Source organism: Streptomyces sp. NPDC001381 (genome assembly GCF_042895685.1).
Classification (GTDB): Bacteria; Actinomycetota; Actinomycetes; order Streptomycetales; family Streptomycetaceae; genus Streptomyces.
In genome coordinates this window covers 393,640-451,310 of the sequence record NZ_JBIAWO010000005.1, presented here as the reverse complement: position 1 = coordinate 451,310, position 57,671 = coordinate 393,640, and the positions used below count along the sequence as shown (strand labels likewise).

The 57,671-nt window shown below is 73.5% G+C and carries 37 protein-coding genes and 1 pseudogene (2 of these 38 only partly in view); 21 read left to right on the top strand and 17 right to left on the bottom strand.

Annotated elements, in window-relative coordinates; genetic code table 11:
* Nucleotides 1–374 carry the start of a cytochrome bc complex cytochrome b subunit gene (locus ACFY2L_RS24690; protein ID WP_390823399.1) on the bottom strand. It extends 1,108 nt beyond the left edge of the window, so the window shows 374 of its 1,482 coding nt (coding positions 1–374); the start codon lies at nt 372–374; its stop codon lies beyond the left edge, outside the window.
* A gap of 259 nt (nt 375–633) precedes the next feature.
* Between ACFY2L_RS24690 and ACFY2L_RS24685 the strand changes: the two genes are divergently transcribed.
* Entirely contained in the window at nt 634–1,110 is a 477-nt protein-coding gene (locus ACFY2L_RS24685; RefSeq protein ID WP_390657526.1) for an Lrp/AsnC family transcriptional regulator, read from the top strand.
* A 152-nt stretch (nt 1,111–1,262) separates the two neighbouring features.
* The gene (locus ACFY2L_RS24680; protein WP_390823398.1) at nt 1,263–4,049 is read left to right on the top strand and encodes a beta-L-arabinofuranosidase domain-containing protein; all 2,787 of its coding nucleotides are present in this window, start codon (nt 1,263–1,265) and stop codon (nt 4,047–4,049) included.
* Nucleotides 4,050–4,099: 50 nt separating this feature from the next.
* Here ACFY2L_RS24680 and ACFY2L_RS24675 read toward each other — a convergent pair whose 3' ends face one another.
* Nucleotides 4,100–4,873, bottom strand: coding sequence for a LysR family substrate-binding domain-containing protein (locus ACFY2L_RS24675; RefSeq protein WP_390823397.1), 774 nt, complete (start codon nt 4,871–4,873; stop codon nt 4,100–4,102).
* A 58-nt stretch (nt 4,874–4,931) separates the two neighbouring features.
* On the opposite strand from ACFY2L_RS24675, the gene ACFY2L_RS24670 reads away from it, so the two are divergent.
* Nucleotides 4,932–5,324, top strand: coding sequence for a DUF5997 family protein (locus tag ACFY2L_RS24670; protein WP_390657523.1), 393 nt, complete (start codon nt 4,932–4,934; stop codon nt 5,322–5,324).
* Nucleotides 5,325–5,330: 6 nt separating this feature from the next.
* Here the strand turns inward: ACFY2L_RS24670 and ACFY2L_RS24665 are convergent, their stop codons facing one another.
* A complete protein-coding gene (locus tag ACFY2L_RS24665) occupies nt 5,331–6,182 on the bottom strand; it encodes a DMT family transporter (protein WP_390657889.1) in 852 nt (283 codons plus the stop codon).
* A 164-nt stretch (nt 6,183–6,346) separates the two neighbouring features.
* Here ACFY2L_RS24665 and ACFY2L_RS24660 point away from each other — a divergent pair, with 164 nt between their 5' ends.
* The 12 genes from ACFY2L_RS24660 (at nt 6,347) to ACFY2L_RS24605 (ending at nt 25,818) form a co-directional block, all read left to right on the top strand.
* The gene (locus ACFY2L_RS24660) at nt 6,347–7,213 is read left to right on the top strand and encodes a LysR family transcriptional regulator (RefSeq protein ID WP_390823396.1); all 867 of its coding nucleotides are present in this window, start codon (nt 6,347–6,349) and stop codon (nt 7,211–7,213) included.
* 88 nt (nt 7,214–7,301) lie between these two features.
* Nucleotides 7,302–7,691: a cold shock domain-containing protein gene (locus ACFY2L_RS24655; protein ID WP_328483468.1), complete on the top strand. Its 390-nt coding sequence runs from the start codon at nt 7,302–7,304 to the stop codon at nt 7,689–7,691.
* A gap of 249 nt (nt 7,692–7,940) precedes the next feature.
* Nucleotides 7,941–8,795 carry a DUF4132 domain-containing protein gene (locus ACFY2L_RS24650; protein WP_390657521.1) on the top strand — a complete coding sequence of 285 codons (855 nt, stop codon included), beginning with the start codon at nt 7,941–7,943 and terminating at the stop codon, nt 8,793–8,795.
* Nucleotides 8,792–13,810: a hypothetical protein gene (locus ACFY2L_RS24645; protein ID WP_390823395.1), complete on the top strand. Its 5,019-nt coding sequence runs from the start codon at nt 8,792–8,794 to the stop codon at nt 13,808–13,810. The genes ACFY2L_RS24650 and ACFY2L_RS24645 overlap by 4 nt, the downstream gene beginning before the upstream one ends.
* A 35-nt stretch (nt 13,811–13,845) precedes the next feature.
* On the top strand, nt 13,846–15,015 hold the full coding sequence (locus ACFY2L_RS24640) for an AAA family ATPase (RefSeq protein WP_390823503.1): 1,170 nt from the start codon (nt 13,846–13,848) through the stop codon (nt 15,013–15,015).
* Between the two features lie 5 nt (nt 15,016–15,020).
* Complete coding sequence (locus ACFY2L_RS24635) at nt 15,021–18,998, top strand: DUF5682 family protein (protein ID WP_390823394.1); 3,978 nt, start codon at nt 15,021–15,023, stop codon at nt 18,996–18,998.
* A complete protein-coding gene (locus ACFY2L_RS24630; protein WP_390823393.1) occupies nt 18,995–20,764 on the top strand; it encodes a hypothetical protein in 1,770 nt (589 codons plus the stop codon). The genes ACFY2L_RS24635 and ACFY2L_RS24630 overlap by 4 nt, the downstream gene beginning before the upstream one ends.
* A gap of 100 nt (nt 20,765–20,864) precedes the next feature.
* Nucleotides 20,865–21,404, top strand: coding sequence for a DinB family protein (locus ACFY2L_RS24625; RefSeq protein WP_390823392.1), 540 nt, complete (start codon nt 20,865–20,867; stop codon nt 21,402–21,404).
* 130 nt (nt 21,405–21,534) lie between these two features.
* Nucleotides 21,535–22,908 carry a hypothetical protein gene (locus tag ACFY2L_RS24620; RefSeq protein WP_390823391.1) on the top strand — a complete coding sequence of 458 codons (1,374 nt, stop codon included), beginning with the start codon at nt 21,535–21,537 and terminating at the stop codon, nt 22,906–22,908.
* 63 nt (nt 22,909–22,971) lie between these two features.
* Nucleotides 22,972–24,240 (top strand): AAA family ATPase, encoded by a 1,269-nt coding sequence (locus tag ACFY2L_RS24615; protein WP_390823390.1) that lies wholly within the window; start codon nt 22,972–22,974, stop codon nt 24,238–24,240.
* A 14-nt stretch (nt 24,241–24,254) separates the two neighbouring features.
* Nucleotides 24,255–25,538, top strand: a complete 1,284-nt coding sequence (locus ACFY2L_RS24610) for a VWA-like domain-containing protein (protein WP_390823389.1) — start codon at nt 24,255–24,257, stop codon at nt 25,536–25,538.
* A 58-nt stretch (nt 25,539–25,596) separates the two neighbouring features.
* Nucleotides 25,597–25,818, top strand: a complete 222-nt coding sequence (locus ACFY2L_RS24605) for a hypothetical protein (protein WP_390657513.1) — start codon at nt 25,597–25,599, stop codon at nt 25,816–25,818.
* Nucleotides 25,819–26,211: 393 nt separating this feature from the next.
* Here ACFY2L_RS24605 and ACFY2L_RS24600 read toward each other — a convergent pair whose 3' ends face one another.
* Nucleotides 26,212–26,361: a hypothetical protein gene (locus ACFY2L_RS24600; RefSeq protein ID WP_390823388.1), complete on the bottom strand. Its 150-nt coding sequence runs from the start codon at nt 26,359–26,361 to the stop codon at nt 26,212–26,214.
* 441 nt (nt 26,362–26,802) lie between these two features.
* On the opposite strand from ACFY2L_RS24600, the gene ACFY2L_RS24595 reads away from it, so the two are divergent.
* On the top strand, nt 26,803–28,638 hold the full coding sequence (locus ACFY2L_RS24595) for a glycoside hydrolase family 15 protein (protein WP_390657511.1): 1,836 nt from the start codon (nt 26,803–26,805) through the stop codon (nt 28,636–28,638).
* Between the two features lie 24 nt (nt 28,639–28,662).
* Here the strand turns inward: ACFY2L_RS24595 and ACFY2L_RS24590 are convergent, their stop codons facing one another.
* The 5 genes and pseudogenes from ACFY2L_RS24590 to ACFY2L_RS24570 all read right to left on the bottom strand — a co-directional run bounded on the left by ACFY2L_RS24590 (nt 28,663) and on the right by ACFY2L_RS24570 (nt 37,427).
* Nucleotides 28,663–29,826: a substrate-binding domain-containing protein gene (locus ACFY2L_RS24590; RefSeq protein ID WP_390823387.1), complete on the bottom strand. Its 1,164-nt coding sequence runs from the start codon at nt 29,824–29,826 to the stop codon at nt 28,663–28,665.
* Nucleotides 29,827–30,708: 882 nt separating this feature from the next.
* A pseudogene (locus ACFY2L_RS24585) lies at nt 30,709–31,723 on the bottom strand (ABC transporter permease); the annotation flags it as partial.
* Nucleotides 31,720–33,267, bottom strand: a complete 1,548-nt coding sequence (locus ACFY2L_RS24580) for a sugar ABC transporter ATP-binding protein (protein ID WP_390823386.1) — start codon at nt 33,265–33,267, stop codon at nt 31,720–31,722. The pseudogene ACFY2L_RS24585 and the gene ACFY2L_RS24580, both read right to left, overlap by 4 nt.
* A 45-nt stretch (nt 33,268–33,312) precedes the next feature.
* Nucleotides 33,313–36,198 (bottom strand): SpoIIE family protein phosphatase, encoded by a 2,886-nt coding sequence (locus tag ACFY2L_RS24575; protein ID WP_390823502.1) that lies wholly within the window; start codon nt 36,196–36,198, stop codon nt 33,313–33,315.
* A 302-nt stretch (nt 36,199–36,500) separates the two neighbouring features.
* Complete coding sequence (locus ACFY2L_RS24570; RefSeq protein ID WP_390823385.1) at nt 36,501–37,427, bottom strand: cyclase family protein; 927 nt, start codon at nt 37,425–37,427, stop codon at nt 36,501–36,503.
* Between the two features lie 178 nt (nt 37,428–37,605).
* On the opposite strand from ACFY2L_RS24570, the gene ACFY2L_RS24565 reads away from it, so the two are divergent.
* Nucleotides 37,606–38,508 (top strand): amidohydrolase family protein, encoded by a 903-nt coding sequence (locus tag ACFY2L_RS24565; RefSeq protein ID WP_390823384.1) that lies wholly within the window; start codon nt 37,606–37,608, stop codon nt 38,506–38,508.
* A gap of 227 nt (nt 38,509–38,735) precedes the next feature.
* Here the strand turns inward: ACFY2L_RS24565 and ACFY2L_RS24560 are convergent, their stop codons facing one another.
* Nucleotides 38,736–40,091, bottom strand: coding sequence for a helix-turn-helix domain-containing protein (locus ACFY2L_RS24560; protein WP_390823383.1), 1,356 nt, complete (start codon nt 40,089–40,091; stop codon nt 38,736–38,738).
* Nucleotides 40,092–40,400: 309 nt separating this feature from the next.
* Nucleotides 40,401–41,657, bottom strand: coding sequence for a phosphatidylserine/phosphatidylglycerophosphate/cardiolipin synthase family protein (locus tag ACFY2L_RS24555; protein WP_390823382.1), 1,257 nt, complete (start codon nt 41,655–41,657; stop codon nt 40,401–40,403).
* Nucleotides 41,658–42,152: 495 nt separating this feature from the next.
* Here ACFY2L_RS24555 and ACFY2L_RS24550 point away from each other — a divergent pair, with 495 nt between their 5' ends.
* Entirely contained in the window at nt 42,153–48,530 is a 6,378-nt protein-coding gene (locus tag ACFY2L_RS24550; protein WP_390823381.1) for an RHS repeat-associated core domain-containing protein, read from the top strand.
* Nucleotides 48,531–48,666: 136 nt separating this feature from the next.
* Here ACFY2L_RS24550 and ACFY2L_RS24545 read toward each other — a convergent pair whose 3' ends face one another.
* Nucleotides 48,667–49,092, bottom strand: a complete 426-nt coding sequence (locus tag ACFY2L_RS24545; protein ID WP_390657504.1) for a secondary thiamine-phosphate synthase enzyme YjbQ — start codon at nt 49,090–49,092, stop codon at nt 48,667–48,669.
* Between the two features lie 85 nt (nt 49,093–49,177).
* Here ACFY2L_RS24545 and ACFY2L_RS24540 point away from each other — a divergent pair, with 85 nt between their 5' ends.
* Nucleotides 49,178–50,275 (top strand): NAD(P)-binding domain-containing protein, encoded by a 1,098-nt coding sequence (locus tag ACFY2L_RS24540; protein WP_390823380.1) that lies wholly within the window; start codon nt 49,178–49,180, stop codon nt 50,273–50,275.
* A gap of 12 nt (nt 50,276–50,287) precedes the next feature.
* On the opposite strand, the gene mltG is transcribed toward ACFY2L_RS24540, so the two are convergent.
* Nucleotides 50,288–51,142 (bottom strand): endolytic transglycosylase MltG, encoded by an 855-nt coding sequence (gene mltG, locus ACFY2L_RS24535; protein WP_390823379.1) that lies wholly within the window; start codon nt 51,140–51,142, stop codon nt 50,288–50,290.
* Nucleotides 51,143–51,205: 63 nt separating this feature from the next.
* Entirely contained in the window at nt 51,206–53,008 is a 1,803-nt protein-coding gene (locus ACFY2L_RS24530) for an ABC transporter ATP-binding protein (RefSeq protein ID WP_390657501.1), read from the bottom strand.
* Nucleotides 53,009–53,101: 93 nt separating this feature from the next.
* Between ACFY2L_RS24530 and ACFY2L_RS24525 the strand changes: the two genes are divergently transcribed.
* On the top strand, nt 53,102–53,551 hold the full coding sequence (locus ACFY2L_RS24525) for a MarR family winged helix-turn-helix transcriptional regulator (protein ID WP_390657500.1): 450 nt from the start codon (nt 53,102–53,104) through the stop codon (nt 53,549–53,551).
* A gap of 16 nt (nt 53,552–53,567) precedes the next feature.
* Here the strand turns inward: ACFY2L_RS24525 and ACFY2L_RS24520 are convergent, their stop codons facing one another.
* Nucleotides 53,568–54,530 (bottom strand): LysR family transcriptional regulator, encoded by a 963-nt coding sequence (locus ACFY2L_RS24520; RefSeq protein ID WP_390823377.1) that lies wholly within the window; start codon nt 54,528–54,530, stop codon nt 53,568–53,570.
* Between the two features lie 147 nt (nt 54,531–54,677).
* Between ACFY2L_RS24520 and ACFY2L_RS24515 the strand changes: the two genes are divergently transcribed.
* Nucleotides 54,678–55,922, top strand: coding sequence for an MFS transporter (locus tag ACFY2L_RS24515; protein ID WP_390823501.1), 1,245 nt, complete (start codon nt 54,678–54,680; stop codon nt 55,920–55,922).
* 153 nt (nt 55,923–56,075) lie between these two features.
* Here the strand turns inward: ACFY2L_RS24515 and ACFY2L_RS24510 are convergent, their stop codons facing one another.
* Nucleotides 56,076–57,422: a cation:dicarboxylate symporter family transporter gene (locus tag ACFY2L_RS24510; RefSeq protein WP_390657498.1), complete on the bottom strand. Its 1,347-nt coding sequence runs from the start codon at nt 57,420–57,422 to the stop codon at nt 56,076–56,078.
* 181 nt (nt 57,423–57,603) lie between these two features.
* A protein-coding gene (locus tag ACFY2L_RS24505) for a peptide-N4-asparagine amidase (protein WP_390823376.1) crosses the window boundary here: on the bottom strand, nt 57,604–57,671 show its 3' end. Its footprint extends 1,525 nt past the window's final position; 68 of the gene's 1,593 nt are visible here — the last part of the coding sequence; the start codon falls outside the window, past its right edge; it ends in the stop codon at nt 57,604–57,606.

The following is a 57,671-nucleotide window of genomic DNA, read 5'->3' as shown; positions in this document are numbered from 1 at the left end:
CGCGGCCTGCGGAAGGCGCCGGTGAAGAAGATCCGCAGCAGGTGCACCCCGATCGCGGCGACGAAGACGAGGGCCGCCCAGTGGTGCATCTGCCGGATGAGCAGCCCGCCGCGCACGTCGAAGCTGATGTGCAGGGTGGAGTCGAAGGCCGCGGACATGCGCACGCCCTGCAGGGGCACGTACGAGCCGTCGTAGACGACCTCGTACATCTCCGGGTGGAAGAAGAAGGTCAGCCAGACGCCGGTCAGCACCAGGACGATCAGGCTGTAGAGCGCGAGCTCCCCGAGGAAGAAGGACCAGTGGTGGGGGAACGCCTTGCGCAGCAGCCCGCCCGCCCCCTCGTACACCGGCAGCCGCGCATCGGTCGCGTCCACAGCCTTCCGGACCGCGCCAGCGCGCTCACCGTCCACGGACCGCCTCCCTCCTGACCCGTCTCCGGGCCATCCCTAGCCCCCGGCGCGGCGGGCGAGCACCCGGGCCGCGCGAAACACCCGCGCGACCCGCGCACGGCACCCGAACGGCCGAGCCGGGCGGCCGGGCGCGTCCGGGAACGGCCGGTCCACCCGGAATGCGCGCCGCTGGGCCATTGGTACAGTCGGCCACGATCAGCCACGCACGAGGAGGCCGGGCACCATGGCCGTCGACGAGCTCGACACCCGCATCCTGCGGCTGCTGCTCGAACAGCCGCGCACCAGCGTGCGGGAGTACGCCCGGGTCCTCGGTGTGGCGCGCGGCACCCTCCAGGCGCGCCTGGACCGGCTGGAGCGGGACGGTGTGATCACCGGCACCGGCCCGTCCCTCTCCCCCGCCGCCCTCGGCCACCCGGTGCTCGCGTTCGTGCACATCGAGGTCACCCAGGGCCACCTCGACGACGTGGGCGACGCGCTGGCCGCCGTGCCGGAGATCGTCGAGGCCTTCTCGATCACCGGCGGCGGGGATCTGCTCACGCGGGTCGTGGCGCGGGACAACGCCCATCTGGAGGACGTGATCCAGAAGCTGATCAGCCTTCCCGGCGTGGTCCGCACCCGCACCGAGGTCGCCCTGCGCGAGCGGGTGCCGCACCGCCTGCTGCCGCTGGTGGAGTCGATCGGGCGGGCGGCCGCTAAGTAGCGCGCCTCCGCAACTTTCCGTCCCGTCAGGGCCGTTGACGCCCTGCCGTCCCCCCTCTAACGTCTGGTCGGCTCTTCGTACACCGTTCGTAATGCCGAACGAATACGGGGACGCCTCGCCCGCACCCCTTCTGTGGACCGGAGGAGCAGCACATGGCACCGCCCCTCACCCGACGGACCCTTCTCCAGAGCGCGATCCTCGCCGCCGCCGTGCCCGGAGCCGGCGCCGCGGCGGCTCCCGCGGCCTCGGCGGCCACGCTTCCGCCGCCGTCCTCCTGGACGCTCCAGCCCTTCCCGCTGAAGGACGTCTCCCTCGGCCCCGGGATCTTCGCCGCCAAGCGGCGGCTGATGCTCGACCACGCCCGTGGCTACGACGTGAACCGGCTGCTTCAGGTCTTCCGCGCCAACGCCGGCCTCTCCACGCTCGGCGCGGTCGCCCCCGGCGGCTGGGAGGGGCTCGACGGCGAGGCCAACGGCAATCTGCGCGGCCACTACACCGGCCATTTCCTGACGATGCTGTCCCAGGCGTACGCCGGCACCGGCGAACAGGTGTTCGCGGACAGGATCCGCACCATGGTCGGCGCGCTGACCGAGGTGCGCGAGGCGCTGCGGCACGATCCGGCCGTGCTGAGCGTCGCGGGGCGGTCCGGTACGGCCGTGGAGCAGGTCCGTGGCTCCTACCAGTACGTCGACCTGCCCTCAGGGGTCCTCGGCGACGCCGACGCGGTCACCCTGGCCGCCTGGGTGAAGCCCACCCACGACAGCACCTGGGCGCGCGTCTTCGACTTCGGCAACGACACCACCCGCTACCTGTACCTGGCCGCGCGCAACGCCAGCGGGGTGCCCCGGTTCGCCGTCACCACCGGCGGCGCGGGCGGGGAACAGGGGCTCGACGGCACCGCCGCGCTGCCCCTCGACCGGTGGAGTCACCTGGCCGTCACGATCGGGGGCGGCACCGGGACGCTGTACGTGGACGGCACGGCCGTCGCCCGGAACACCGCCATGTCCCTCACTCCCGCCGCGCTCGGCACCCTCACCCACCACTGGCTCGGCCGGTCCCCGTACGCCTCCGATCCCGTCTTCGCCGGCGCCCTGGGCGGGTTCGACGTGTGGTCGCGCGCGCTGAGCGCCGACGAGATAGCCGCCCTGCAGAGCGCGCGGGCCACCGGGGACCTCGTCTCCTACGCCTTCGACGAGACCTCGGGATCCTCCTTCGCGGACGCCTCCGGACGCGGGCTGACCGCCACCCTGCGCCGCACCTGGGGCGGGCCCAGCCACCCCGGTTTCCTCGCGGCCTACCCGGAGACGCAGTTCATCCAGCTGGAGTCGATGACCGGCAGCGACTACACGAAGGTGTGGGCGCCCTACTACACCGCCCACAAGATCCTCCGCGGCCTGCTGGACGCCTACCTCGCCACCGACGACGACCGGGCCCTGGACCTGGCGTCCGGGATGGGCGACTGGATGTACTCCCGGCTGTCGAAACTGCCCGCGGCCACGCTCCAGCGGATGTGGGGGATCTTCTCCAGCGGTGAGTTCGGCGGGATCGTCGAGGCGATCGCCGACCTGCACGCGATCGGCGGCAAGGCCGAACACCTCGCGCTGGCACGGCTGTTCGACCTGGACCGGCTGATCGACGCCTGCGCCGCGGACACCGACGTCCTGGACGGCCTGCACGCCAACCAGCACATCCCGATCTTCACCGGGTACCTGCGGCTGTACGACGCGACGGGCGAGGAGCGCTATCTCACCGCCGCGCGGAACTTCTGGCACATGGTCGTGCCCCACCGCATGTACGGCATCGGCGGCACGAGCACGGGTGAGTTCTGGAAGGCGCGGGACGTCATCGCCGGGACGATCGGTGCGACGACAGCCGAGACGTGCTGCGCGTACAACATGCTGAAGCTGAGCCGCACGCTGTTCTTCCACGAACAGGACCCGGCCTGCATGGACTACTACGAGCGGGCCCTCTACAACCAGGTCCTCGGCTCCAGACAGGACACCGCCGACGCGGAGAAGCCGCTGGTCACCTACTTCATCGGGCTCACCCCCGGCCATGTGCGCGACTACACCCCCAAGCAGGGCACGACCTGCTGCGAGGGCACCGGCATGGAGAGCGCCACCAAGTACCAGGACTCGGTGTACTTCAAGACCGCCGACGGCGGCTCGCTGTACGTCAACCTCTACAGCCCGACCACGCTGACCTGGACCGAGAAGGGCGTCACGGTCACCCAGACCACCGACTTCCCGCGCGAGCAGGGCAGCACGCTCACGGTCCGGGGGCGCACCGCCTCCTTCGCGCTGCGGCTGCGGGTGCCGGCCTGGGCGACCGCGGGCTTCCGGGTGACGGTCAACGGGCGCAAGGCCAAGGGGACGCCGGAGCCGGGGAGTTACTTCACGGTGGAGCGGACCTGGCGGGACGGGGACGTCGTACGGGTGGCGATGCCGTTCCGGCTGCGGGTGGAGAAGGCGCTCGACCAACCGTCCCTGCAGACCTTGTTCTACGGTCCGGTGAACCTCGTCGCACGCGACTCCTCCACGACGTACCTGCAGTTCGGGCTGTACCGCGACGCGGCCCTCTCCGGCGACCTGCTGCCCTCCCTCGCGCCGGTGAGCGGAAGGCCGCTGCACTTCACGCTCGACGGGACCGAGTTCGCGCCGTTCTTCGAGGGGACCGAGGATCCGACGCACGCGTACTGGCGGCGCGTGGAGCCCCGGGTGGTCTTCGGCAACAGTGACGCGGGCGTGGCCAACCCCGCGCGGGCCGACGGGACCACGCTGCTCGACGAGGTGTGGGCCGGGGCGCCGTTCGCGTCCAAGGGGGCGCTGGTCGAACGCGTGGAGACGGTGGTGGAGGCGTGGGTGTCGGCCGGGCTGCTCGCGCGGGCCGACGGGGAGAGAGCGGTGAGCACGGCACGCGGGGCGACGTTCGTGCCGTGACACCAGGGGACGGACCGCCGCGGGCGGCGGCGGGAGCGGCGGCCGGAGCGCTACGACCGGCGGCGGGGCTTGCCGCCGCCGGTGCCGCGGCGGCCGCCGCTCTTCGAGCCACCGGTGCGGCCGCGCGAGCCGGCCGCGCTCGCGGTGCCCCTGCGGGGCGCACCGCCCGGCTTCTCCTTCCGGGGCTCACGCTGCTGCGCCGGGGCCTGCTGGGCGCGGCCCCGGGTGCTGTTGACCGTGCGGCCCCGGACGATGCCGATGAAGTCCTCGACCAGGTCGGTGGTCGCGTCCTCGGGCCAGGACAGGGCGACCGCCGACTGGGGGGCGTCCACGACCGTGCGGTAGGTGAGGTCGCGGCGGTGGTGGAGGCGGGCCAGGGACTGGGGCACGACCAGGACGCCGATGTCCGCCGCGACCAGTTCGATCGCGTCCGCCGTGGTCGCCGGGCGTTCGAAGGCGGGCTCGCCGGGCAGCCGCTCCCAGTCGAGGACGTCGTCGAGCGGGTGGATCACGACCTCGTCGGCGAGGTCGTCCAGGGTGATCTCCTCGGCAGCGGTGATCACATGGTCCTTGGGGACCACGACCACGGTCGTCTCGGTGTAGAGGGGGATCGCGCTGAACACCGTACGGTCCACGGGGAGGCGTACGAGGGCCGCGTCCGCGGCACCGTCGCGCAGGGCGCCGGAGGCCTCGGCCGGGGTCACCTGGAGGAGGGTGAGAGGGGTGTCGGGCAGGCGCTCCTCCCAGATCCGCACCCACTTGGCGGGCGTCACGCCGGGGACGTACGCGAGCCGGAACGAAGGGGATTCCGCCTGGTCGGTCATTCCGCCAGGCTACCGGCTGTGGTCGGAGGGCTCGTCGGCGGCCGATACCCTGGACCGTATGAAGTCGCAGCAGACCACCCAGACGATGAAGCCCGCCACCGCGGCGAAGAAGCTGGGTGTGTACCTCCCCGCCACGCCCGCCGAGTTCCAGGAGGGCGTCGTTTCGCGCGCCGAGCTGAACGAGCTCCAGGCGAACCCGCCCGAGTGGCTGCGGACGCTGCGCGAGACCGGCCCGCACCCCCGTCCGGTGGTCGCGGCGAAGCTGGGCGTGTCCATCGCGGGTCTGGCCCGGGGCGGGGTGACGGAGGCGCTGACCACCGAGCAGATCGAGGCGCTCAAGGCGGCCGCGCCCGAGTGGCTGGAGAAGGAGCGCGCCACACAGGCCGAGGTCCGCAAGGAGACGGCGCGGATCAAGAAGCGCGACGCCGAGCGCGCCGCCTCCCAGGACTGATCCCCCTCACCCGTCCGCTGCTGCGCGCGGAGCCGTTCGGTCGCGCGGAATGGTTCCGCCGCGCGGAGCGAGGATGCTGAGGGCGTTCGCGCACACGACGGCGGCGATCGCCCACTGGTCCACCCAGCCGAGGCTCTGCCCGAGCCCGAGCCGGCCGACCAGGGCCGCGAGCACCGGGTTGACGCTCATGAACAGGCCGAAGGCGGCCGGGGGCACGTGCCGCAGGGTGAACAGGTCGGCGAGGTAGGGCACGGCGGAGGACAGCACCCCGGCGACGACGGCGTACCCGACGGCCTCGGCGGTCGGCGGATGGCGCAGCGCCAGGGCCACGCCGACCGGCAGGAACACCAGCGCGGACACGGTCGCGGCCGCCGCCGAGCCCTGCGCGCCGGGTATGCGCCGGCCCACGGTCCGGTTGAGCAGGATGTACGACGCCCAGCAGGCCGCGGCCAGGAGGCCGAGGCCCATCCCCACGTAGTCGCTCGACGCCCGCGGGCGCATGAGGGTGACGGCGCCCGCCGCGGCGATCACCGCGCAGCAGGCGTCGACCGGGCGGCGCGCGGCGGCCAGGGCGATGGCCAGCGGGCCGAGGAACTCCAGGGTGACCGCGAGACCGAGTCCGATGCGGTCGATCGCGGTGTAGAGGGACAGGTTCATCGTCCCGAACACCAGGGCGAGGAGCAGGACCGGTCCCCACTGGTGCCGGGTGAAGGACCGCAGGCGGGGGCGGCCGACGGCCAGCAGCACGAGCGCGGCGACGTACTGGCGTACCGCGACGACCCCGACCGGGCCGAGCACGGGAAAGGCGAGGGAGCCGATCGCGGCGCCGGTCTGGTTGGACAGGCCGCTGGCGGCCATGGCGGCGAGGCCGGCGGCACGCCGGCGCGGGCCGCGGGTCTCCTGGGCGGGGACCGGCGGGGACAAGGTCGTCGAGGAAGAGGGAGCGGCAGGCACGGTCGGATCGTCCACCCGACCCGGCCTTGCGCAAAATGCATGTGCCGTGCCGTCTATACGCTGGAGTCATGGATATGACCCCGGGTGTGGACCTACGACAGCTACGGTGTCTCGTCGCGATCATCGACGAGGGCGGCTTCACGGACGCGGCCGCCGTGCTCGGAGTCTCCCAGGCGGCCGTCTCCCGCACCCTGGCCTCGCTCGAACAGGGCCTGGGCGTGCGGCTGTTGAGGCGGACCTCACGGATCGTGACGCCCACCGCGACCGGGCTGCGCGTCGCGGCGCACGCCCGGCGGGTGCTCGGTGAGGTGGAGGCGCTGGTGCGGGAGGCCGCCTCGGGACACACCCGGCTGCGGATCGGCTACGCCTGGTCCGCGCTCGGCCGCCACACCCTCGCCTTCCAGCGCCGCTGGGCGGAGCGGAGCCCGGAGACGGAGTTGCAGCTGGTGCGGGTGAATTCCGGCACCGCCGGGCTGGCCGAGGGCGCCTGCGACATGGCGGTGGTGCGCAGGCCCCTGGAGGACCGGCGGTTCGAGTCGGTGATCGTCGGTCTGGAGCGGCGGCTGTGCGCGCTGGCCGCCGACGACCCGCTGGCCCGGCGCCACTCCGTGCGGTTCGCCGACCTCAGCGGGCGCACTCTGCTGATCGACCGCCGCACCGGTACCACCACCCCCGAACTGTGGCCGCCCGACGCTCGGCCCGCCACCGAGGAGACGCATGACGTCGACGACTGGCTGACGGTGATCGCCACCGGCCGCAGCGTCGGCATGACCGCCGAGTCGACCGCCAACCAGTACCCGAGGCCCGGGGTCGCCTACCGTCCGGTGCGCGACGCGGAGCCCGTCGCGGTGCGTCTCGTGTGGTGGCGCGACGACCCGCACCCCGCGACACAGTCCGTGCTGGAGCTGCTCACCGCGCTGTACCGGGAGCGATGAGCCCCGGGGAGTCGCCTGGGGCGGTCGGTTTGACTACGATCTGGGCAGGTTCACCGAAGTGGGTGTTTCGAGGTTGTTGGGGGTTGGGATGGTTGCTGGTCGTGTGGTGCGCTTCGACAGCCAGCGGGGCTACGGGTTCATCGCGCCCGACGACGGCGGGGAGGATGTCTTCCTGCACGTCAACGACATGCTGATGCCCGAGTCGCAGGTGCGGCGCGGCATCGTCGTGGAGTTCGAGATCGAGGACGGCGAGCGCGGCCCCAAGGCGTCCGGGGTCCGCCTCGCGCGGGGCGCGGACGGCAAGCCGCTCGCGGCGGACGACGACGTGCTGTGCGATGTGCTCAGCACCGAGGAGTTCACCCGGGACGTCACCGAGGCGCTGCTGACCGCGGCGCCCTCGCTCACCGGAGAGCAGATCGTCCAGGTGCGAGCCGGGCTCGCGCAGTTCGCGAAGAACCACGGCTGGGTCGAGGGCTGATCCGGACGGCAGCGGCGGTGCGCGGAGGGAACCCGGACGGGACCTCCCTCGGCGCACCGCCGTCGCGCGTCCCGTGACCGGAACCCTCCCCCGAGGCCCGCCTCCGATGCACCCAGCCGGGCCAAGTACACCGCGATGACCTGGGACTTCGTCCCGCCGGCCCCTGGACGGCCTTCCGTCCCGGCCCCGTTGTCAGTGGCCTGTTCTACTGTTCCCCTCACTTGATCCAAGCGGGTGTGGGAGGCACGAATGGGGTGGGTGTCGGCCGGCGACTACGAAGTCGCCCTCGACGACGGCAAGGTGGTGTGCCGCAACGCGGCGGGGCGGCGGTTGAAGTCCGTGCCGCCCAAGATCGCCGACGATCCTGCGGTGGTGGGACTGCGTCAGCTCGTCGAGTGGCTGGAGCGGCACGAACGGCAGTGCCTGGCCGACGTGGAGCGGTGGATGGTGCGCTCGCTGCCGGTGCCGTTCGCGGTCCTCGCCCGGGTGTGGCCCGACCCGGCCTGGCAGGCAGCCCTGCGTGACCTCGTCGTCACCGGGGCCGACGGCGAGGTGGCCGGATTCCTGCGGGACGCCGACCCCGAGCGCGGCCTCGGTCTGGTCGACCTCGACGGCGACACCGTGCGCCTCACCCCCGACCTGGTCCGCCTGCCGCACCCGGTGCTCCTCGACGACCTGGAGGAGCTGCGGGAGTTCGCCGTCGAACTCGGTGTGGAGCAGCGGGCCCAGCAGCTCTTCCGTGAGGTGTGGCACCGACCGGCGACGCTGGACGCCGAGGCCGCCTCGGTCGAGGAGTACGCGGGCGGGGCGTTCAAGGAGCAGCGGTTCCTGCACGGCCGGGTGACCCAGCTCGGCTACCGCGTGCGCGGCGGCAACGCCGTCCACTCCGTCCTGGAGGACGGACGCACCGTCGAGGCGCGCGTCTGGGTGGGCGACTACGAGGGCTACGAGGAGTCCGAGACCGGCCCGCTGGTGTTCACCGATCCCGCCGGCCGGGTGCTGAAGCTGCGTGAGGTGGGGCCGGTGGCCTGGTCGGAGGGCATGCGGATGGCGGCCGCGCTGTACGCCGGACGCGACATCGAGGACGAGGAGCGGGCGGCATGACGACCTACGACGAGACCACCGCGGGCGCGCTGCTCGACGCGGGGGCGGTCCTGCCGCCGGGCAGCACCGGCCGCGAGGACGCCGACACGCTCACCGTCCGCACGTACACCCATCCGGTGCTGGACGAGCGGCCGATCGTGCGGCTGGTGCCGGGGACCCTCGGCGAGGCCGAGGACCTCGCCCTGGACTTCCTCGGCCTGGTGCGGGACGCGGACGTCCCCGAGGTGGGGCAGGTGCGCCGGGAGACCCTCGGCTTCCCGGCCTGGGCGCTGGTCAACGACCCGGCGAACGGCCATCACGCGCTGGCCCTGGTCAGGGACGTGGAGCGGCTCGCGCGGCAGGCCAAGTCCCGCCCCGGCAACGCCAAGGACGGCTTCGAGGAGCTCGGCACCCGGCTCGGCCGGGCCGTGCCGCACTTCCTTCCCACGTTCTACGAACAGGCCGCGCGCGTCTTCCTTCAGCACGAGAACACGACGTACGCCGCCGCCTTCTTCGGCAAGGCCCGCGAGGCCGAGCGGGTGCACGCGCTGACGGTGGACGAGGACCGGCAGCGTGCGGTGTTCCTGGAGTTCGCCTTCGCGGGGGCGCTGACGGTCAAGGCGCTCAAGGAGCACGTCAAGGCGCTCGCCGCGCGGCTCAGCCCGGCCGAGGCGTGGGCGCAGTTCCGGCAGCTGACGGTGGAGCGTTGCGCGGCCGGCATGCCGCCGTACGCCTCGCTGCCGCAGGACGCGCGCGGGCTGATCAGGGCGGCCGGGCTCGACCGGGTCACCGAGGAGTGCGGGCTGGTCGCCGATCTGCTCGCCTCGCCCGCGGCGGTGCGGGCCCCCGCGTCCTTCTGGAACTTCTACCGGGCGACGCTGGTCGTGCTGGCCGAGCGGCAGCCGGAGGTGCGCCGCCGGCTGCTGGAGATCATGCCGGCCGGTCTCGGCCGTTCGGTCGAGGACGACGAGTTCTGGCTGGCGCTGCTCGCGGAGTGCCGGGCGGACCTGCTGCTCACCGGCGAGGCCGGTGCGGCGGCGGACGAGGTCGACGCGGCGGACTGGCTCACCCGCTGGGCTCTGCACCGCAAGCACGGCGGCACCTTCTGCGGCCGTTCCCCGGCCACTCTCGCCCTCGTCGAGCGGATGGCGCCCCGGCTGCGCGAGCGGGGCCGTCCCGTCGACCTGGTCACCGGCCGCTGGCACGCCGGCGCCGACCTCGACCTGCTGGACCTGTGCGTGGCGCGGGACGTGCCGCTGGCGCCGCCCAGCGAGGGCGAGGTCGTCCACCTCGGCCTGGACCGCTGGCTGCGCGAGACCCGCCCCGGCCGGCGCGACCTGACGGCGACGGCGGCGGACGGGCGCTCCCGGCGTCTGCTGTACCGCGAGATCAGCACGGTGGGCGGCAGCCGCCCCGCTCCCGAGGTGCTGGAGGCCCTGGCCGCCCACCCCGTGCTCGGTGACGTACTGCGCGAGTGGCTGGAGGACGCGGCCGGGGAGCTGACCGCCGCCGTCGGCCTGCCCGCCGCCCGCACGGCCCTGGAGCGGCTGCGGCCCTTCCGTGCCGTGGCCGCGCGGGTGGCCCCGGCCGCCGTGGCCCAGGTCGCCGCGCACGAGGCCGCGCCGCTGCTCGGACACACCCTGCGCTCCGGCCTGCTGGACGAGCTGGGCTGGCCCGCGCTCGAGGAGGCGGTGCGCCGGATCCACGCCGAGACCAAGGTCCAGCGCGACCACGACCACTCGATGACCGTCCAGGAGGCCTGGCCCGCGCTGATCCTCTCCCGCGGTCACAAGGTGTTCGTCGTCGGTCCCGAGGAGATCCTGCTGGAGCACGACCTGCGCCTGCCCGTCGACCCCGACCGCTGGCACCGTCCGTCGTTCCGCTACACGGACGGCGAACTGCTGGTGATGTGGCGTCAGGAGGGCAAGCAGTTCGGCTACTGGTCGGCCCGCCCGGCCGACGTGTTCCCGCTCGGCGGCGAGCAGATCCCCCACTACTGGTACGGCGGCAACGACGCGGGCGAGCCGTCCATCCCGCTGCCCGGCGGCGGCCGCGCCACCGGCGGCCGGAGCCTGCACCCCGGCGACACCGTCCTGCCGCCCCGCCGCGGCATCCTCGGCGACGGCACCTCGTTCTGGCGTCAGGGCAGGCAGGGCCGGCAGCAGGTGTGGCTGGAGTACGACCCGGCCACCGGCACGCACGGGCGTGCGTCGCTGCCCGCGTTCCTGCGCGGCGGCATCCGGGAGGACGCCACCCTGCTGCAGCACCACTGCGAGGTCCTGCCGCTGCAACCCGGCCTGGAGCAGAGCCCGTTCGGCACCGACGGCACGGTCCTCGGCCGCTGGGTCCGCACGGAGGGCGAGGGCGCCGGGGCCCGCACGGTCGCGGGCACGCCGGACGGCCGGACCGTCGCGCTGCCCAAGGCCGGTGGCCGCGCCCCGGGCGTCCCGCTCGGCGCGCTGCGGCTGCCGGGGGGCGCCGAGCCCGTCGTGGTCCGCACCCACCGCCAGATAGCCCTCTACGCGGCCGGCGACACGTCGGCCGCCGGGGAGCTGGGCCGGGTCACGCCGATGGAGCGCGGCAGTGAGTTCGCCGCCGGCACCCGGTTCGTCCCGCCGGTCGAGTTCTGGCACGCGCTGCGTCCGCGTGACGAGCGGGCGTCCGCCGTGCTGCGCGCGCTGACCGACGACCAGGCCGCCGCGTTGCTGGACGCCGGGGCCGGGGTGCTGGCGGAGCGGCAGGCGAGAATCGCGGCGGCCGGGGCCGTCGACGGGACGCCGGACGCCAAGGCCGTCGTCCCGACCGCCGACGAGGTGCTGGCGAAGGCCGTCTCCGCCACCCTGCCCGCGCTGGGCGACCCGCGGCTGGTCACGGGCGTCGCGTCGCTGGTGCGGGCGGCCCTGCGGCTCGACGAGTCGACCGTCGCGTTCGTGACGCCTCCGGTCGAGCGGCCGAAGCAGGACAGCCGGCGCACCGAGGGCATGTTCGCCGACTACAGCCCCGAGTACGGCGACGACCAGACGCTGCGCGAGGCCGTGACCGGTCTCGCGGGGCTGCACGGCTGGTGGGGCAGCGACCCGCGCTGGAGCGCGCTGCGGCAGATCCGCGCCGTCAACCATGTGCTGTCCGGGAAGCCCGCCGACGGCAAGCCCCTGGCCGAGGCCATGCGCCGGGCCGGTGCCGCCGAGGGGTGGAGCAGCGACGAGTTCACGGTTCCCGGTGGCGGCGCGGTGTGGACGTCCGTGCTGGACGTGCTGCGCCCGCTCGCCTACCGGGCCGCCTCCGTGACGGTGACCGAGGCGCACCGGGAGGCGCTGCTGCTGCTGTGCGAGGCGATCGCCGACGGGCCGCTGGCCCGGCCCGGGGGCACACTGCGCGAGGTCGTGCTGAGCGAGCCGCACGACAAGCAGGAGCGGGTCGGCCAGGTGCTGCGCCGGGAGGGCCGTACGGTCGTCGTCACCGCCTGCCGGAGTGTCGACCTCCAGCACGACCAGGTGAACTGGGTCGCCCTGGACTTCGATCCGACCGGCGCGTTCGGCGCGATCGCCCACTTCACGCTGGAGGGCGAGACCGCGTACCCGGCGGTGTTCCCGGCCGACGCCCTGCGGGCGGTCACCGAGCTGGTCCGGGAGAAGGGCCCGGCGCCCTGGCAGCCGGAGGCGCCCGCCGCGCTGGCCGCCGCGACGCGCGACGGGCTGGGGCCCGTGCAGGCGGCCCTGCTGCTGGCCGGCCGGCCCGCGCAGCTCACCGCCGAGGTGATCGCCGCGACCGGGCTGAAGCCCCGCCAGAAGACCCTGGGCGACAGCCTGCTGACCTCGGTCGGCCACGGCGACCTGGCGGCGCTGGTCGGTGCGCTCCTGCCCTCGGACCCCGGCGATCTGTGGACGGCGGGACCGGACACCCAGGCCGCGGGCCGGGTGTGGGCCGAGCGGCTCGGCGGGGTGGTCCGGCTGCCGGAGGACCTGGTCGGGGAGCTCGCCCTGGACGGTCTGCCCACCGGCTCCGTCGACGAGGTGCTCAACCCCGGGCGCACGCCCTGGATCGGCCGCACCACGGTGCAGCGGCCCGGCAAGGACGGCGATCTCGTCGCCGAGGACCCGACGGCGCTGCCCGGGCGGTACGACCTGACGCGCGCCGTGGCCGCCCTGGCCGGGCTCGCCTACTCGCTGCCGTACGGGCACCCATTGCGGGCCGCGCTGCCGGAGAGCCTGGCCGCGCTGCGCCGCCGGGTCGCCGACCCGGGGCTGCTGATCGATCTGGACGTGGCGTGGACGGCGAAGGGCGGGTCGACCGCGGTCGAGCTGCGCAAGGCGTACGGTCTGCCCGCCACCGGTGGCGCCACCGTGCAGGGTCTGACGCAGGTGGGCGAGGCGCTGGTGCTGCGCCCCTGGTACGGCGACCAGGAGACCGTGCTGGTCCGGCCCGGTGCGCTCGAAGGTCCCGGCGACCCGGTGTTCGGGCTGCTCGAAGGGCTCATCGGGCTCGGCCGGGGCCAGGGGATGTGGGCTCTGCGGACCCTCCTGGACGAGGAACTGACCCGTGCGCTCGCGGCCGGCGTCGGCCCCGGGGGGCCCGTGGGGTACGCGCAGGACCCGACCGTCAGCGTGCCCGCCCTGGTCACGGAGGCAGCCGAGCGGCACGGCCTCGGCGCGGACGCAGCGGCGCTCTACCTGATGCTGCTCGCACTGCCCGACCCCACGGACCGCAACTGCGCCCGCTGGACCGGCTGGAAGCCCGCCCGGATGAAGAAGGCCCGCGCCGAACTCGCGGCGAGCGACCTGGTCGTCGAGGCCAAGCGGCCCCGCGCCGGACGCACCCTGTTCCTGCCGTGCGGCTGGCTGGACCTGAAGTCGCCCGCGCTGCCGGTGGAGCTCTGGAAGCAGAGCCTCTACCCGGTCCACGGCCACGGCCGGGCGGTGCCGCTGGTGCCGGTGCCCGAGCTCTTCGCCCGCGCCTGGGACCGCGTCCGCGCCGGGGACGCCCCGGCGTACGAGGAGCTCACCACCCGCGCCACCCGCAAGGGCCGCCGCCGATGACCACCGTCCCGTCCCACCTGGAAGAACAGACCGCGATGACCACCACGCTGTCCCCCGAGCCCACCCGTCAGATCGTCCCGCCGGAGGACCGGTTCGCCGCCGAACTGGCCTTCCTCGCCGCGTACGACGACGGTCCGCGGCCGCCCGCCTGGCGGCTCACCCCGCGTGCGGTCGTCACGTTCGTCATGGGCAGCGAAGGCCGGGCCCTGAAGCTGCCCGACGGCGCCGAGGTGCCCGAGGGGGTGCCGCGCCGGCTGGTCGTGGAGGGCAAGTTCGTCGGCGACCGGGCCCTGGTCGAGCGGTGTGTCGTCACGCTCGCCGGGGAGCGCGGCCTGCTGCTCGTCGGCGAGCCCGGCACCGCCAAGTCCATGCTGTCCGAGCTGTTGTCGGCCGCCGTGTGCGGCACCAGCGGCCTGGTCGTGCAGGGCACGGCGGGCACCACCGAGGACCAGCTCAAGTACGGCTGGAACTACGCCCTGCTGCTGGCGCAGGGTCCCAGCCGGCAGGCGCTGGTGCCCTCGCCCGTGCTGACCGCCATGCGCCGGGGCGGCATCGCCCGGGTCGAGGAGGTCACGCGCTGTCTGCCCGAGGTGCAGGACTCGCTGGTGTCGCTGCTGTCCGAGCGGCGCATCGCCGTGCCCGAACTGGCGGGCACCCAGGACGCGTTGGCGCACGCGGCACCCGGCTTCAACCTGATCGCCACCGCGAACCTGCGCGACAAGGGCGTCTCGGAGATGTCGGCGGCCCTCAAGCGCCGCTTCAACTTCGAGACGGTCGGCCCGATTCCGGACCTCGACGCGGAGACCGCGCTGGTGCGCGGTCAGGCACGGGCCTCCGTGGAGCGGGCCGGGGCGCCCTTCCAGGTCGACGACGCGGTGCTGGAGGCACTGGTCACCGCCTTCCGGGATCTGCGCGAGGGCCGTTCGGCGGAGGGCTGGGAGGTGGAGCGGCCGTCCACGGTGATGAGCACGGCGGAGGCGGTGTCCGTCGCGGGCGCGCTGGGGCTCGCGGCAGCCTACTTCCCGGGCGACCGTGATGTGCTCGGCCTGCTGCCGGGGCATCTGCTCGGCGTGGTCCGCAAGGACGACCCGGCCGACGCGGCCCGGCTGCGCGGCTACTGGGACGGTCCCGTCCGGCGTCGCGCCGAACAGGGCTCCGCCACCTGGCGGACCCTGTGGGACCTGCGTACGGTCCTGGAGGGCTGACGGCCGTGTCGCTTTCCGTCGCCGCCCCGGGCGGGTCCGGTGCCACGAGGGCGCCCGGTTCGCCCGACGAGGCCCTCGCCGCCCTCACCGATCCGGCCGCGCCCTACCTCATCGGCGTACGGCACCACGCGCCGTCGCTGGCCGCGGCCGTGCCCGTGCTGCTCGACGAGGCGAAGCCGGACGTGGTGCTGGTCGAGCTGCCGTCCGAGATGCAGGAGTGGCTGCCCTGGCTCGGGCACGAGGAGACGCGGGCCCCGGTCGCGCTCGCCGCCGCGCCCGGCGACGGGCGGGGCGGCGCAGGGCCGGCCTTCTACCCGTTCGCCGACTTCTCGCCGGAGCTGGCGGCCGTGCGGTGGGCCGCCCGGCACGGCGTACCGGTCGTCGCCTGCGATCTGCCGCTCGCCGACCGGGCGTGGGGCGGGGGGCGCGGAGTCACGGCGCCCGGGGAGTCCCTCGGGCTCACCGCCGCGCTGCGGTCCCGGCTGACGGGCCGTCCCGGTGACGACCTGTGGGACCGGCTCGTCGAGGCCACCGCGCCGGGTTCTCCGCCGGAGGCCCTGCGCCGGGCGGCCCTGCTCACGGGATGGGCCCTGCGGGAGGACGCGGCCGCCGCGGGCGGGGTGCCCGAGCTGGACCTGCGGCGGGAGCGGTGGATGCGGGCGCGGATCGCCGAGGCCACCGCGGACGGGCAGCGGGCCGCCGTGCTCGTCGGCGCCTTCCACGCACCGGCGCTGACCGGCACGGGCGGCGCGCGGCGGGGCGGACGCTCCGTCCCGGGAGGCCGTGAGAATGGCGCCCCTGACGTCGACGGAAGCGCCGTACCGGGGACCGGCGAAGAGACCGCCCCGCGCGGCGACGGGAGCCCCTTGCCCGGCACCGCCGAAGAAACCGCCCCGCGCGGCAACAGAAGCACCATGCCCGGCACCGCCGAAGAAACCGCCCCGCGCGGCAACAGAAGCACCATGCCCGGCACCGCCGAAGAAACCGCCCCGCGCAGCGACAGAAGCACCATGCCCGGCACCGCCGAAGAAACCGCCCCTGGCGGGGCCGGAGGCGCCGGGGCCGAGGGGGGCGGGCGGATCCCGTGGACCACCTCGCTGATCCCGTACACCTATGCCCTGCTGGACGAGCGGTCCGGTTATCCGGCCGGTATCCGGGACCCGGAGTGGCAGGACATGGTGCTGCGGGCGGCGGGAGAACCGGCGGCGCTGGAGGAGGCGCTGACGCGGGCGGCCGTGCGGGTGTGCGCGGAGCTGCGGGGGCTCGGGCATCCGTCCGGGCCCGCCGACGCCCGCGAGATCACCCGGCTCGCCTCCGATCTGGCCCGGCTGCGGGGGCTGCCCGCGGCGGGCCGGGGTGAGCTGGTCGAGGCGGTGCAGACGGTGCTCGCGCAGGGTGAGCCGTACGGGCGCGGCCGGGCCGTCGCGCGGGCGATGGAACGGGTGCTGGTCGGCGACCGCACCGGGCGCCCCGCGCCGCGGGCCCCGCGCAGCGGTCTCGCCCCGGCGGTGGAGGCCGAGGTGACGGAGCTCGGCCTGCCCGGCCCGGACAGCGGCAGCGGCAGCGGCGCGGCCAGGGATCTGCGGCTGGACCCGCTGCGGTCCGATCTCGACCGGCGTCGTGAACTGCTGCTGCGCCGGCTGACGGTGTGCGGCGTGCCGTACGGGGAGGCCAGGGAGGTGGCCGCCGCGGGCGGTGCGGAGGCGCTGACCTCCCGTTGGGAGGTGCGCTGGACGCCGGCGACCGCGGCGATGCTGACCGCGGCCGGGGTGCGGGGAGTCACCGCCGCCCAGGCCGCCGAGGGTGTGCTGCGGGAGCGGCGGCGCGCGGAGCGGGGCGAGGGCGGGTCGACGGGCGCACAGGTGCTGGAGGGGCTGGCGCGGGCGGCGGAGTGCGGTCTGCCCGTACTGGCGGACGAGCGGCTCGCCGACCTCGCCGAGGTGCTGCCCCAGTCCGGCACACTGCCCGAACTCCTGGCCGGACTTGCCTTGTTGGACCGGGTCCGGTCCGGTCACGTCGCCGGGCTGGGCGCCGACGACGACCGTACGGTGCGGGCGGCCGCCGTGGCCGAGCTGCTCACCGCGGCGGCGGTGCGGCAGGTGGACGGGCTGACCGGGTCCGAGGACCCCGCCGACGCGCACGCCCTGCTCGAACTCGCCCATCGCGCGGACCTGCTGGGCGGGATCCGGCTCGCCGACGCCCTCGCCCGGCTGGCCGCCGACGGCTCACCGCTGATGCGCGGTGCCGCAGGGGCCGTGCGGGTGCTGCTCGGGCAGGAGGACGCCCGGGCGTTCGGTGACCGTGTGGCCTCCTGGGTGGACGGTGCCGTCGACCCCGGCACGCGGTCCGCGCTGGCCGCCCGGCTGACGGGACTGCTGACGGCGGCGGGGCCGTTGCTCGAGGCGGCGGCCGAGGCGCTGGAGCCGCTGCTCAGCCGGGTGTCGGAGCTGCCCGACCGGGCGTTCCTCGACCGCCTTCCGGCGCTGCGGGGCGGCTTCGACGCGCTGAGTCCCGCGGCCCGCGACCGGCTCCTCTCGGCCGTGGAGGAGGGCCTCCACGGCACCCGTGTGGCCGACACCGGCGGGGTCGATCCGGCCGCGCTGGCGGCCTGGGCGCGGGCGGACCTCGCCGCGCGCGCCGCCCTGCGGTCCCTGGGGCTGCTGTCCGCGCCGGAGAACGGCGCGGCGACGGTCGTCACCGCGGAGGCCCGCACGCCCCTGGCCGGGAGCAAGGGGGCGGGCTCCGGCGCGGGCTCGGGCGCGGGCTCGGGCGCGGGCTCGGGCGCGGGCTCGGGCGCGGGCTCGGGCGCGGGCTCGGGCGCGGGCTCGGGCGCGGGCTCGGGCGCGGGCGCGGGCGAGACCGACGGCGAGGAGCGTCGTCTGGTCCCCGCCGACCGCTGGCGGCTCGTCCTGGGCCGTCGCACGGATCAGCTGTCCGCGTCCGCTGCCCCGTTGGCGACCGCGCTGGACGAGCTGTACGGCAGCGGGCGCGGCGAGGGCAGCCGGGGCGATCTGACGGGTGCGGGGTCCGGCGGCGGCCGGGAGGCGCCGTATCCGGGGGTGCGGGAGTGGTCGGAGGAGCTGGCGGCGCTGTTCGGGCCGGGCATCCGGGAGGAGGTGCTGGCGGCGGCCGCCACGGCGGGCCGCAAGGACGTGCTGACGGAGCTGGACGCGGACAGCGTGCGGCCCTCGGTCGATCTGCTGCGCACCGTGCTGCGCCACGCGGGCGGGCTGCCCGAGGCCCGGCTGGCCGCGCTGCGTCCGCTCGTACGGCGGCTGGTCGACGCGCTGACCCGGGAACTGGCCACCCGGCTGCGCCCGGCCCTGCACGGCACGGCCCTGCCGCGGCCCAGCAGACGGCCGGGCGGCGGTCTGGACCTGCCCCGCACCCTGCGGGCCAACCTGGCGACCGCGCGGCGCGGCCCGGACGGCACGGTCCGGGTCGTCCCGGAGCGCCCGGTGTTCCGTACCCGGGCGCGGCGGGCCGCGGACTGGCGCCTGATCCTGGTGACGGACGTCTCGGGGTCCATGGAGGCGTCCACGGTGTGGGCCGCGCTGACGGCCTCGGTGCTGGCCGGGGTGCCGACCCTGTCCACGCACTTCCTGGCCTTCTCCACGGAGGTCATCGATCTCACCGGACACGTCGAGGACCCGTTGTCGCTGCTGCTGGAGGTGAGCGTCGGCGGTGGTACGCACATCGCGGCGGGCCTGCGGCACGCACGTGAGCTGGTGACCGTGCCGTCGCGCACGCTCGTCGTGGTCGTCAGCGACTTCGAGGAGGGCTATCCACTCGGCGGGCTGCTCGCCGAGGTCCGCGCCCTGGTCGGAGCGGGCTGCCAGGTGCTGGGCTGCGCGAGCCTCGACGACACCGGCCGGCCGCGTTATTCCACGGGGGTCGCGGGTCAGCTCGTCTCCGCGGGCATGCCCGTGGCCGCCCTCAGTCCGCTCGAACTCGCCCGCTGGGTAGGGGAGAAGATCGCATGAGCCCGGACCTGCCTCCGGTCAGCGCGTCCGTGACCGCCGAACTCGTCGAGGCGCTGTCGCCCCGGCTGCGCAAGCGGCTGGACGCGGGCGTCGCCAAGCTGGGGGCACGCCCCGTCGTGCGCGACGGCGACACCGTCCGCATCGCCGTCGACGACGACACCGACCTCGAACTGCACGCCCCGGGCGGCACGGTGACCACCGCGGACGCCATCCGCTGCGGCTGTCTGCTCGCCCCGGACTGTCTGCACCGCGCGGCGGCGGCCTCGGCGGCACCGGTGGCGGAGGACGCCCCGGTGCCGGCAGCGGCGGACGCCCCGGATCCGGCAGCGGCGGCTTCGTCGCGGACGGCATCTGGGGCTCCGCCGGGGCCGCGACCGGAGGACGAGGCCCCCTCCCGGGACCAACTCGACGCCGCCCGGGCCGTGTTCGGCGCGGCGGCCGCCGTGCTGGAGGCCGGTACGGACGGGGCCGGCGCCGTGCTTCAGGCGGAGTTGCTGCGCGCCGCGCACACCGTCCGCCTCGCCGCGCTCCCCCGCGCCGCCGCGGCCGCGGTCTCCGTGGTCACCGGGGTGCGCGCGGCCCGGTCCGCCGACCCCGCGTACCGTCTCCCCGACCTCGCCGGCACCCTCCGCACGGTCCTGGGCGTGGCCCACCGTCTCCCGCACACCACCGGCGCCGAACTCGCCGACCTGCGCGGTACGGTGCGGCAGCCGTACAGGCCGGACGGCTCGCTGCGGCTGTACGGGCTGTTCTCCGAGCCGGTGCTCACGGCGACCGGGTACGCGGGCGCGGTCACCTGGACCGCCGATGCCGAGGGCCGGCTGCACACCGTCTCCGACGTGGCGCCGGGCGGAGCGGGCCGGGCGACGGGCGCCGCCGACCGGACCGTACGGATCGGCGACACGGCCCTGACCCACCGGGAGCTGTCGCGCGCGGGCCTCGCGGTCTCCGGTGCCACCGTCTCCCCGACCGGCAGGCTCGGCGCGGGGGCGGGGGTGCGGGCGGTGCGCGCGTCCGGCGTCGCGTGGAACGCCGAGCCGCTCGGCCGGCTGTGGGCGACTCCCGTCGCCGAGCAGGTCGCGCGCGCCCTGAACGGCGGACAGGATCTGCTCTTCCTCGACGTGACGCTCGCGGGCACGGTCCGTGAGGCCACCGGCGACTGTCTGCTGGCCGACTGCGAGGGGCGCGCCCTGCGGCTCGCCCCGGCCCACGACCATCCGGCCCTCCCCTACCGCGACAACCTCCGTCTGCTGACCGCCGCCCGGGGCAGCCGGCTGCGGATCGTCGCCCGTCTGACGCCGGGTCCGCTTCCGCGGGCCCTGCTGCTCGCCGCCGAGCACCCCAGCGACCCCACCGCCCGGGTGGACCTGGGACTGGACCGCCTCCAGCACGCGGACCTGCCCCCGGCGACGGCCGCGCCCGCCACCGTCGCCCCCGTGGACGAGGCACCGCTGCACCTCCTGCGCCGCCGGGTGCACCAGGCCGTGGCCGGGGGCCGCCGGGTGCTGGCGTTCCCGGGCAGCGGGGCGGGCGACGGCGCGCGGCTGCGCCGCGCCGGCCTCGGCACGGCGGCCGACCTGCTCGACGATCTGCACGCGGCCGCCGCGGACCGCTCCCGCGACGCCTTCGGCCGGCTGCTCCCGGCCGACCTGGACCGCTTCGCCCGGGCCTGGCTGGCCGCGGCCGTCTACACCGACGAGGTCGAACGGGCGCTGTGCGCGGAGGCCTGGGGCGCGAGCGCGGAGGCGGTGCCGGCGGTGCGATGAAGACGCGAGCCGACGCCCGCCCCTTTAGGACATGGTCTGACCTCTATCGCTCCTAACGTGGTCCTCGACCGCGGAACGGCCTACACGGAAGACGAGGACCATGAGCGACTCCACCACCCCCGCCCAGAGCGTCACCGGCGAGCGCGCCGACCTGCTGGAGACGCTGGCCAAGCACCGGCACTTCCTGCGCCTCACCACCCGCGACCTCACCGACGAGCAGGCGGGGCAGCGGACCACCGTCAGCGAGCTGTGTCTCGGCGGCCTGATCAAGCACGTCACCTCGGTCGAACGGGGGTGGGCGGACTTCATCGTCGAAGGCCCGTCCGCGATGCCGGACTTCGCCTCCATGACCGAGGAGGACTTCGCGCGGCGGGCCGACGAGTTCCGGATGCTGCCCGGCGAGACGCTGGCGGGCGTGCTGAAGGAGTACGCCGAGGTGGCGCGGCGTACGGACGAACTGGTCGCCGCCCTGCCCAGTCTGGACGCGGACCACCCGCTGCCGAAGGCACCGTGGTTCGAACCGCGCGCCCGCTGGTCGGCCCGCCGGGTCCTGCTGCACGTCATCGCCGAGACCGCCCAGCACGCCGGTCACGCGGACATCATCCGCGAGTCCCTCGACGGGGCGAAGAGCATGGGGTGACCTCGCGCGGACGGCTGCTGCCGGACCCGTAAATCACGTGGCGGGCAGCGATGGGGATCCGTACGATCATCGCGATGACCCCATACTCTGCTCTCGGATTGGGGGTCCCGTCCGCGCAAGGTGAGTGCTGATGCCCACCCTGACCGCGAACGGGATCTCCCGGCTCTCCCTCTGGCGGCGCGTGCGCGAGTTCGCCGTCCCGCCCTCCATGATCGAAACTGCGACCGCCCGCCGGCTGACCGGTGACTGGGCGGGGGCCTGTGCCGCCGCAGGCGTCGACGTCGACTTCACCATGCGTTCCGTGGCGCGCTCGCACGGCCGGGAAATGGCGGCCCGGCTCCGGGCCGACCTGCGCCATCTGGCTCCCGACCTGCTGCGCTGGCACATGCCGAGGATCGCTCCCGACGGACTGCTGCGCCCGGGGCTGACCCTTTCCCTGGCCCGGTACGGCGTCGCCGCACCGGGCGGTGAGCGTCCGCTGCATCTCGTGGTGCGTACGGCGCCTGCCTGGGCGGACGCCGGTCAGCGGATCAGCCTCGCGGTGTGGGACGGGTCCCACGCGGCGGGCGGCCCCCGGCATCACCCGCATCCCTGCCCCAACCGGCGCTTCCGGCTCGACCTGCACCGGCATCTGTGGGACGCGCGCAGGACGGACGAACTGCGCGCCCGGTCGGGGACCGGCCAGGACTCCGGGGCGGCACACGAGTCGGTACCGCCGGAGTACGGCTGTGCCGTCGACCGGTGGGCCGCCGAGGCGGCGATCCTGCTCGACGCCGAAGGGTGGCCGAGCGGCACCGGCACCGTGCTCGTACGGCTCGGGGGCCAGCACCGGCTGGCCCTGGAGCCGGCCGGCGGCGGGCCGCCCATACCGCGGATCACCAAGGCGCCCGCCGGTGGTGGTGTCTCCGCGCTGCCGGTCCTGCCCGACGCGGCCACCTGGGTGCTTCCCGACCTGGAGCTGCTGCGCGCCGGTGCGCTCGATGCCGGCCGGCTGCACCCCCTGGTCGCCTCCGCGCTGGTGCCGGGCCGTTCCCCGGCCGCCCCGTCGCGGAGCGCGGACCCGCCCGGACAGCCGCGGCTGGTGGAGTGCCGCGGAGCCCGGCACCGGATCGGCCTCGTCGGCGGCGTCCTGTCCGCGCTGGACCACGCCCCGGACGAGATCCGCCGGGAGGAACTCCTGGCGGCGCTGACCGGCACTCCCCTGCCCTGCCTGCAGGCCATCGACCAGGCGCACCGGCGTCCCGACTGTCTCGACGGCGTCCGCGAACGCCTCAACCACGGTGACGTCTCCGGTGCGCTGGCGGTGGTCGAGGGCCTGCTGGGCCCCGAGGCGCTGCTGCGCGACGGCGCTCTGCGGGAGGCCCTGGAGGCGGCCGCGCTACGGCGCGTCACCCACGGGCTGTACCGGGCGGGTCTCGCGGGACCCGGACCCGACCGCGTCCGGCCCGAGGACCGGCGCCCCCGTCGTCTGCGCTCGCATCCGCGCCACTCCAGCCTTCGCTGACCCGAGGGCCATCCCCCTTCCCGTTCCCTCGCTCGGCTCACCCCGACCCAAAGGTGATCACACATGCCCACGTGCACCCCTTCCCCCACGCCCGGGACCGCCGCCGTCGCGGACCGCGCCTCCCGACTCGACGTCGCCGGAGATTTGTCGGCCCTGCTGCGCGAAGCCGGCACCGAACCGCGCCCCGACACCCAGCTGGAGGCCCTGACGCTGGCCGTGGCGGCCGATCTGCCCGTGCTGCTGTGGGGCGAGCCGGGCATCGGGAAGACCGCGGCCCTGACCCAGCTCGCCACGGCCCTCGACCTGCCGCTGACCACGGTCATCGCGAGCGTCCACGAACCGTCGGACTTCTCGGGGCTGCCGGTCGTCGGGGACGACCCCGCCGAGCAGGGCGTCCCGTTGGCCCCGCCGGACTGGGCCGTACGCCTGGTGCGGGCCGGCCGCGGACTGCTGTTCCTCGACGAGCTGTCCACCGCTCCCCCGGCGGTTCAGGCCGCGCTGCTCCGCCTCGTGCTGGAGCGACGGATCGGCGCCCTGCGGCTGCCACCCGGGGTGCGCATCGTGGCCGCCGCCAACCCGCGGTCCTCCGCCGCCGACGGCTGGGAGCTGAGCCCTCCGCTGGCCAACCGGTTCGTGCACCTCCAGTGGACCCACGACCACGAAGTCGTCGTACGCGGCCTCGGCGGGATCTGGCCGCGGGCGACCCTGCCCCGGCTCGACGCGGGGCGGCTGACCCAGGCCGTGGACTTCGCGCGCCGTGCCGTGTGCGGGTTTCTCACCGCCCGCCCCGGGCTCGTCCACCGGCTGCCCAGCGGTGAGACGCGGCGCGGCGGCGCCTGGCCGTCACCCCGCAGCTGGGAGATGACCCTGCACCTGATCGCCTTCGCGACGGCCGCCGGTTCGTCCCGGGACGTCCTGTCGTTGCTGGTCAGGGGCACGGTGGGGGACGGTCCCGGGCTGGAGCTGCTGGCGAGTCTGGACCGGCTGGACCTCCCGGACCCCGAGCTGCTGCTCGCCGACCCGGCGGGCGCCGAACTGCCGGAGCGCGGGGATCTGCGGCAGGCCGTGCTCGACGGGGTGGTGGCCGCGGTCCGCGAGCGCCCGGACAAGGCCCGCTGGGACGCGGCGTGGGCGCTGCTGGTGCGGGCGGTGGCGACCGGGGCGCCGGACCTGGTGGTCGTCCCCGCGACGACCCTCGCCTCGCTGCGGCGCGAGGAGTGGGACGTACCGGCGTCGATCGAACAGCTCGCCGGAGTGGTCTCGCTGTCCCGTCGGGCGGACCGGTCGGCGGCCCGGGCCGCGGACCGGTCGGCGGCCGCCACGCACGCATGACGGAGGGCCGGCCGATGACCGAGGACACGAGGGTCGAGGGCACAGGGGTCGAGGGCACTAGGGTCGAGGACGCGAGGGCTCCCCTGGACCGCGACAAGCTGTTCACCGCCCGGCTGCACGCCGCCCGGGCCCGGCCCTATCTGGCGACCGCGCTGTTCGCCCTGCACGTCGTGGAGTCGCGGCGGGTGCCGACGATGGCCGTCGACCGGCACTGGCGGTGCTATGTCTCACCGCCGTTCGTCGACCGGACCCCGGTGGAGGAACTGGCGGCGGTCTGGGTGCACGAGGTGTCGCACCTGCTGCGCGACCACCACGGGCGCAGCGACCGGGTGGCCCGCGAACGCGGCCTGACCGGCCCGGGCGAACGGCTGCGGATGAACATCGCGGCGGACTGCGAGATCAACGACGACGCGTACGGCGAGGGGCTGGTCCGGCCCTCCGGCGCCGTAAGCCCGGAGACCCTGAAGCTGCCCGAGGGCTGGCTGATGGAGGAGTACCTGCGCGCCTTCAGCCTGCGGCTGGACACACAGGACCTGGCCTGGCTGGACTGCGGCAGCGGAGCCGACGGGCTGGAGCGGGAGTGGGACCTGGGTCCCGACGGCGCGCACGGACTGAGCGAGCAGGAACGCGACGCGGTCCGCTTCCGGGTGGCGCAGGGCATCAACGGGCGTCCGGGGCACGCGCCCGAGCGGTGGCGGCGGTGGGCCGAGGAGGCGTTCCATCCGCCGCAGCCCTGGCGGGAGTTGCTGGGGGCGGCGGTCCGGTCGGCCGCGTCCGGCGCGGGCGCGGGTGAGGACTACTCGTACGGCCGGCCGTCGCGGCGCTCGGCCGGGGTGCCCGGTGTCGTCCTGCCGAGCCTGCGGCGGCGGCCGCCCCGGGTGTCCGTGATCATCGACACCTCGGGGTCGGTCAGCGACGCCGAACTGGGCAGCGCGCTCCTGGAGGTCGCCGCGATCTCCCGGGCCGTGGGCGGCCGGCGCGACCTGGTCACCGTGCTGCCGTGCGACGCGGCCGCCCGGATCGTGCACCCCCTGTGCCGGGGCGAGGGCATTCCGCTGATGGGCGGCGGGGGTACGGATCTGCGTACGGGCTTCGCCAGAGCGCTCCGGGCGCAGCATCGGCCCGACGTGGTCGTGGTCCTGACGGACGGTCAGACGCCCTGGCCCGCCTCACGTCCCCCGTGCCGTACGGTCGTGGGTCTCTTCCCCCGGCGGCGGGCCCGCTCCTGGCGGGAGGACGACCCGGACCACGTACCGGACTCCCCGCCCGACTGGGCGCGGGTGGTCGACATCGGGTGAGGGCCGCCCCGGCCGGGGCGGGGCTCACCGGCCCCCGGTCTGCTTCTACAGTGCGGGCATGGAGATCAGATGCTCGCAGTGCCAGGGCTTCGACCTGGAGCCGGGATTCGTCGAGGACTCCGGCGATCACTCCCGGGGATACGCCCGGTGGATCCCCGGAGCCCTGCAGCGGGGCATCCTGGGCAACGCCAAACGCTTCGGCCGGCCGCGCTTCCAGATAGACGCGCACCGCTGCCGTGCCTGCGGCCATCTGGAACTCTTCGCTCCGCACGAGGTCTGAGGCACGTCCAGAGCCGGCCCGTCGCGGCTCTCGCGGCGCGATCCGCCCCATGGCACGCTGATGTGACGTTCGTTCAGCAGTCGACGCACAGGGGGATCATGATGCCGGCCAGGGGTACGGCCGCGATGGCGGCGGTATGCGCGGCGGGTGTGCTGGCCCTGGCCGGGTGTTCCTCCGGAGACGGCCCGGAGGGCAAGGACGGTGGAAGCGGCGGCAGCACGCAGGGACCGGCGGCCACAGCTGTCTCTCGACGACACCGTCCTCCCCCGTCTCCTCGCCCTCCGCCTCCGCCCCGCCCCCGGGGTCTCCCCCGGCCTCCCCGTCCCCGTCGGTCCCGTCCCCCTCGGCCCCGGCGTCCGCGAGCCCCACGCCCGTGCCCGTCACCGGCCCGGATCAGCAGCTGGTGACCGTGGCCGTCACCGGTGGCTTCGCCGGGGTCCGCCAGGAGGTGGTCCTGCGGGGCGACGGCACCGTGCGCGTCACCGACAAGGGCGGGTCCGAGGTGCGCCGTACCACGGCGGCCCAGTTCAGGGAACTGCGCACGCTGCTAGGGGGTGTTTCGAAAGTCCTGTGCAGTGCCCGCGGTGTTCGGTGCGCGCCCTCGGCGTGCCGGACGAAGGCCCTCGTAGCGGAGCTACTTGGGTCTTCGGCCGGTGCGGCGAGGGTGCGTGCCGGGCGCCGCGGGTGCTGTGCGGGACTTTCGAAACACCCCCTAGGGGATCCGGAGCTGGCGGACGTCCCCTCGTTCACCAGGGACACGGGGGCGGCCGACATGTTCCAGTACACGCTCCGGTTCGACGGCCGTACGGTCACGACGGACCGCTCCGGCGAGGAGCCCGCGCTCGACCGCCTCATCGACGCCCTGGACGACTGGCTGCCGGACAGCTGACCCCGCGCACGTCAGGAAGCCCGTTCCCGGGCCCCCGGGGCCGATCCCGCCTAGGCTGGAGGTCTCGCCAGTGCGGTCGGGCCAGGGAGGCTGCGATGACCGATGCGTCGAGCGACCGGTTCACGCCCGCGGGCGGCCGCTATCTGCCGATCGCCGAGCACGGCCTCATCGGCGACCTGCGCAGTGTGGCCCTGGTGGGCACGGACGGCACGATCGACTGGTACTGCTGCCCCGCCTTCGACTCCCCGAGCGTCTTCGGGTCGATCCTGGACGCCGACCGCGGCGGATCCTTCCAGCTGGCGGCGTCGGTCCCCGCCCGCACCAAACAGTTCTACTTCCCCGACACCAATGTCCTGATCACCCGCTTCTTCACCGAGGACGGGGTGGGCGAGGTGCAGGACTTCATGCCGGTGACCGGCGGGGCCGCCGAGGCCGAGCGCCACCGGCTGATCCGGCGGGTGGTGTGCGTACGCGGCTCCGTCCCGTTCCGTACCCGGGTGGCCCCGCGGTTCGACTACGGCGCCCGGCCGCACACCCTGCGCCGGGACGGCGACCTGGCGGTCTTCGCCTCCGAGGGGCTGACCCTCTCCCTGACCTCCACGGTGCCGCTGGAGACCGACGGGCCGGACGTGTGCGCTGACTTCAAACTCTCCGAGGGCGAGTCGGCGGTGTTCGCCCTCGACCAGCTCGGCGGCGAGGTGGCACCGCGGCGGTGCGCGCACACCGAGGCGGACGAGCAGTTCACCGCCACGGTGGCGTACTGGCGGCGCTGGCTGGCGGCGTCCAGGTACCGGGGCCGCTGGCGGGAGATGGTGCACCGCTCCGCCCTCACCCTGAAGCTGCTCACCTACGCGCCCACCGGGGCGATCGTCGCGGCACCGACCACGAGTCTGCCCGAACAGCTGGGCGGCGGGCGGAACTGGGACTACCGCTACGTCTGGGTACGTGACGCCGCCTTCTGTGTGTACGCGCTGCTGCGGCTCGGGTTCAGCGGAGAGGCCGAGGCGTTCATGGAGTTCGTGACCCGGCACATCACCCCGGGCGACGGACGGCCGTCGGGGCCCCTGCAGATCATGTACGGCATCGACGGGCGCACGGATCTGTCGGAGACCGAACTCACCCATCTGGAGGGCCACCACGGCTCGGCCCCGGTACGGGTCGGCAACGCCGCCGCGGAGCAGCTCCAGCTCGACATCTACGGCGCGCTGATCGACTCCGTCTATCTGTACGACAAGTGGGCGCAGCCCGTCTCCAGCGACCAGTGGGACGACGTGTGCGCCCTCGTCGACTGGGTGTGCGACCACTGGGACCAGCCCGACGAGGGCATCTGGGAGACCCGGGGCGGCCGGAAGAACTTCCTGTACTCGCGGCTGATGTGCTGGGTGGCGATCGAGCGGGCCATCCGGATGGCGCACCGGCGCGGCCTGCCCGCCGACCTGCCCCGCTGGCAGGAGTGCCGCGACGCCATCTACCGGCGTATCCACACCCGCGGCTGGTCGGTGAACCGCCGCGCGTTCGTGCAGCACGAGGACGGGGACGTGCTGGACGCGGCGGTGCTGATGATGCCGCTGACCAAGTTCATCGCCCCGACGGACCCCAAGTGGCTGTCCACGCTCGACGCGCTGACCCAGGACCTGGTGTCCGACTCCCTCGTCTACCGCTACGACCCGCTGGCCAGCCCCGACGGGCTGCGCGGCGACGAGGGCACGTTCTCCATCTGCTCCTTCTGGTACGTCGAGGCCCTGGTGCACGCCGGCCGTGTCGACGAGGCCCGGCTGGCCTTCGAGAAGATGCTGACGTACGCCAACCATCTGGGCCTGTACGCCGAGGAGATCGGCCAGACCGGAGAGCAACAGGGCAACTTCCCGCAGGCGTTCACCCATCTGGCCCTGATCAGCGCGGCCTTCAACCTGGACCGGGCGCTGGGCTGACGGACCCGGCGGTCGCGGCGTGTGTCACCTGCCCCAGATCTGCCGGTACGTCTCCCGGTAGCCCGACGGGTCCCAGGTCGTGGCGCCGGTGCTGTTCTCCGCCGTGGCGATGTGGACGGGGGCCACGTACCCGCTGGCGGGACGGTCGGAGAAGGCGCGGTTGAACTCGTCGACGATCTGCCAGCCCTGCAGGGACAGCGGTTCGGGCACGGTGGCGGCCTGGTACTGCCGGTTGTTGACGCGTTGGAAGGCGGAGGGGTCGCCGTCGCCCGCGCCGATGTTGAAGGGCGGCCCGGAGCCTTTCTCACCGGCCGCGCGGAAGGCGGGGGCCGCGTCGGCGAAGTACAGGTCGTTGATGGCGACGGAGTGGGTCCACCTGCTGCCGAAACGGGCGAGGAGCGAGGAGATCTCCCGTGGGGTGCGGCTGCTCGCGTCCGGGATCGGGATGTTCTCCAGGGCGAGCAGCTTCACGCCGGAGCAGGTGGCGAGCTCCTTCCTGATCAGCTGGGACTTGTGCCTGGCGAACGGGATCGAGGCGTCCGTGATGAGGACGACCCCGGCGCGGCCGTGGGAGTGGGCGATGATCCACTGCGCGCTGATCGCGGCGACGTCGTCGACGCGGGTGGTGACGTTGGTGAAGAGCTCGGGCCGCCGGCTGGGGCCGGGCGCGGCGAGCGCGTGCCAGCCGACCAGCGGGATGCGTGCCTCGACGGCCCGCGCCACTTCCCGGGAGGTCGAGTTGGGGTCGAACCCGCCGATGACGATGCCCGAGGGCCGAAGGGCCACGGCCTCGCTCATCGCCGCCTGGATGCCGGCGGGGGTGCCTCCGCCGTCGATGACCCGGACGTTCCAGCCGATGACCCGCGCGGCTTCCCTGACCCCGTCCGCGGCGCCCGCGACTCCCGGGTTGGTCATGGTCTGGGCGACGTAGACGAGGGTCCTGCCGGACACCGCGGCGGGTCCGGTGGTGGGGCCGCCCCAGGGGACGTCGGTCTGCTCCGCCTGGACGACGGCGGCCTGGGCCCTGGCGTGGACGGCGGGGCAGCCGTTCGGGCCCGTGGGGGACTCCACCGGGTCGCCCGAGGAGCCGCGTTCGCATCCGGCGAGGACGGACACCGTGACCAGCAGGGCGCCGGAGGCGAGCCGTGCCCTGAGGACGCCGGGGGTGGCTCTGCGATTGCCGTGCACAAGAACTCCTCGCGGGGGAACGAGCGGGAGGATGATGCGGTCGAACGGGGCCGCGGACCTGCCGTCCACGCCATGAACCAACACCCGGCGCCCCCGGCCCACCGCCCCGGCCGAGGCCCGACGCCGACCGGGCCCCGGCCCCGGTCTCGGTCCGGCTCCCGGTCTCGGTCGGGATCCCGGTCGGGGCCCGAGTCTCGGTCCGTCTTCTATCGGCCCCGGTTTCGATCCGGGCACCGATCTCGATCACGGTCCGGGTCCCCGTCCGGCTCCCGGTCCCGGCCCCACGTCTCGGTCTTGGTGTGGGTCCAACTCCGACTTCCGGTCCGGCTTTCGGACCCGATCCGGGTCCCAGTCCGGTTCCCGATCCTGGTCGGGGCCCGAGCCTCGGTCTGGCTCGCGGCCCCGGCCTCGATCCGGGTTGCTTTCCGGCTCCCGGCCCCGATCTCGCGCCCACCCCGTCCGGCATGCGCCGCGCGGACACCCCGAGCGCGGCGAGCTTGCTCCCCGGGGCCTCCAGGGGTTCCGCGGTCGCCCGGGGTCCGGCCGCGGCGGCCCAGGTCCAGGTCTCGGTCCCGGTCGGGGGCCGAGTCGAGTCTCGGTCCGGCTCCCGGTCTCGGCCCAGGTCCGGCCCCGGCCCCGGCCCCGGCCCCGGCCCGAGTCTCGATTCGGGTCCCGGTCCGGCTCCCGATCCGGTTCCCGGTCCCTGCCGGGGTCCCGGTCTCTGCCGGGGTCCGGGTCCCGGTCCCTGTCCGGCTCCCTTTCCCGGTCCCTGTCCGGCTCCCTTTCCCGGGCCCGGGCCCGGGCCGACTCCCGGGTCCGGTTCTGGGGTGGGCGGTGGTTCGGGGGGCGGGGTGGGGGGTGTGTCGTGGGGTGGGGCGGTGTCGCCGCGGAGCCTGCGGCGGGCGGCGTAGCCGGCCAGGCCGACGGCGATGAGCAGGGTGCCGCCGTAGAACAGCGGAACCGTCCAGAAGTCGGCGCCCAGCTGTCCGATGCCGGTGAGACCGACGGCGAGGACGGCGACGGCCACCAGGGTGCCGAGGGCGTTGGGCCGGCCGGGTTTGATCGCCGTGGCGCCGAGGAGGGCGCCGGCGAAGGCGGGGAGCAGGTAGTCGAGGCCGACGCTGGGATTGCCGAGCTGCTGCTGGGCCGCGAGCAGTACCCCGGCGCACCCGACGATCAGGCCCGACGCGGCGAAGGCGTAGACGGTGTACCTGCGGGTCGGGATGCCGACGAGATCGGCCGCGCGCGGGTTCGAGCCGACGACGTACAGGTACCGGCCGAGGGGCAGCCGCTCCAGCGTCAGCCAGAGGACGGCCGTGAGGACGAGGACGTAGAAGGCGGGCACCGGAAGGCCGAGGAGCGTGGAGTCGTAGAGGTCGGTGAAGGCGGCCGGGAGGCCCTGGGGCCCGGGGACGATCCGGCTGCCGTCGGTGACCCAGCCGGTGACGGCGTACAGCATGCTGCCGGTGCCGAGGGTGGCGATGAAGGAGTCGATCCGGCCGAACTCGACGATGACGCCGTTGAGAACGCCCACGACCGCCCCTCCGGCGATCACCGCGAGACAGGCGAGCGGCCAGGGCCAGCCCTCGTGGACGACGAGCTGCATCACCATGACGTGGGCGAGGCCGAGGGCGTAGCCGAGGGAGAGGTCGAACGCGCCGGTCACGATGGGGACCATGGCCGCGAGCGCGAGGATCGCCGGGATGGACTGGGTGGACAGGATCGAGTCGACGGTGTCCAGCGTGGGGAACGTGCGCGGCAGGGCGAGGGAGAAGACCAGGACGAGCAGGGCGGTGAGGGCGAGCAGGCCGTAGGCGCCGACGAGGTGCCCGCCGGGCCTGCGCGGCCGGGCCCGGGACGCCGGTGCCGCCGAGGGGGAGGAGGGCGGGGTCCTCATGGGGCCGTCCCGGCCGGGGAAGGGGGCATGGCCGAGGCCGCCCGGGTCAGCTCGGCGACCGTGAGGGCCGCGCCGCTCAGCTCGGCCGTGACGGTCCCGCGGACGAAGACCAGGGCGCGCCGGCACACGCCCGCGATCTCCTCGAAGTCGGTGGAGATCAGCAGGACCGCGAGGCCCGCGGCCAGCGCCTCGTCGAGCAGGCGGTGGATCGCGGCCTTGGCGCCGACGTCCACGCTCGCCGTCGGCTCCTCGAGGATCAGCAGCCGCAGGCCCGCCCGCAGCCACCGGCCGATCATGACCTTCTGCTGGTTTCCGCCGGAGAGGACCGCGAGGGGGACCTCGCTGTCGCGGGGGCGCACCGAGAACCGCTCGATCAGGGCGGTGGCCTCGGCCCGTTCGCGGCGGGGGCTGATCCAGTGCGGTGCCGGCCGGCCGCCCGCGCCGGGGTTGGCGAGGAGGTTCTCCCGGACGGTCAGCTCGGCGAGGCAGCCCTCGCGCAGTCTGTCGCCGGGCACGAGGCCGACGCCGAGTCGTACGGCGTCGGCGACCGTGCCGGGGCGGTACGGCCGCCCGCCCAGCCGCGCGTCCCCGGCGAGCAGCGGCCGGGAGCCGGCGAGGGCCCGGCCGAGGTCCAGGTGTCCGGCGCCCGAGAGGCCGACCAGGCCGAGGGCTTCACCGGCCCTCAGTTCCAGGCTGACGGGTCCCGTGCCGGCGGTCCGCACGGCGTCGAGGGCCAGCAGGGCCGGTCCGAAGGGGACGGCCGTGGCGGGGCGGTGGCCGGCCGGTTCCGCTCCGACGATGTCGTGCACCAGGCGGGCGGGGCTGTGCCCCGCCAGCGGGCCGTGACTGACGAGGCGCCCGTCGCGCAGGACGGCGAAGGTGTCGGCGACCTCGTACACCTCGTCCAGGCGGTGACTGACGTAGAGGACGGCGTGCCCCCGGTCGCGCAGCTCGTGCAGGACGCTGAAGAGCCGGGCGCAGTCCGGGGCCGGGAGGCGGGCGGTCGGCTCGTCCAGGACGAGGAGCCGGGCGCGGGAGGCCAGGGCCCGGGCGATGGCGACCAGGGACCGCTCGGCGGGCGCGAGCCGGGCGACCGGGGCGTCGGGGTCGAGCTGCGCGGCGACGGCGTGCAGGGCGTCGGCGCTGCGCTCGCGGGTGCGCCGCCAGGAGATCAGTCCGGCGCGGCGCGGATATCCGGTGCTCAGGGCGATGTTCTCGGCGACCGTCATCCACTCCACAAGACCGAGGTCCTGGTGGATGAAGGCCATGGAGCGGGAGGCGGCGTGGCTTCCCAGGGGGTGCCCGTCCACCGTGATCCGTCCCGTGTCGGCGTGGTGGACGCCGGCGAGCACCTTGATGAGGGTGGACTTCCCGGCGCCGTTGGGGCCGAGGAGGGCGAGGGCGCTGCCGGCGTGGACGTCGAGGTCGACCCCGGCCAGCGCGAGGGTCCCGCCGAACCGCTTGCCGAGCCCGCGGATACGGACCAGGGGCTCCGACGCGAGGGGCGCGGCCGCCTTCGCAGACCGGTCGGGAGCGTCACGCATGAGCTGATCCTATAGGGATCATTCATGCTATTTCAGGCATTTGCCTCACACGCCGTCGAGCCCGCACTCGGCCCAGATGGCCTTGCCCTGCGGGAGGTAGCGCGTGCCCCAGGTCCGGGAGAGCTGGGCGACGAGGAAGAGACCGCGTCCGCCCTCGTCGGTGCTGGCCGCCCGGCGCAGGTGCGGGGCGGTGTTGCTGCTGTCGGAGACCTCGCAGATCAGGGTGCGCTCGTACAGCAGCCGTACCCGGATGGGCCCGGCGCCGTGCCGGATGGCGTTGGTGACCAGCTCGCTCAGGATCAGCTCGGCGGCGAAGGCGGCCTCGTCGAGGCCCCAGTCGGCCAGTCGGCGGAGGGCGGAGGCGCGGACGTCCCCGACGAGGGCCGGGTCGGCGGGCAGCTCCCAGGTGGCGATCCGGCCCGGGTCCAGGGCGTGGGTGCGGGCGACGAGCAGGGCGATGTCGTCGCACGGGTGGGCGGGCGCCACGGCGTCCAGGATCGCCTGGCAGGTGTCCTCCGGTGTGCGCTCCGGGTGGTGTGCCAGGGTGCCGCGCAGCTGGTCGAGGACCACGTCGACGTCGCGGTGCCGGTCCTCGATGAGGCCGTCGGTGAAGAGGACCAGCTGGCTGTCCTCGGGGAGATCGACTTCGACGGCGTCGAAGGGCAGTCCCCCGAGGCCGAGCGGAGGCCCGGCGGGCAGGTCGGGATAGACCACTTTGCCGTCGGGGCGGACCAGCGCGGGCGGCGGGTGGCCGGCGCGGGCCATGACGCACCGCTGCGCGGTCGGGTCGTAGATGACGTACAGACAGGTAGCGCCGATGATGCCGGCGCCCTCTCCGTCGGGGTCCTCCCGGTCCAGGCGCCCCACCAGGTTGTCGAGGTGGACAAGGACCTCGTCCGGCGGGAAGTCGAGTTCGGCGAAGCTGCGGGCCGCGGTGCGCAGCCGGCCCATGGTGGCGGCGGAGAGCATGCCGTGGCCGACGACGTCGCCGACCAGGAGGCCCGTGCGGGCCCCGGAGAGGGGGATGACGTCGTACCAGTCGCCGCCGACGTCGGCCTCGGCGGGCAGATAGCGGTGGGCGACCTCGACGGTCTCCTGCTCGGGCAGCCCGTGCGGGAGCAGCCGGCGCTGCAGGGCCAGGACCATGGCACGTTCGTGCGTGTAACGCCGGGCGTTGTCGATGGACAGGGCGGCGCGGCCGGCCAGCTCCTGGGCCAGCGAGCGGTCGTCGTCGCCGAACGGGACGGGTTCCTGGGCGCGGTAGAAGCTGACGACGCCCAGGACGACGCCGCGGGCCACCAGCGGTACCGCGATGAGGGAGTGCACATGGGCCAGCAGCTGTCCGGCGTACTCGGGGTCCTGGGCGAGCCAGCCCGCGGCGCTCGTCAGGTCCGGTTCGAGCACCGCCTGCCCACTGGTGAGCGAGCGCCGCTGCGGCGCGGTCGGGCCGAAGCCGGGCCGCTTGCCGACCGGCGTGAAGGGGAGGTCGTCGCGGATGCCGTGGACCACGGTGCGGCACAGGTCGCCGACGGGGTCGGCGGCCTCCTCGCCGCGCAGCACGGCGTCGGGCAGGTCGACGGTGACGTAGTCGGCCAGGCGCGGGACGGCCGTCTCGGCGAGCTCCTCGGCGGTGCGGCGCACGTCCAGGGTGGTGCCGATACGGGCACTGGCCTCGGACAGCAGCTCCAGGCGGCGCCGCGCGGCCAGGGCGTACGCCCCCACCTGCGGCTCCCCCAGCAGGACGAGTTCTCTGGCCGGGGGCTGCGGTCCGGGCGAGCCGTTCGCCACGCCGTCGGGGCCGTGGGCGGTGACGCCGTCGCCGTCGGCACCGCCCCCGTCCGGCGCCGCGAGGGCGACGGACCCGGCCCCCGGGGCGACGGACCCTGCCCCCGGGGCAACGGAACCGGCCCCTGGGGCGACGGCGAGCCGCGCGAGCCGCGAGACGGCGGCGGCCACCGCGGAAGGCTCGGCGGGCAGGCCCGGAAGCTCGGCCTCCCGGCCGGGGACGACCAGGGGCTCGGCGGGTGAAAGACCCGGGAGGACGGCCTCGATGGCGACGCCCTCCACCCCCGAGGCACTCGTCATCGGGCGGCTCACGAGCGTGACACGGCGGCCGCCCGGCAGGTGCACGTCGACGGCGGCCCGCTGCGCGTGCGAGATCAGCTCGGCCGCCTTCTCCATGAGGACCGCCCGGTCACCGGCGGGCAGGTCGAGGGCTCCCCCGGCCGTCGCACGGCCGCCGCGCCCGCCGGCGGCGGCGGTCTGCGCATCGGTGGCGAGATACGCCCTCAGCAGGGCGCGTTCGCGCGCGGAACTCTGCCCCAGCAGCCGCCGCTCCATGGCCCTGGCCGCCCTGCGGATCACATCGCCCAGCGCCGGGTTCTCGAAGCCGCGGGGGTAGCCGAAGCACAGGACGCCCTCGATGCGCCCGCTGAGCGGGTCACGGACGGGCAGCGCCACGCACGCGTTCGCCTGGGAGCGTTCCGCGAAGTGCTCGGCGCCGTAGACGCGGATGAGCTGCCGTTCCGCCAGGGCGAGGCCGATGCCGTTCGTACCGGCGTGCTGCTCGGCGAACACGAAGCCCGGGACCCGCTGGATCGCCGGAAGCCGGAGCGCCAGGGACTCCTCGCCGAAGCGGCGCAGCAGGACCGTGCCGTCCGCGTCGGCGACGGAGATGTTGACCTGACTGCCGGAGAACAGGGACTGCAGACGGTCGAGCACCGGCACGGCCGCGCGGACGATCCGGCCGTCCGCCTCGAAGTCCTCATGGAAGGGGAGGTCGGACTGGTCCGGCGAGAGCCCGAGGGACCGGCAGCGCTGCCAGGAGCCGAGGATGGACGGACGAACCCCCTGGTCGACCGCCTCGCCCTGCAGAAAGCGCTCACGGAAACGCGTGGGCCCCGTGCCGTCCGGCACCCGGCCCGCCGCCATCCGTTCGCTCCCGGACTGCACCACGTTCCGCCTCACTCGCGCCCGCGCCCATCACTCGCGTATAAGAATTCTTTGATGATGAATCCGACATTGACGAGGATACGGACATACGGGTCATGAGTCATGGCCTCCCCCCTCCGCACGGCGGCGGGGAGGGGGCCGGAGGGCGGCCGGCCGGACGCCGGCGTCATGCGTCGGCGGGCTCGGGCGCCGTCGGGCTTCGTCGGGTGTCAGGCCTCGGGTACCGGGTGTCAGCCGTCCGTCACCAGTCGGGCGGACGCCGGCCGCGCGACCGCGTCCCGTCACAGGACCGCGACCGGGCTGACCGGTGACCCGGTACCGCCCGGGATGTTCAACGGCGTCACGACGAACAGGAACGCGTGCCGCCCCGCCTCGGCCGTCTCCGCCGCGAGGGCCTCCAGGTCGAGGTTGTCCAGCAGCGGCACCCCCATCGCGGCGACGGCCAGGACATGGACGGGCGAGTGCACGCCGGGCACGGGCGAGGGCCGCACATCGCTGTCGCCGTCGCTGCCGAGCAGCGCGACACCCCGCTCGGCCAGCAGGGGCAGGGCGTCCACATGGAAGCCCGCGCTCGCCGCGCCGGAGTCCCAGGCGCCGAGTTCGGCACGGCGGCGGACGTGTCCGGTGCGCAGCAGCACGGCGTCGCCCTCCCCGATCGTCACGTCGAGCGCCTTCTCCGCCGCGACGACGTCCCGGGCGCGCACCGCCTGTCCAGGGTCCAGCCAGCGGACCCCCAGGACGGCGGGGAGGTCCAGCAGCACACCCCTGGTCACCAGGGGCCCGAGCGCGGACACCGCGCCGAAGCGGGCACCGGCGGCGTCGACGACGTCCCGCGCGGTCCGCCCGCCGTAGAGCCGCCCCCGATAGGCGACGTGGCACAGCGCGTCCAGGTGGGTGACGGCCTTGCCGTGGTGCTCGACGGCGACGAAGTCCTTGTACGTGGCGGGCTCGGGGCTCTCCACGTCACCGAGGTCGGTCATGTGGTGCAGGGCCGGTCTGGGGTTGTCGGGGCCGGGACGGGTGTTCCAGGCGAGCGCCATCGGGACGACCGTCCCGGACCGCACCGCGGCCGTGGCCCGCCGCACACGGTCCTGGGTCACCCGGTTCCAGGCGCCGCGCTCGGCCCGGTCCCAGCGGCCCCAGGTGCGCACCGCGTCGAAGAGGGCGTCGAACTCCCGGCGGGAGACGGCCGGCCCGTTGCCCGACATGGCTCCAGCGTGGCATCCGCCCGGCGTGTGCGCAGGACGGGTCGGGCCGGAGGGGGTGGACGGGGAGGGAGGGGGTGGACGGGGAGAGGGGGGACCGCGAGATCCTGGGTGCGGAAGATGTCCGGGGCACACCGCGCGCCTTGCGGGGCGAGGCGTCGGGCACGGCGGGAGGAGCGTCATGACCAGCGTCGACGTGCACCAGCATCTGTGGACCCCTTCGCTGGTGGCGGCCCTGCGGGCCCGGCGCGAGCCGCCGTACCTCGACGGCTGGACCCTCTTCCTGGACGGAGAGCCGCCCTACGACGTCCCGCCCGCCGACCACGACGTCGCCTGGCGTGCGGACCTCGCCGCGGCCGACGGCCTCGGCCGGGCGCTCGTGTCGCTGTCCGCCCCGATCGGCGTGGAGTGGCTGCCCGCCGCCGAGGCCCGGCCCCTGCTCGACGCCTACCACGCCGGCGCGGCCGCACTGCCCGAGCCGTTCGGCGCCTGGGCCGCCGCCTGCGTACGGGAGGTCGACGCGGACACGACGGCCAAGGAGCTGGACCGCGGGTTCGTCGGTCTCCAGCTCCCGGCGAACGCCCTCGCCGACGCGGCGGGGTACGCGCACTGCGCCCCGCTGCTCGACCTGCTGGAGGAGCGCGGGCTGCCGCTCTTCGTGCATCCGGGGCCCGCGGCCGCCGGCGGGTCCGAGGGTCCCGGGTGGTGGCCCGCGATGGTTCCCTACGTGCAGCAGATGCACGCCGCGTGGTTCGCCTTCAAGGCCTTCGGCCGGCCCCGGCATCCGCGGCTGCGGGTGTGCTTCGCGCTGCTGGCCGGGCTCGCGCCGCTGCACGGGGAGCGCTTCGACGCCCGGGGCGGACCGCGGGAGAAGGCCGATCCGGACGTGTTCGTCGAGACCTCCTCCTACGGTCCGACCGCCGTCGACGCGGTCGTGCACGCTCTCGGCGTGGACGCCGTCGTCCAGGGCTCGGACCGGCCCTACGCGCGGCCGCCGCGCCACCCCGGCTTCGGTCTGGGCGGAGCCGCGGCATACGCCTTCCGCATCGCGAACCCGCGGCGGCTGCTCACGGGAGAGGAGTGACCCCGGCCCGGGAAGCCCAGCGCGCCTGACGGCCGGTCACTCGTCGGAAAGACGCATCTGCTGGAGATCGCGCCGGACGCGGCGGCGCCGCGCCCTGATCGCGCTGCCGTTCGCCGAACAGGAGTGGTCCGGTCGCCGCCTTGGCCCACCTCGGCTGCGGAGCGATCGTCGGGGGCTTCCGCCCTGCCCGTACGAGAGCCACACGGCACGAAGACGGGACCGGGTCGTCACCCGGCGAGCAGGCCGGCGGCCGCTTCGGAGGGCTCCGAGTCCTTGAGCTCCGTCACCCTGAGCGCGTGGACCACGTCGGGGAGGCCGGTGCCCGTGGTGAGCAGGTCACGCTTCAACAGCCGTTCCGCCGTACGCAGCCGTGCGCGCACGGTGTTGCGGCTCAGGCCGAGGCGGACGGCCGTCCGCTGTGCGTCCGTGTTGGCGTCGATCCAGGCCGCCAGGGTGGCGTACACCTCGTGGTACCGGTCCTCACGGAGGGGAAGCAGGAAGGCGTCGGCCCAGGCGACGGCCGCAGCGGTGCGCAGGAGTTCGTCCAGGGCGGGTGCCCTCGGCGGGACCACGAGGGCGGGGTCCGGTTCGGCGCCCGCGAGGGACAGGGCGAGGTCGAGCGCGGCGCGTGTGCGTACGTCCCCGAGGTCCACTTGGAGCGCGGCCTCGGCCTTGCGGCAGTGCGCGGTGACCGTGGTGCGGCTGATGCTCAGCAGGCGGGCCACGGCCGTGCGGGGGAAGGCGACGGCCAGCCGGGAGATGTCCACGGTGGGCTTGGGCACATCGCGCAGCGGCGCCGTGAGCGCTTGCGCCCAGGCCCGGCCGGCGGCTCGGGGCAGCGCCTCGGCCAGCGAGGACTGCCGTCGGTAGGCGGCCACCCGGCCCGGTGAGCTGCGGGCGACGGCCAGGGCGTGCACGGCCTCGCCGTACGCGGAACCCGTCGCGGAGAGAGGGTGGAGGCGGCTGATGCCGAGGGCGTACCCGGGGTTGTCGTCCACGAGCCGGCGCAGCATCTCACCCTGCGCCGGGGTCTCGCCCGGATCGGCGGACTCGGGGACCAGGCAGATGAGGTGCTCGTCGAAGGCCGGGCAGTGCGCCATCAGCCCCAGCCCGTGGTAGCCGGAGGAGTCCAGATGGGATCTGACGAGCCGGTCGCGGTCGGCCGGCCGGCAGTGCAGCAGATGGACCCGTACCCGCTCGGAGTCGAGCAGCGGCGGGACCTGGCCGGTCGTCATCCTTCGCGCAAGGGTGACGTCGCCGGTCATCAGGGCCGTGAGCACGGCGAAGCGCAACTGCCGGGCCTTGCCCTCGTACTCGCGCCTGCTGCTGTCGGCGGTCATCGCGCGCCCCATCAGGTCGAGGAGCCCGCCGGCCTGCGACGCCAGGGCCGCGGCCTCGGCCGGCAGCGAGGCCGTGCTCACCGTGACGAGAACCGTGCGCGGCGTATACGGCCCGAAGCCCTCCAGCCGGACTTCTCGACCGTCCAGGTAGGCCGTGGAGGCCGCGAGACGTCCCGCGGTCACCTTCGACAGGGGCTCCGCGAGCGTCGTCAGCATGGTCAACGGGAATCCGGCGGTCGGCACGGCGGCACCTTCCCCGGGCACCCATGCCATGTCTGCCCCGATCCGCGAGGCCACCCATGCGAGCACCTCGTCCGGGCACGTCCGACGCCGCACCAGCCGCAGGAGCGCGTCGAGATCCTCCCGTCCCCCCACCGTCCGCACAGCCCGTCTCACCCTTCCGGTACGGCCACCTCTTGCCCGACCGCACTTTACGACACCTTTACCGGATGCATGGCTGAGGGGTACCGGATGCACAGGTTCAGGTCACGGGAGGCTTCGGCGGTCCGCCCCGCGCCCCGGCGGGGCGGACCGCCTTCTCGGTGCCGCCCCTCACACGCCCTTGCAGGCGGGTGTGTCGTCGGCGGTGCCGGGGACGGCGGCGGCCGTCACCGCGCTGAAGTTGGCGGCGTACTGGTCGTGGACGGCCGTGTTGTCGATCTTCAGCAGCGCCTCGTCGTTCTCCCGCAGGGCGGGGCCCGAGTAGTTGTGACTGCCCGTCCACACCAGCTTGTTGACGGTGCCTGCGTACTTGCCGTCGATCAGCAGGTACTTCGAGTGCACCGTGGAGTTCGTGGTCGTGGAGTCGTTGTCCTCGTCGTGGTTGTAGCAGCGGACGGTGGGGCCTCCGGCCGTGTGCAGAGTCTCCCAGGTTCCGGGGCTGCCGGTGCTCGCGGCGCTGTCCGACTCGGCGTAGACGATCTGGACGTCACAGCCCGCCTTCTTCAGGGCCACGAGCTTGTCGGCGACCCCCTGCCGCGTGATCTTCAGTACGGCCACCCGGACTTTGCTGCGCAGGGTCGTGCCGCCCTCGGTCCAGGTGCAGGTCACCTCGTCGAGGATGTTCCAGATGGTGTCGGAGCTGTTCCCGGTGCCCGGTACGTAGGGATAGAAGTACGCCTTGTACGGGGAGAACGTGGCCGTGGTGTAGGACCACGAGTCCCAGTCCTGGGCCGCGAGCTTGCCGAAGTAGGACCGGTAGGCGGTGTAGATGCCGGTGTTCTGGAGGAGTACGGCGTCGTTGGCCATACGGCTGTACTGAGAGGGCGTCAGGTTCGACGAGGTCTGGACGACCAGGTTCGACGCCCCGTCGACCTGGGAGAACAGGAAGAACTTGTTGTGGTTGATGGACGCGCCGTTGGCGGGGTCGCCCAGGCAGGCCCGGCCCTGCGGGCACAGTCCGACGAACGAGCTCTGCGTGCGGTCGGTGCCCAGGGCGTCCCGCAGAATCCCGTAGGACGGGTTGGACGGGTTGCTGCTGACGCTGGTGGAGTCCAGCAACACCCGTACGCGGACCCCCCGTTCGGTGTGCGCCGCGGCGAGGGCGCGGGCGATCGTCTCGTCCCACATGTGGTACAGCGCGACGGTTATCTCGGAGTCCATCGCGGCCGAGTCGACGAGGCTCAGGATCCGAAGCCGTATCGCCTGCTGCTCCTGGGTGGTGCCGTCCGGGTCGTTGAAGACGGTGCTGATCTCCGGCAGCGCGGCGGCCGCCTCGGGAGCGTTCATCGCCTGCAGGCCCGTCGCCAGCAACAGGGCACTGAGGACGGTGGCGGACTTGCGTGGTCTGAAGCGCGACGCGACGAGCATGGCTTCCCCTCCCCGCCAGAAGTCGGCGCGAGCGGAAGGCCGTTCGCCGGCATCCCGCGTGCGTCCCGGAGTTCTGGCGTTTCGCTGATCTCTGACGTGACCGCTGGATCTTGTCAGATGTGAATGCCGACAGGCAGGGACGAGACGGTGGATCGCGGCGAACCCGGTCCGCCGGGGCCGGGCGACTCGCGCGGTCTGTGCCCCTTTGGCCCCCCTTCGCGCCCGCCGCACTGGTCACCTTGCACGGTCCGGAGCTGAATCTGGCCACCGTGCACAGTGGCCGGACGGCAGGCCTCCCCTTAGCGTGCGCATGACGGGCCCCCAGGTCAGTGCCCTGTACCGGTCGTTGCGGCCGCGCCCCCGACGGCATTGCCGCCTGTGGACATCGCGCGGCCGCCCCTGATCGCGGGGTCGGCACACGACACGGCCACCCGGGGGCGACGACCGGTGGACAACGGCGCCGGTGACGGGTTGTCGATGTGGGATAGGAGCCTCGTGAGACCTTTTCGTTCGCGAACTCTCGCTGCTCTGGTCAGCAAGGGAATGCTGGCCGGGTTGCTCTCGGTGGTGGTGTTCGCGCCCGGCGCGGCCGTGGCCCTGCCGGACGGCAGGAAGCCGAGCGTGCCGTCACGGGCACTGGACTCCCCGGTGCCTCAGCCGGCGGAGCCCACCCTGACCGAGGCGCCGAAGGTGTCGTGGCCCGAGGCGGGGAGGGAGACCGTCGACTTCGGCGCGGTGCCGGCCGCACGGCGTGCCGCGCGCCCGGTCGCCGGCGAGGTGTCCGTGGTGTCGGTCCGTGAGACCGGCGCCGGGAACCGGTCGGCGGGCGGGGCGCCCGCCAAGGTGGATGTCGAGGTCCTGGACCGCGGGAAGGCCGAGGCGGCCGGTGGTGTCGGCCTGGCGCTGAGAGTGGCCCGCAAGGACGGAGGGGAGACCGCCGGGAAGGTCGACGTCTCCATCGACTACTCCGGTTTCGCCCACGCCTACGGCGGTGACTTCGCGGGCCGGCTGCGCCTGGTGAGGCTGCCCGCCTGCGCCGCCACCACCCCGGAGCTGGAGCGCTGCCGTGACGGCGAGGACGTCGCGGCGGTCAACGACACCGAGGCCGGCACGCTGACCGCGACCGTGGAGGCGGCCCCCCAGGTCGAGCGGCTCTCCGGGATGGCGGCCCTGTCCGAGCCCGCGGTCTACGCGGTCGCCTCCGGGGCGTCGTCCGACGACGGCGACTACCGTGCCAGCACGCTGTCGCCCACCGGCAAGTGGGACGTGTCGCTCGGCTCGGGCGCCTTCACGTACTCGGTGCCGGTCGAGGTTCCGGAGCCGCCGATGGGCGAGGCTCCCGGCCTGTCGCTGAACTACAACTCGCAGTCGATCGACGGCCGTACCTCCGCGTCGAACAACCAGGCGTCGTGGACCGGAATGGGCTGGGACCTGAACGCCGGCGGCTTCATCGAACGGCGCTACAAGAACTGCACCCTGGACGGCCACCCGACCTTCGGTGACCTGTGCTGGGACTCGCCCAACTCCTCCGCCGAACCCTCGGGTGCCGTCTACGTCATCAACCTGGACGGGCTCTCCTCGGAGCTGGTGCAGGACAAGACCGGTGACGGCTCCTACCACGTCAAGGACGACCCGGGCTGGCGGGTGCAGCGACTCACCCATGACGCCGACGACTGGTCCAAGGACTACTGGGTCGTCTCCCACCAGGACGGCACCCGTCACTACTTCGGCTGGGGCACCTCCCAGCGCACCGGCGCCGCGACCCACTCGACCCTGCGGGTGCCCGTGGTCGGGGACGACACCGGCGAGCCGTGCCACGGGCAGTACCCCGAGCCGTGCCAGCAGACCTGGCGCTGGAACCTGGACCGGGTGGTGACGGCCAACGAGGTGGAGAACGCCTACTTCTACGAGAAGGACAAGAACCACTACCGTTCGGTCGCCGCGGCCGACAAGGCCCGTTCCTACGACAGCGCCGGTTACCTGACGCGGATCGAATACGGCTGGTCCTCACAGATCGCGGGCGCGCAGCTGCCGGCGAAGGTGGAGTTCCAGACCCTCAACCGGTGTGTGGAGCGGATGGAGGAGAAGGACCCGCTCGACAACACCACCCCCGACTGCCCGACCATCGACGCCAGGCCTGCGTCGTACCCGGACGTGCCGGTGGACCTGATCTGCGACGGTCCCGAAGACGGCGAGTCCTGCGCGGGCAAGACGTACTATCCGACATTCTTCCAGCGCAAGCTGCTGTGGGACATCAAGACCTATGTCCGCGACAACGACGCCGCGGACTGGGACCTGGTCATGCAGTACCAGATGAAGTACGCGCTCATGAACCCGTCCGGCTCGGTCGGCGCGCAGCTGTGGCTGGACTACGTCCAGCGCCGCGGCTACGCGGGCACCGACGTCACCCTCCCCACCCTCAACTTCAACGGGGAGTGGCAGGACAACAAGGTCGGCGACGGTGAGCTGAACTTCCGCCGGGTGAACAAGGTGTTCACGGACACGGGTTCGACGATCACCGCGACCTACGGGCACGCCACGGACAGCGACGGCGCGGTGTCCCGCCAGTGCGACGAGAACAACCCGCCATCACAGTCGGGCAACGCCTTCGAGTGCTTCTGGCAGAAGTGGACGCCGGAGGGCAGCGAGACGGAGAGGACCGGCTGGTTCAAGAAGTTCGTCGTCACCAAGGTCGTCGTCGACCCCGGGGACCTCGCCGAGGGCAACCCGTCGATGACCACGACCTACCAGTACGACGGCGCGCCCGGCTGGCGCTTCACCGCCGACCCGCTGGTCGCCGACGAGGACGAGAGCTGGTCCGAATGGCGCGGCTACGGCCGGGTCCTGGTCACCACCGGCGCCGGCACCAACAGGCACTCCACCTACCACTGGCTCTACCGCGGACTCGACGGCGACCGCACCTCCAAGACCGATGCCTCGCAGACCCGTTCGGTGAACGTCACCGACTCCGAGGACGTGAAGTGGAAGGACTCCGCCTGGCTGGCGGGAAAGACTCTGGAGACCTCCACACGCGACCACGACGGAAAGTCCCAGCAGCGGCAGTGGCACAAGTACTGGGTGCACACCACGGCCCAGTACACGGGTCTGCCCGACGCGCGCTTCGTGCGTGAGACGGAGGTGCGCACCCTGGACAAGGTGCACACCTCGACCGACTCCGACACCTCCACCTGGCGCGAGCACGTGACCCAGTACGAGTACGAGGACTCCGAAGCCGCCAGCGGCACCTTCGGCCTGCCGCTGCGCACGGACGAGTGGGGGGCGACCGGGGTCTCCGACAACCACTGCACCGAGTACGGGCGCGCGTACAACACCGGTACGCTCGACTCGACCGGCGCGCGGCGCTGGATGGTCTTCCCGGACGACGAGCGGCACTACACCGTCTCCTGCACCACCCAGGCGGAGGATCAGGCGAACGGCCAGGACACCCTGCACCAGGACCGGCGCAAGGTGACCTTCTACGACGGCGCGACCTCCTTCGACGAGAACGACACCAAGCTCAGCGACGGGAACGCGACCCGGATACGCACCCACACGGGCGCCGCCGCCTACCGCACCACGCGGGCCGAGTACGACGCGGCCGGACGCACCGTCAAGGCATGGGACGGCAGGAACAACCTGACGACCACGACGTACACCCCGGCCACCTCGTGGCCCCTCGACGGTGTGGCGACGACCACCCCCGACCCGGACGGGACCGGTGGTGCCGGCCCCATGACCACGACGGAGTACATCTCCCGGCACTTCGGCCAGCCGTGGAAGGTCGTCGACGTCAACGGCCGCACCAGCCGCGTCGTGTACGACGCCGTCGGCCGTATGTCACAGGTCTTCAAGCCCACCGAGGCGGCCGACTATCCCGACGGGAAGCCGTCGATGCGGTTCGCCTACAGCATTCCGACGGCGGCCTCCGCGACCGGGGTACCGGACGTGGCGACCGGCGCGGCGATGAAGGTCACCTCCGAAACCCTCCAGTCCGGCTCCTCGTACATCAAGTCGGTCGGCTACTACGACGGACTGGGGCGGGCCCGGGAGACGCAGACACCGGCCCCGTCGGGAACCGGCCGGCTGGTCACCGTCACCCGCTACGACTCGTCGGGGAACGTCGCCGGCACCTCCTCGGCGTTCCACAACTCCGCCGACGCCGGATCCGGCCTGGTGAACCCGGCCGTCGCCGACATTCCGTCGTACACGGACGTGGTGGCCGACTGGGCCGGGCGCACGACCCTGTCGCAGGTCCAGGTGAAGGGAGTGCCGCAGGAGGCCGGGAAGAACGTCACCCGCTACCTGGGTGCCGACCTGGTGACCGAGTTCCCGCCGGTGGGCGGCTCCACGGACACCTACACCGATGTCTACGGGCAGAAGGTGCGCCTGGTGGAGCACATCGGCGCCGAATCGCTGACCACCCGTTACGAGTACACCCGAAGCGGTCAGCTCAAGTACATCCACGACTCCCGGGAGAACACCACTCACTACACCTACAACTGGGCCGGTGAGCGCGTCACCGCGGACGACCCGGACGCGGGTGACTCCACGGCCGTGTACGACGACAACGGCAACCTGAGCGTGACGACGGACGGGGCGGGGAGGGTCCTGACCCGGGAGTACGACACGCTGAACCGGCTGAAGAAGACGCTCGAGGGGAGCACGGTGGTCGAGGCCCTGGCCTACGACTCCGCCGAGGGCGGCAAGGGCCTGCTCGCCTCCTCCACCACCCACTCGGGCGGCAAGGCGTACGTCTCCAAGGTCGACTCCTATGACGCCAGGGGCAGGATCACCTCCAAGTCGGTGACCGTGCCGGACGACGGTTCCGGACTGAACGGCACCTACACCTTCGGCTACGGCTACGACGCCGCCGACCACCTGACCTCCGTCGCCCACCCGGCCGTCGGCGGACTCCCCGCGGAGACCGTCACCACCGGCTACACCTCGCAGGGCCGTGTCGACTCGCTCACCGGCGGTCTCGGCACCTACCTGGCGGGCACCGCTTACGACGACCACGGCCGTGTGACCTCACGTTCGCTGGGGACGGCAGGCAACGGCACCTCCGTGACCCGGGCCTACGCCTACGACGACGCCAACGGCAGCGGCTGGCTCAAGAACATCACCACGAGCACCCTGACGGCAGGCGTCACCCGGAAGATCCAGGACGACACACTGACCCACGACAACTCCGGACAGGTCACCGCCGCCCGGGAGAACGTCGCCGGCCAGCAGGAATGCTTCCGCTACGACGACCTCAACCGTCTCACGGACGCCTGGACCACGGCGTCGACGACCTGCGCCGCCACCCCGGCATCCGACTTCACGGGTCCGGATCCGTACCAGGTGAAGCACACCTACGACCGGCTGGGCAATCTCCAGTCCGTCACCGACACCACAAGCTCCGGGAGCACCACGAAGGACTACACCTACCCCGGTTACAGCGCGGACGAGCAGACGTACACGCCGGACCGGCCCCGGCCGCACGCCGTCGGCAGGGCCGGCGACGACAGCTTCTCCTACAACGACGCCGGACAGATGACGAGCCGGACCGTCAAGGGCGTCTCCTCCGTTCTGGAGTGGAACGGCCAGAACAGGATCAGCAGGATCACCCAGGACAAGCCGACCGGCGACGAGGTCTCGGCCTACGTCTACGACGCCGACGGCAACGTCCTGCTGCGGACCTCCCCGACGGAGAACGTGCTCTACCTCGACGGACACGAGGTGCACCGGGCACAGGGCGGGACACCGAAGGCGACCCGGATGTACGCGGCGAACGGCACCTCGGTCGCCCTGCGCGTCGCGGACGGCTCGGCGAACGGCACCCTGACCTGGCTGCTGGGCGACACCCAGTCCTCCACCAGTCTGCTGATCAGCATGGCCGGCGTGGTGACGCGCCGCCGCTACAAGCCCTTCGGCGAGAACCGCAGTGACAGCGGCGTGCTGCCGTCCGGGACGGACCGGGGCTTCCTCGGCAAGCCCGAGGACGACGGCACCGGGCTGTCGCTGCTGGGCGCCCGGATGTACGACGCGGCACTGGGCCGGTTTCTCAGCTCCGACGAGATGGCGGACCCGTACGACCCGCAGGGCCTGAGCGCGTACACCTACTCGCTCAACAACCCGGTGAACTACGTCGACGAGACGGGACTCTCCTCGAAGGCCGTCAACGCGGTCAAGCGGGCCGCCCGGGCCATCGCGAACAGGGCCAAGGAGGCCGGCGCACGGGCCGCCACGCACCGCAGGTTCGTCGCCGCACGGGACCGGGCGGGCGAGATCAGCAGCAGGGTACCCATCGACGTGGGGCCCTACGAGATCGTCGCCATCTTCGCGACCGGAGGACCGCCGAAGCTGCGCATCAGCAGTGACAGCGACCTCGTCGCGGACCTTCGCTTCGAGGACCACTTCAGGAAGTTCCGGCGGATCATCCAGAAGCTGGTCAGGGACAAGGGAATGGGCGCGACCGGTCTGGCCGGCCACTACGACAAGAAGCACTCCAGGCGGAACGACTGGGAGAAGGCGTGGGAGGGCCTGACCGACGTGACCGGGTACCTGACCGCGGGCATCTACGGAGGCCGCCCGTCCAGCCTGGCCCTCGGTTCCTACGACCTCGACTACGAGATCCTCGGACTGAGCTGCTACAGGTCCACGTCGGAATGGGACAACGGCGGCATGAAGGCCTCGGTCGAGGTGACCGTGACCAACAAGATGACGGTCGAGTCGGCGACCCGGTCACTGTCCGACGCCGGTTACGAGAAGGGCGAGAGCAATGCCGTGATGAAGGGGCTGTCGGACGCGGCGAAGAGTCTCTTCCCCGACGGGCAGCAGCCCATCGAGGTCGAGATGACGTGGACGGAGGACGTGTACGTGCCCAACTGACGGCGCGGCCGTCACGGCGTGCTCGTCCTCGACCGACCGGTGGCCCGGGGATCTGTACGTGAGGCGGTGAGGAGGCGGCGCAGCCGCCGGGCACCGGGCCCGCGGGCCGACGCACGCCGTCGGCCCGCGGGCCACGTCACTGACCGAGGAAGCTCAGTCGCACCTGGCGGTCGGGATTGTCCTTGTTGGTGTCCACCAGGCACACCGACTGCCAGGTGCCCAGTTCCAGCCTCCCGCCCACGACCGGCAGGGTCGCGTGGGGCGGGACGAGGGCCGGGAGGACGTGGTCGCGGCCGTGGCCGGGGCTGCCGTGGCGGTGCTGCCAGCGGTCGTCGGCCGGGAGCAGGGTGTGCAGGGCGGCGAGGAGGTCGTCGTCGCTGCCGGCGCCGGTCTCGATGACGGCGATCCCCGCGGTGGCGTGCGGGACGAAGACGTTCAGGAGGCCGTCCCGGCCCCCGGCGGCCTCCCGCAGGAACGCCTCGCAGTCATGGGTGAGATCGACGACCCGTTCCCGGGTGCCGGAGGCGACGTGCAGTACTCGGGTGGTGAACGCATCTGACATGCCCCCATCCTGACCCACACGCCGGGTTCCACACCCGCTGCGCGGCCCGGGGAAGATCCGCCCGGCCCACACTGTTGGTGGAAGCGTGAACGAAACACGTGAGGTCGAGGTGGTCGTCATAGGTGCCGGTCAGGCGGGTCTGGCCGGCGCCTATCACCTGCGGCGCACCGGCTTCGAGCCCGAGCGTGACTTCGTGGTGCTGGACCACGCGCCCGGTCCGGGCGGCGCCTGGCAGTTCCGGTGGCCCTCCCTGACGTACGGCAAGGTGCACGGGATGCACGCGCTGCCGGGCATGGAGCTGACGGGGGCGGATCCGGCGCGGGCCTCGTCCGAGGTGATCGCCGAGTACTTCGACGCCTATGAGCGCGCCTTCGGTCTGCGGGTTCGGCGGCCGGTGGACGTGCGTGCCGTGCGCGAGGGGTCCGGGGGCCGGCTGCTCGTCGAGACGTCCGCGGGCAGGTGGGCCCCGCGCGCCCTGATCAATGCCACGGGGACCTGGGACCGGCCGTTCTGGCCGCGCCGTCCGGGCCAGGAGACCTTCCGCGGACGGCAGTTGCACACCGCGCGGTACCCGGGTCCCGAGGCGTTCGCGGGGCGGCGGGTCGTCGTGGTGGGCGGGGGCGCGTCCGGTACCCAGCATCTGCTGGAGATCGCGCCCCACGCCGCGGCCACGACGTGGGTGACGCGGCGGCCGCCCGTCTTCCGCGAGGGGCCGTTCGACGAGGAGGCGGGCCGTGCGGCGGTCGCGCTGGTGGAGGAGCGGGTGCGGCGGGGACTGCCGCCGAGGAGCGTCGTCTCCGTGACGGGGCTGCCGCTGAACGACGCGATCCGGCAGGGGCTGGCGGACGGGGTCCTCGACCGGCTGCCGATGTTCGACCGGATCACTCCTGAGGGTGTGGAGTGGAACGACGGGCGGCGCGTCGAGGCCGACGTCATCCTCTGGGCGACGGGTTTCCGGGCCGCCATCGACCATCTCGCGCCGATGCGGCTGCGCGAGCACGGCGGCGGGATCCGGATCGACGGCACCCGCGCGGTCGCCGACCCGCGGATCCATCTGGTCGGCTACGGACCCTCGGCCAGCACCATCGGCGCCAACCGGGCCGGCCGCGCGGCCGTGCGGGACATCGGACGGCTGCTGGCCGGGGGCACCGGGGAGCCGGACCGGGAGCCGGTCGCCGCCTGACGTCCCGTCACGTCACCCGGTCGCCTTCGGCGCCGGGCTCCGCTGGTTCCGGTTGAACTCCGCGACGTTGCGCTGGTGCTCCTGGAAGTTCGCGGTGAACCGGGTGTCGCCCGGCTTGACCGTGACGAAGTACAGCCAGTCGCCGGGGGTGGGGTCGATGGCGGCGCGCATCGCCTCCTCGCCGGGGTTGTCGATCGGCGTCGGCGGCAGGCCCATGCGCTGGTAGGAGTTGTAGGGGCTCTCGATCCGGGTGTCCCGCTCCGTGGTCCGCACCGTGGAGCGGTTCAGGGCGTAGTTGATGGTGGAGTCCATCTGCAGCGGCATGCCGCGCTCCAGCCGGTTGAAGACGACCCGGGCCACCTTCCCCATGTCCGCCTTGGTGGCGGCCTCCGCCTGGACGAGGCTGGCGATGGTGACCGCCTGGTAGACGTTCATCGCGTTGCGCTGGGCGCCGGCGGCGATCGGTGCCCTGTTGAACTTCTTGTTCGCCGTGTCGACCATGGAGGCCAGCAGCGCCTCCGGGGTCGGTTTCTTGTCCAGCGGATACGTCGCCGGGAAGAGGTAGCCCTCGGGGTTGCCCTCGGCGTCCTCCGGCAGCTTCAGGGCGGCCTTGGGCAGCGCCTTCCTGGTGGTGCCGGCGGGCAGGGCGAGGGCCTTGTCGACGGCCTGGTAGATCTGGCCGGCGCGCCAGCCCTCCGGAATGACCAGGGTGGCCGGTTTCCTCGGCGCCTCCTTCTCCGTCCGCTCCGGGCTCAGCAGCGGCACCGCCACGGCGGTACCGGCCACGACGGCTCCGGTCGCGACGAGGGCGAGACGGCCCCGGCGCGTCAGTCGAATCGTGCTCCGTGGCGGAGTGTTCTTCTGCATGCGGGCACGGTAACTCCCACATCATCCCAAATCCGGCACACCTCTCCGCAATCTGTCATATTGTCATCTTGTCGGCTCCAGGCTGGCGTCCCGCCGCACCAGGGCCGCGTACCGCCCGTCCCGCGCCAGCAGCTCCTCGTGCGTGCCCCGTTCGGCCACCCGGCCGGCGTCGAGGACCACGATCTGGTCGGCGCCGCGGACGGTGGACAGCCGGTGGGCGATGGTGAGCGTGGTGCGGTTGGCCGAGAGCGCGTCGATGGCTTCCTGGACGGCGTGCTCGGTGCGGGTGTCCAGCGCGCTCGTCGCCTCGTCGAGGATCAGCACCGGCGGGTCCCGCAGGATGGTGCGGGCGATCGCCAGACGCTGCTTCTCCCCGCCGGAGAAGCGGTGGCCGCGCTCACCGACGACGGTGTCGTAGCCGTCGGGCAGGGCGGCGATGTGGTCGTGTATCTGCGCCGCCCGCGCGGCCGCGTACAGCTCCTCGTCGGTGGCGTCCGGCTTGGCGAAGCGCAGGTTGTCGGCGACCGAGGCGTGGAAGAGGTACGTCTCCTGGGAGACGACGCCGACCGCGCGCGCGAGGGTGTCGAAATCGAGGTCGCGGACGTCGACGCCGTCCAGGGTGACCCGGCCGCCGGTCACGTCGTACAGACGCGGCACCAGGTAGCCCAGCGTGGACTTGCCGGCGCCGGTCGGGCCGACGATCGCGAGACTGCCGCCGGCCGGCACGGTGACGTCGACGCCCTCGAGAACGGCCCCGCCCTCGCCGTCGTAGGAGAAGGCGACGTCCTCGAAGCGGACCTCGCCCTTGACCTGGTCGAGGTGGACGGGATCCGTGCGCTCGGTGATGTCGATCGGCAGGTCGAGGTACTCGAAGATGCGCTGGAAGAGCGCGAGGGAGGTCTGGATCTGCACACCGGTGGCCAGCAGGCTGACGGCAGGGCGGAACAGGCCCTGCTGGAGCGAGACGAAGGCGACGATCGTGCCGAGGGAGACGTCCGGGCCGCCGAGCTGCAGGGCCATCCCGGCCGTCCAGTAGATGACCGCCGGCATCGCGGCCATGACGATCGTGATCACGGCCATGCGCCAGCGGCCGGCCATGTTGGACCTCACCTCCAGCTCGACCAGGCGCTCGGACTCCCCCGCGAAGGACTCGGTGAGCGAGTCGGCGCGGCCCATGGTGCGGCCGAGCAGGATGCCGCTGACCGACAGGGACTCGGTGACCGTGGCGGCCATGGCGGCCATCTGCTTCTGGCGCTGGGTGGTGATCTTCTTGCGTTCGTTGCCGACGCGTCGGCTGATCCACACGAAGACCGGCAGCAGGAGCAGGGAGACGACGGTCAGGCGCCAGTCGAGGGCGATCATGGCGATGATCGTGGCGACCACGCTGGTGAAGTTGGAGACCAGGGAGGTGGCCGTGGAGGTGACGGTGGCCTGCATGCCGCCGATGTCGTTGGCGATGCGGGACTGCACCTCGCCGGTACGCGTGCGCGTGAAGAACGCGAGGGACATGCGCTGCAGCCGGCCGTAGACGGCGGTGCGCAGGTCGTGCATGACGCGCTGGCCGACCGTCGTGGAGATCAGCGTCTGCAGGACGCCGAAGACGCTGCTGAGGACGGCGCTGAGGATCATGCCGAGGGCGAGCAGGCTGAGCAGGCCGGTGCGTCCCTCCGGAATGGCGACGTCGAGCGTCTCCTTCAGCAGGAAGGGCGTGGCCACCGAGACCAGCGAGGCGGCGCCGACCAGCAGGCCGACCACGGCGAGACGGCCTCGGTAGGGGCGGAAGAGGGCGAGGATGCGGCGCACCTGCCGGGGCTGCCCCTCGGCGTCGGCGGACGGGGTCCAGGTGTCTGGCTTCTCGGGGTGCATGGGCTCCTACGGGAGGTGAGGGGGAGGGACGGGCGGAGCATAGCTCATTGTTACCTATGCTCACAATGAACTGCATCCTGATATTGTTCCCGCATGACCACCCCCGATTCCGACAGTGTGCTCGCCGAGCAGCTGCTGCGGTTCACCCGCCGGGTGCACCGGATCCAGAAGCGGCACATCGAACAGTGCGGCCTCGGTGTCACCCCGGCCCAGTCCCGCCTGCTGCGCACACTGGCGTGCTACAGCTCCCCGCCGCGCATGGCCGACCTGGCCGAGCGCCTGGAGGTGGTCCCGCGGGCGGTGACGACACTCGTCGACGGACTGGAGGCGGGCGGCAAGGTCCGCCGCGTCCCCGACCCGACGAACCGCCGGGTGATCCGGATCGAGCTGACGGCAGACGGCGACAAGGCGCTGCGTCAGCTGCGGGGGGCGCGGCGGTCCGCCGCGGAGGAGATCCTGGCGCCGCTGACCGACGAACAGCGCCAGGTGCTCGGGGCGCTGTTGGACACCCTGGTGGACGGGGTGCCGGACAGACGCTGCTGAGACGGCCGCTCCCGGCTCACTCGCCGTCGGCGGCCGGCGGCGTCCGGCGCGGTTTCACCCAGCCAGGCACCCAGGTCCCGGCGGCGTCGTGGCCGGTCGCCGTGGCGGCGAGGTGGACTCGGAGGGTGGCCAGCGCCGGGTGGGGGTTGTCGCGGTGCCAGAGGAGCGAGTGCGGGTAGACGGGCGTCGGGTCGGTCACCGGGATGCGGCGCAGGCCGTGGCCGGCGGGCCAGATGAGGCGGGTGTGCTCACCCATGAAGGTGGCCAGGGCCGGCGTGTCGGCGATGGTGTCGAGGAGCGCGTCGGAACCGAAGTTGGGACCGGTCGCCTCGATGGTGAGGCCGAACTCGGCGACGAGGTCGTCGTAGTAGGCGCCCCACTCGCTACCGGGGACGATGCCGGGCATCCAGATCCGGTGCCCGGCGAGCCGGGCGAGGGGCACCGACCGGGCGCCCGCCAGCGCGTGGGCGGGGCCGGTGAGGAGCTGGAGCGGCTCGTCGAGCACCCGGACGGACTCGACGTCCTCGGGAAGCGGCCGGCCGGGCGCGGCGACGGCACGGAAGGACGCGTCGATCGCACCGGAGCGGAGGGCCGCGACGGCCGTCTCGATGCCCAGCAGCATCACCACGTCGAGGTCGATCTCGGGGTGCGCGCGGTGGAAGCCGCGCATCAGGCCCGATGCCGCGCCGCGTGAGGCGATCACGTCGACGCGCAGTGGACGGCGGCCGGGGCGCACGGACGCGACCGCGCGCTCGGCGACGCGCAGCAACTCGCGCGCGTGAGGCAGGAACGCCTGACCGTCGATGGTGAGCTCGGCGCCCCGGGGAGCGCGCGTGAACAGCCGCACGCCGAGGGTGCGCTCCAGCGCGGCGACGCGCTTGGAGACAGCCTGCTGGGTGACCGACAGGTCGGCGGCGGCCTTCTGGAACTGTCCCGCCTCCGCGACAGCGGCGAAGGTGCGCACTGCTTCGAGATCCACGACGCGCCACCCTAGCCCTCATCCCGCGAGCTCGATGAACAACGGATGGTTGTGCATGACCGGCCGTACGGTTGTTTGACCTGCTGTTGTGCGGCTCGCTTAGCTCTCACCGGTCAACGTCGGTTTGTTCGGGCGGGAGCGCGGAGCATCGTGGGCAGAAGACCGTTGGGCCGGCGGTTCGGCTGGTTGTGGGCGGCGTACGCGGTGAGCGCCTACGGGTCCGGGCTGGGGTTCGGAGCCTTGCCGCTGATCGCCGTGCTGGTGTTGCGTGCGGGCCCCGCCGAGGTGTCCGCGCTGTCCGCGGCGGGGCCCGCGGTGGGTGCGCTGATCGCGGTGCCCCTCGCGCCGTGGGTGGAGTTCCGGCGCAAGCGCCCGGTCATGATCGCGATGGACCTCACCCGGTTCGCGGTCATGGCGACGATCCCGCTCGCTTATGCCCTGGGTCGGCTCGGTTTCGTCCAACTGCTCGTGATCTCGGCCGTGGTCGCCGCGGCCAAGATCACGTTCAACGCGGCCGGTGGGGCCTTCCTCAAGGATCTCGTCCGGCCGGACGACCTGCTCGTGGCCAACGCGCGGTTCGAGTCCACGAACTGGAGCTCCATCGCGGTGGGGCCGCCCCTGGGCGGGGCGGCGATCGGCCTCTTCGGTCCGGTCGCCACCGTGACGGCCGACGCGCTCAGCCACCTGTTGTCCGCGCTGGGCATCACCGCCGTCCGAGGCCGGGAAGAAGCGCCGCGTCCGACCGGCGGGAACTCGGTCCGAGCCGGCGCACTGCTCGACGGCTGGCGACACGTCATGGGCCATCCCGGTCTGCGGGCGCTCTACCTCAACGCCCTGCTCGTCTCGGGTCTGATCATGGCCACCGAGCCGTTGCTGGCGGTGCTCCTGCTGCGCCAACTCGGTTTCCCGCCCTGGCAGTACGGCCTCGCCTTCGCCGCCCCCTGTGCGGGCGGGCTCATCGGCTCCCGGCTGGCCCGCCGCGTGGTGGCCCGCCACGGCCGGCACCGGGTCTTCCGCACGGTCGGCACCCTGCGCGTCATCTGGCTGATCGGTCTGGCCTTCGTCGGTCCCGGCGTGGTCGGCCTCGTCACCGTGATCGCCGTCGAGCTGGCGATCATCGTCAACATGAGTCTGTACACCCCGGTGCTCGCCACCTACCGGCTCGAACACACCCCCCGGCATCTCGTCGCCCGCACCCTGTCGGCCTGGTCGATCGGCCAGCAGGCGGCCATCGCGGTCTGCACCGCGCTCGGCGGTCTGCTCGCCGACGTGACGAGCCCCCGCACCGCTCTCACGGTCGCGGGACTGCTCATCCTGACCACCCCGTTCCTGCTTCCCCGGCACGACCAGGCGCCGCGGCACGAGCCGGAACCGTCCCGCGGCGACGCGTAGGAGCCACATCGGCTGCCGGGCAGGGGATGCGTGGCCGGTCGCGCCGGTCCCCGCGCCCCTTCGGGCAGGACCGTGGTCCCGCCTTCAAGGCCGCGGGGGGTGCGCGGGCGGTCCCGCGCGCCGCGGCCGCCCGCACCTCCGCGACGGACCGGCCTACGGAGCGACAGGCGCCGTCGCCTCCGGCACCGAGGCATCCTCCCCCTCGGCGGCCGCCTCGCCGTCCAGCGTCTTCCTCGCGCGGTCCAGGTCCAGCGCGCCCTCCCAGCGGGAGACCGCGAACACCGCGACGCAGTTGCCGAGAAGGTTGGTGACCACGCGCATCGCGTCCATGATGCGGTCCACGCCGAGCAGCAGGGCGACGGCGCCGGCCGGGATGGCACCGAGCGAGGACGCGGTCGCCGACAGGGCGAGGAAGGCGGAACCGGGGATGCCCGCCATGCCCTTGCTGGTCAGCATCAGCACCAGGACCACGGTGATCTGCTGCCCCGGGCTCAGGTCCACGCCGACCGCCTGGGCGATGAACAGCGTGCCGATGGACAGGTACAGCGAGGCGCCGTCGAGGTTGAAGGAGTACCCGGTGGGCAGCACCAGGCCCACGGCGTCGTCGCGGGCGCCCGCCCTGCGCAGCTTCTGCATCACCCGCGGCATGACCGACTCGGTGGAGGCGGTGCCGAGCGCGAGCAGCATCTCCTCACGGATGTAGCGCAGGAACTTCCAGAGACTGAGCCCGGTCACCATGCGCAGGGCCACCGCGAGCAGCGCGACGAAGAACGCCGCGGCCGCGTAGCACAGGACGATCAGCTTGCCGTAGGTCTCGATGACGCCGAGCCCGTAGTTGCCGATGAGAACAGCCATCGCGCCGAACACCGCGAGGGGGGCGAGACGCATGACGAAGCCGACGACCGCGAAGATGATCTCCTGTGCCTGTTCGATCGCGGGCAGGACCTGCGGCACCCTGGTGTGCCCGAGGTGCAGCAGCGCGGCACCCACCAGACAGGCCAGGACGAGCACCTGGAGCAGGGAGTTCTCGGCGAAGGCGCCGATGAAACTTTTGGGCAGCGCGTTCAGGACGAACTCGGTCGTCGAGGGCAGCGAGCCGCCGCCCGTCTTGGCGTCGACCGCCGAGGCGTCCAGCGTGGACGGGTCGACGTCCATCCCCGCGCCGGGCTGGACGACGTTGGCGGCGAGGAGCCCGATGAGCAGGGCGAGCGTGCTGGCGACCTCGAACCAGATCAGGGCCTTGAGCCCGATCCGGCCGAAGGCCTTGAGGTCTCCGGCCTTCGCGATCCCGACGACCACCACGCAGAACACGAGCGGCGAGATGATCGTCTTGATGAGCCGGGTGAACCCGTCACCGAGCGGCTGGAGGTCCGTGGCCACGTCGGGCCACAGCTTTCCGACGGCGATTCCGAGCACGAGCGCGCAGGCGACCTGCGCGAAGAGTGAGGTACGCAGTATGCGTGCGACGCGTCGCGGCAGGGACGGGACGGACGGCGGCACGGGCACTCCTAGTGGGGGGACGGCGGCGCACGGAAGGCCTGAGGGGACGGAACTGGACTTCTGCGATGTGGAAAGCGATTTCCGTGGCGATCACTGTGAAGGTGTCGTTGATCGCGCACAAGACCTGCGCGTTTCCGTCGTGTAAATCCCGCCACGCGTGACGCGTCGCACGCGTTCCGGCTCAGCAGCCGGTGTGATCCTCGGTCAGCACCCCCTGCACCGTGGTCAGCCGGCGGTCGTGACAGCCGC

Coding starts and splice junctions, on each gene's coding strand:
- ACFY2L_RS24665 (WP_390657889.1), bottom strand. CDS start 6,182: ATGGCCGCCAGCGGCCTGTCCAACCAGACCGGCGCCGCGATCGGCTCC.
- ACFY2L_RS24655 (WP_328483468.1), top strand. CDS start 7,302: ATGGTTGCTGGTCGTGTGGTGCGCTTCGACAGCCAGCGGGGCTACGGG.
- ACFY2L_RS24575 (WP_390823502.1), bottom strand. CDS start 36,198: ATGGCGGCGGGCCGGGTGCCGGACGGCACGGGGCCCACGCGTTTCCGT.
- ACFY2L_RS24625 (WP_390823392.1), top strand. CDS start 20,865: ATGAGCGACTCCACCACCCCCGCCCAGAGCGTCACCGGCGAGCGCGCC.
- ACFY2L_RS24530 (WP_390657501.1), bottom strand. CDS start 53,008: ATGCACCCCGAGAAGCCAGACACCTGGACCCCGTCCGCCGACGCCGAG.
- mltG (WP_390823379.1), bottom strand. CDS start 51,142: ATGCAGAAGAACACTCCGCCACGGAGCACGATTCGACTGACGCGCCGG.
- ACFY2L_RS24565 (WP_390823384.1), top strand. CDS start 37,606: ATGACCAGCGTCGACGTGCACCAGCATCTGTGGACCCCTTCGCTGGTG.
- ACFY2L_RS24595 (WP_390657511.1), top strand. CDS start 26,803: ATGACCGATGCGTCGAGCGACCGGTTCACGCCCGCGGGCGGCCGCTAT.
- ACFY2L_RS24620 (WP_390823391.1), top strand. CDS start 21,535: ATGCCCACCCTGACCGCGAACGGGATCTCCCGGCTCTCCCTCTGGCGG.
- ACFY2L_RS24555 (WP_390823382.1), bottom strand. CDS start 41,657: ATGCTCGTCGCGTCGCGCTTCAGACCACGCAAGTCCGCCACCGTCCTC.
- ACFY2L_RS24680 (WP_390823398.1), top strand. CDS start 1,263: ATGGCACCGCCCCTCACCCGACGGACCCTTCTCCAGAGCGCGATCCTC.
- ACFY2L_RS24640 (WP_390823503.1), top strand. CDS start 13,846: ATGACCACCACGCTGTCCCCCGAGCCCACCCGTCAGATCGTCCCGCCG.
- ACFY2L_RS24545 (WP_390657504.1), bottom strand. CDS start 49,092: ATGTCAGATGCGTTCACCACCCGAGTACTGCACGTCGCCTCCGGCACC.
- ACFY2L_RS24615 (WP_390823390.1), top strand. CDS start 22,972: ATGCCCACGTGCACCCCTTCCCCCACGCCCGGGACCGCCGCCGTCGCG.
- ACFY2L_RS24610 (WP_390823389.1), top strand. CDS start 24,255: ATGACCGAGGACACGAGGGTCGAGGGCACAGGGGTCGAGGGCACTAGG.
- ACFY2L_RS24580 (WP_390823386.1), bottom strand. CDS start 33,267: ATGCGTGACGCTCCCGACCGGTCTGCGAAGGCGGCCGCGCCCCTCGCG.
- ACFY2L_RS24675 (WP_390823397.1), bottom strand. CDS start 4,873: ATGACCGACCAGGCGGAATCCCCTTCGTTCCGGCTCGCGTACGTCCCC.
- ACFY2L_RS24670 (WP_390657523.1), top strand. CDS start 4,932: ATGAAGTCGCAGCAGACCACCCAGACGATGAAGCCCGCCACCGCGGCG.
- ACFY2L_RS24570 (WP_390823385.1), bottom strand. CDS start 37,427: ATGTCGGGCAACGGGCCGGCCGTCTCCCGCCGGGAGTTCGACGCCCTC.
- ACFY2L_RS24685 (WP_390657526.1), top strand. CDS start 634: ATGGCCGTCGACGAGCTCGACACCCGCATCCTGCGGCTGCTGCTCGAA.
- ACFY2L_RS24630 (WP_390823393.1), top strand. CDS start 18,995: ATGAGCCCGGACCTGCCTCCGGTCAGCGCGTCCGTGACCGCCGAACTC.
- ACFY2L_RS24525 (WP_390657500.1), top strand. CDS start 53,102: ATGACCACCCCCGATTCCGACAGTGTGCTCGCCGAGCAGCTGCTGCGG.
- ACFY2L_RS24605 (WP_390657513.1), top strand. CDS start 25,597: ATGGAGATCAGATGCTCGCAGTGCCAGGGCTTCGACCTGGAGCCGGGA.
- ACFY2L_RS24660 (WP_390823396.1), top strand. CDS start 6,347: ATGGATATGACCCCGGGTGTGGACCTACGACAGCTACGGTGTCTCGTC.
- ACFY2L_RS24645 (WP_390823395.1), top strand. CDS start 8,792: ATGACGACCTACGACGAGACCACCGCGGGCGCGCTGCTCGACGCGGGG.
- ACFY2L_RS24650 (WP_390657521.1), top strand. CDS start 7,941: ATGGGGTGGGTGTCGGCCGGCGACTACGAAGTCGCCCTCGACGACGGC.